32 protein-coding genes (2 of these 32 cut by a window edge) are annotated in these 57,671 nt (G+C 71.7%); 19 read left to right on the top strand and 13 right to left on the bottom strand.

Going from position 1 to position 57,671, the window contains the following annotated elements; translation table 11 throughout:
* The 5 genes from ACFORO_RS10935 to ACFORO_RS10915 all read right to left on the bottom strand — a co-directional run.
* Nucleotides 1-559, bottom strand: partial view of a DUF3592 domain-containing protein gene (locus tag ACFORO_RS10935; protein WP_377868597.1) — the 5' portion only. The gene continues 254 nt to the left of window position 1, outside the view; 559 of the gene's 813 nt are visible here — the first part of the coding sequence; its start codon is at nucleotides 557-559; its stop codon lies off the left edge, out of view.
* Nucleotides 560-568: 9 nt separating this feature from the next.
* Complete coding sequence (locus tag ACFORO_RS10930; protein ID WP_354735039.1) at nucleotides 569-1,096, bottom strand: hypothetical protein; 528 nt, start codon at nucleotides 1,094-1,096, stop codon at nucleotides 569-571.
* Between the two features lie 123 nt (nucleotides 1,097-1,219).
* Nucleotides 1,220-4,210, bottom strand: a complete 2,991-nt coding sequence (locus tag ACFORO_RS10925) for a hypothetical protein (RefSeq protein WP_377868598.1) — start codon at nucleotides 4,208-4,210, stop codon at nucleotides 1,220-1,222.
* A 1-nt stretch (nucleotide 4,211) separates the two neighbouring features.
* Entirely contained in the window at nucleotides 4,212-5,246 is a 1,035-nt protein-coding gene (locus ACFORO_RS10920) for a hypothetical protein (RefSeq protein WP_377868599.1), read from the bottom strand.
* Nucleotides 5,243-6,562: a hypothetical protein gene (locus ACFORO_RS10915; protein WP_377868600.1), complete on the bottom strand. Its 1,320-nt coding sequence runs from the start codon at nucleotides 6,560-6,562 to the stop codon at nucleotides 5,243-5,245. The genes ACFORO_RS10920 and ACFORO_RS10915 overlap by 4 nt, the downstream gene beginning before the upstream one ends.
* A gap of 439 nt (nucleotides 6,563-7,001) precedes the next feature.
* Between ACFORO_RS10915 and ACFORO_RS10910 the strand changes: the two genes are divergently transcribed.
* The 4 genes from ACFORO_RS10910 to ACFORO_RS10895 all read left to right on the top strand — a co-directional run bounded on the left by ACFORO_RS10910 (nucleotide 7,002) and on the right by ACFORO_RS10895 (nucleotide 10,609).
* Entirely contained in the window at nucleotides 7,002-8,549 is a 1,548-nt protein-coding gene (locus ACFORO_RS10910) for a flavin monoamine oxidase family protein (RefSeq protein ID WP_377868601.1), read from the top strand.
* Nucleotides 8,550-8,598: 49 nt separating this feature from the next.
* Nucleotides 8,599-9,069 carry a cyanase gene (cynS, locus tag ACFORO_RS10905; RefSeq protein WP_377868602.1) on the top strand — a complete coding sequence of 157 codons (471 nt, stop codon included), beginning with the start codon at nucleotides 8,599-8,601 and terminating at the stop codon, nucleotides 9,067-9,069.
* Nucleotides 9,070-9,239: 170 nt separating this feature from the next.
* Nucleotides 9,240-9,461: an MbtH family protein gene (locus tag ACFORO_RS10900; RefSeq protein ID WP_354735033.1), complete on the top strand. Its 222-nt coding sequence runs from the start codon at nucleotides 9,240-9,242 to the stop codon at nucleotides 9,459-9,461.
* 182 nt (nucleotides 9,462-9,643) lie between these two features.
* Nucleotides 9,644-10,609 carry a hypothetical protein gene (locus tag ACFORO_RS10895; RefSeq protein WP_377868603.1) on the top strand — a complete coding sequence of 322 codons (966 nt, stop codon included), beginning with the start codon at nucleotides 9,644-9,646 and terminating at the stop codon, nucleotides 10,607-10,609.
* Nucleotides 10,610-10,715: 106 nt separating this feature from the next.
* On the opposite strand, the gene ACFORO_RS10890 is transcribed toward ACFORO_RS10895, so the two are convergent.
* The 4 genes from ACFORO_RS10890 to ACFORO_RS10875 are packed head-to-tail and all read right to left on the bottom strand — an operon-like array spanning nucleotide 10,716 to nucleotide 17,321.
* The gene (locus ACFORO_RS10890; RefSeq protein ID WP_377868604.1) at nucleotides 10,716-12,314 is read right to left on the bottom strand and encodes a beta-ketoacyl synthase N-terminal-like domain-containing protein; all 1,599 of its coding nucleotides are present in this window, start codon (nucleotides 12,312-12,314) and stop codon (nucleotides 10,716-10,718) included.
* Nucleotides 12,311-14,989 (bottom strand): amino acid adenylation domain-containing protein, encoded by a 2,679-nt coding sequence (locus ACFORO_RS10885; RefSeq protein ID WP_377868605.1) that lies wholly within the window; start codon nucleotides 14,987-14,989, stop codon nucleotides 12,311-12,313. Before ACFORO_RS10885 ends, ACFORO_RS10890 begins: the two co-directional genes overlap by 4 nt.
* Nucleotides 14,986-16,344 (bottom strand): DUF6002 family protein, encoded by a 1,359-nt coding sequence (locus tag ACFORO_RS10880; protein ID WP_377868606.1) that lies wholly within the window; start codon nucleotides 16,342-16,344, stop codon nucleotides 14,986-14,988. The genes ACFORO_RS10885 and ACFORO_RS10880 overlap by 4 nt, the downstream gene beginning before the upstream one ends.
* A complete protein-coding gene (locus tag ACFORO_RS10875; RefSeq protein WP_377868607.1) occupies nucleotides 16,314-17,321 on the bottom strand; it encodes a hypothetical protein in 1,008 nt (335 codons plus the stop codon). The genes ACFORO_RS10880 and ACFORO_RS10875 overlap by 31 nt, the downstream gene beginning before the upstream one ends.
* 261 nt (nucleotides 17,322-17,582) lie before the next feature.
* Between ACFORO_RS10875 and ACFORO_RS10870 the strand changes: the two genes are divergently transcribed.
* The 6 genes from ACFORO_RS10870 to ACFORO_RS10845 are packed head-to-tail and all read left to right on the top strand — an operon-like array spanning nucleotide 17,583 to nucleotide 33,745.
* Complete coding sequence (locus tag ACFORO_RS10870) at nucleotides 17,583-22,808, top strand: type I polyketide synthase (RefSeq protein WP_377868608.1); 5,226 nt, start codon at nucleotides 17,583-17,585, stop codon at nucleotides 22,806-22,808.
* Nucleotides 22,801-25,086: a lantibiotic dehydratase gene (locus ACFORO_RS10865; protein WP_377868609.1), complete on the top strand. Its 2,286-nt coding sequence runs from the start codon at nucleotides 22,801-22,803 to the stop codon at nucleotides 25,084-25,086. Before ACFORO_RS10870 ends, ACFORO_RS10865 begins: the two co-directional genes overlap by 8 nt.
* On the top strand, nucleotides 25,083-28,415 hold the full coding sequence (locus tag ACFORO_RS10860) for an amino acid adenylation domain-containing protein (RefSeq protein ID WP_377868610.1): 3,333 nt from the start codon (nucleotides 25,083-25,085) through the stop codon (nucleotides 28,413-28,415). Before ACFORO_RS10865 ends, ACFORO_RS10860 begins: the two co-directional genes overlap by 4 nt.
* Nucleotides 28,400-30,364 carry a B12-binding domain-containing radical SAM protein gene (locus ACFORO_RS10855; RefSeq protein ID WP_377868611.1) on the top strand — a complete coding sequence of 655 codons (1,965 nt, stop codon included), beginning with the start codon at nucleotides 28,400-28,402 and terminating at the stop codon, nucleotides 30,362-30,364. The genes ACFORO_RS10860 and ACFORO_RS10855 overlap by 16 nt, the downstream gene beginning before the upstream one ends.
* The gene (locus tag ACFORO_RS10850) at nucleotides 30,357-32,024 is read left to right on the top strand and encodes an ABC transporter transmembrane domain-containing protein (RefSeq protein ID WP_377868612.1); all 1,668 of its coding nucleotides are present in this window, start codon (nucleotides 30,357-30,359) and stop codon (nucleotides 32,022-32,024) included. Before ACFORO_RS10855 ends, ACFORO_RS10850 begins: the two co-directional genes overlap by 8 nt.
* Nucleotides 32,021-33,745, top strand: a complete 1,725-nt coding sequence (locus tag ACFORO_RS10845) for an ABC transporter ATP-binding protein (protein ID WP_377868613.1) — start codon at nucleotides 32,021-32,023, stop codon at nucleotides 33,743-33,745. Before ACFORO_RS10850 ends, ACFORO_RS10845 begins: the two co-directional genes overlap by 4 nt.
* A 16-nt stretch (nucleotides 33,746-33,761) precedes the next feature.
* On the opposite strand, the gene ACFORO_RS10840 is transcribed toward ACFORO_RS10845, so the two are convergent.
* Entirely contained in the window at nucleotides 33,762-35,048 is a 1,287-nt protein-coding gene (locus ACFORO_RS10840; RefSeq protein WP_377868614.1) for a type VII secretion protein EccE, read from the bottom strand.
* 151 nt (nucleotides 35,049-35,199) lie between these two features.
* Between ACFORO_RS10840 and ACFORO_RS10835 the strand changes: the two genes are divergently transcribed.
* The 4 genes from ACFORO_RS10835 to ACFORO_RS10820 are packed head-to-tail and all read left to right on the top strand — an operon-like array spanning nucleotide 35,200 to nucleotide 41,416.
* Nucleotides 35,200-37,215: a fibronectin type III domain-containing protein gene (locus ACFORO_RS10835; RefSeq protein WP_377868615.1), complete on the top strand. Its 2,016-nt coding sequence runs from the start codon at nucleotides 35,200-35,202 to the stop codon at nucleotides 37,213-37,215.
* Between the two features lie 11 nt (nucleotides 37,216-37,226).
* The gene (locus ACFORO_RS10830) at nucleotides 37,227-38,180 is read left to right on the top strand and encodes an AAA family ATPase (protein ID WP_377868616.1); all 954 of its coding nucleotides are present in this window, start codon (nucleotides 37,227-37,229) and stop codon (nucleotides 38,178-38,180) included.
* Nucleotides 38,181-38,183: 3 nt separating this feature from the next.
* Nucleotides 38,184-39,302 carry a DUF58 domain-containing protein gene (locus ACFORO_RS10825; RefSeq protein ID WP_377868617.1) on the top strand — a complete coding sequence of 373 codons (1,119 nt, stop codon included), beginning with the start codon at nucleotides 38,184-38,186 and terminating at the stop codon, nucleotides 39,300-39,302.
* Nucleotides 39,299-41,416, top strand: a complete 2,118-nt coding sequence (locus tag ACFORO_RS10820; protein ID WP_377868618.1) for a transglutaminase TgpA family protein — start codon at nucleotides 39,299-39,301, stop codon at nucleotides 41,414-41,416. Before ACFORO_RS10825 ends, ACFORO_RS10820 begins: the two co-directional genes overlap by 4 nt.
* Nucleotides 41,417-41,426: 10 nt before the next feature.
* On the opposite strand, the gene ACFORO_RS10815 is transcribed toward ACFORO_RS10820, so the two are convergent.
* Nucleotides 41,427-43,595, bottom strand: coding sequence for a serine/threonine protein kinase (locus ACFORO_RS10815; RefSeq protein WP_377868619.1), 2,169 nt, complete (start codon nucleotides 43,593-43,595; stop codon nucleotides 41,427-41,429).
* 163 nt (nucleotides 43,596-43,758) lie between these two features.
* Here ACFORO_RS10815 and ACFORO_RS10810 point away from each other — a divergent pair, with 163 nt between their 5' ends.
* The 5 genes from ACFORO_RS10810 to ACFORO_RS10790 all read left to right on the top strand — a co-directional run bounded on the left by ACFORO_RS10810 (nucleotide 43,759) and on the right by ACFORO_RS10790 (nucleotide 48,473).
* Entirely contained in the window at nucleotides 43,759-44,103 is a 345-nt protein-coding gene (locus ACFORO_RS10810) for a hypothetical protein (protein WP_377868620.1), read from the top strand.
* Between the two features lie 20 nt (nucleotides 44,104-44,123).
* Nucleotides 44,124-44,798, top strand: a complete 675-nt coding sequence (locus tag ACFORO_RS10805) for a hypothetical protein (protein WP_377868621.1) — start codon at nucleotides 44,124-44,126, stop codon at nucleotides 44,796-44,798.
* Nucleotides 44,799-44,957: 159 nt separating this feature from the next.
* Nucleotides 44,958-46,334 carry a type VII secretion integral membrane protein EccD gene (eccD, locus tag ACFORO_RS10800; RefSeq protein WP_377896539.1) on the top strand — a complete coding sequence of 459 codons (1,377 nt, stop codon included), beginning with the start codon at nucleotides 44,958-44,960 and terminating at the stop codon, nucleotides 46,332-46,334.
* A gap of 5 nt (nucleotides 46,335-46,339) precedes the next feature.
* Nucleotides 46,340-47,776, top strand: a complete 1,437-nt coding sequence (eccB, locus tag ACFORO_RS10795) for a type VII secretion protein EccB (RefSeq protein ID WP_377868623.1) — start codon at nucleotides 46,340-46,342, stop codon at nucleotides 47,774-47,776.
* Between the two features lie 46 nt (nucleotides 47,777-47,822).
* On the top strand, nucleotides 47,823-48,473 hold the full coding sequence (locus ACFORO_RS10790; RefSeq protein ID WP_377868624.1) for a SecDF P1 head subdomain-containing protein: 651 nt from the start codon (nucleotides 47,823-47,825) through the stop codon (nucleotides 48,471-48,473).
* A gap of 160 nt (nucleotides 48,474-48,633) precedes the next feature.
* Here ACFORO_RS10790 and ACFORO_RS10785 read toward each other — a convergent pair whose 3' ends face one another.
* Nucleotides 48,634-50,739: a YrhB domain-containing protein gene (locus ACFORO_RS10785; protein WP_377868625.1), complete on the bottom strand. Its 2,106-nt coding sequence runs from the start codon at nucleotides 50,737-50,739 to the stop codon at nucleotides 48,634-48,636.
* A gap of 17 nt (nucleotides 50,740-50,756) precedes the next feature.
* Nucleotides 50,757-57,671: the 3' portion of a WXG100-like domain-containing protein gene (locus tag ACFORO_RS10780; RefSeq protein ID WP_377868626.1), read on the bottom strand. 6,108 nt of this gene lie beyond the right edge of the window; 6,915 of the gene's 13,023 nt are visible here — the last part of the coding sequence; its start codon lies beyond the right edge, outside the window; its stop codon occupies nucleotides 50,757-50,759.

The following is a 57,671-nucleotide window of genomic DNA, read 5'->3' as shown; positions in this document are numbered from 1 at the left end:
GGTCGTCCGCCTCGGCCGCGCGAAGGAACGACCGCAGCAGCACCACGATCAGGACCAGCGCGATGAGCCCGGCCACAGCGGGCACCAGGAATGGCTCGTAGTAGACGACCCAGTCCACATCGGACCACGGCTCGGCCTTGCCGTCGAGGAAGGGCAGCCGTTCGCCCACGGATTCCGGCGGCGTCCACGACGGAGCCGCCACGCCGCTGCCCAGCGTCACCCCGAGCGCCGCGGCCAGCGAGCTCGCGCGGAAGCTGATGCCCATGCGGCGCAACGACATTCCGCCACCCCACAGCATCGCGAAGCCGAGCGACGAAGCCACCGTGACCGACAGGCTGAAGAACAGCACGAGCGACCCCGCCGGTCCCGCGTCGGCCCCCCACGCGCCGACGCGGTTCAGTGACATCAGCCGGAAGCCGTCCAGCAGCCCGAGTGCGCCGGACCAGCCGGCGACCGCCCAGGCGAGCGTCGTGGGAAGCCCGAGCAGCCACAGCCGCCTGCTCGACGCCCGGGTCTCTTCAGGATCGTCCGACAGGTCGAACGCGAATAAGCTGAACACCGCGCCCGCCTACGCGATCGGCCCGAACACGGCGACCTTGGCCGGGTCGGCGGGGTCGAGGCGGGCTTCGTGGCGGGTCCCGGGCGCGTACTGCTGGATGGTCGCCTGCGGGGTGATCAGCGGGGTGACCGTCCGGTACATCATGCCGTCGGCGCGGGTGACCTCCAGCGTCGCGGTGTACTGCGCCTGCCCGGCGACCGTCCGGCCGGTCGGCTCCAGCGCGCGGATCACCAGCGTGGCCTTCTCGCCGGTGTCGTAGAGCCGGCGCAGTTCGGTGCCGTAGGCCTGGAGTTCCTGCTGCTGGCGCAGTTGCTCCTCCATCGGCAGCGCCATAAAGGCCGCCGTCGCCGGGTCGGCGGCGACGGTGCGGAACGCCTGCGCGGCCAGCTGCGGAGTCGGCAGCTGCGGGGTGATGTCGTGCCCCTGCGCGGCGGCTGCCTGCCGGAACTGCTCGGCGTGCTGCTGGAAATCCTGTGCGCCGCGGGCCATGCCCTGCTGGGTGGCCTCGTTGATCTTGTCGCGGATCTTCTTGAACATGGGATGCCTTTCGCCGTGTCGGTGTGCTGGACACAGCTTCGGGCGGGCGGGCCGCTACCGAACCCAGGTTTCGCGGTCGTGGGGTGCGTTGATGCTGGTCAGGTCGGTGTCAGGGGTGGGCTGCTACCGCGGCCAAGCCCTGCCGTCGTCGGTGGCGTCGAGACAGGTCAGAGCCGCCCAGAAGACCGGGGAGCGGGCTGGCCCGGGCCGTTCGCGCCAGCGCGCGAGCTGGTTCCGCTGCCACGCGCAGAGCTCGGCGACCGGATCCGGTCCGGCCAGCGCGGTGTCGACGGCGATGATCAGTTCGGCCATCGGATCCGCACCGGACACCGCGGCGGAAGTCGGCAGCGCCCACACCGTCGCGGCCACCAGCCCGGCCCCGGACGCGACGGCGGCGAGCAGCACGCCGAACGGTTCGGGCAGGCCGAAGTCGCTCGCGCTCGCGCAGCCGATCAGCGCCGCCCGCGCGGGCATGTCCACTTCGGACAGTGCCAGGTCGGCGGCGGTGAACGGCCGGTGCGCGCCGATCGGCGCGGCGGTGCCGGGCAGGTCGGCCGAGCAGGACAGATGGAGCGCGGTCTGCGCTCCGTGGACGTCCTGGATGCGGCTGACGTGCCCCGCGAACACCAGCCGCGAACACGGTTCGGCCAGTGCCGCGGCGAGCAGTCGCCGGTCGGTGTCGGTGCGGCGGACCAGGTCCAGGCCGCGCGCGGCGGCGGGGCGGACGGGGCCCGCGGCGAGCCGGGCGTCGAGGTGGCGGATCAGCGGCGAGGTCGCGTCTTGCTTGCCGAGGACCGAACCCAGCTCGCCGAACGCGCTCTGGCCGGGGATCCGCGGATCGAGCAGGTAGACAGGCGGTCCGGCGGGGCCTGGCTCGCGGCGCGGGATTCCGGCGGGGGCGAGGAGGGAGACGTCGGCGACGTCGAGGATCCGGAGGTCGCTGTCGAAGCAGGTGTCGACCTCGTCGGCGTCGAGCACGTGGTCCGGCCGCCGGTCCGGCAGGGCGAGCAGGCCCCACGGGACCGCGGCGAGCGCCGGTGACGGCTGGATTCGGAGCAGCGGGCGCGTGGCTCGCCGGAGTCGCGCTACGAGGTCGGCGGGCAGGAGGTTGAGCGCGAGGACGCGGGCGAGGCGTTGTTCTCCGGAGGAGAAGGCGTCGAGCGATCGTCGGACGGCGTCGGCGATCCGCTCGCCTTCCCGCGGCGTCGGGGAAGCCTCGGCGAGGAACCCGCGCGCGGTGTCGACGAGATCGGCGTCGATCGGGTGCGTGTGGACGGTGTCGAGGTCGCTGGTGGTGCGCCAGCTGAGGTAGGTGTGCCCGGCGTCGGCGTAGCGCAGGATGAACGTCTCTCGACCGGGTTCGGCGGCAGGCCAGGTCTCGACCGTCCGAGTTGCCGAGACGCACCCGTAACGCTCGTCGGCCAGCCGGGACCAGTCGTCCAGTTCCATCGGCGAAGACGGCGACCAGCGCAGACCGGGCGGCGGGGCGAGCCGGAGCGGGAGCGACGAGGTGACCGAACCCAGTGCTGCCAACGGAAGTTGATCGGCCTCGGCGGGCGGCGTCGCCAGCGCGGGGAGTTCGCCGGTCAGGTTCAGGGAACGGTCCTCCGGGTACGCGCCGACCGCGCAGGTCCGTTCGATCAGCTCCGCGATAAGGCGCGTTTCGCCGAGCTGGGTCAGCAGGACCATCAGCAGTTCCGTCGCCGGGCCCGCGACGCTGTTCGCCCACGCTGTGCGCGCCTGGGCCGACGCGAAGGCGAACCGGTACTCCTGCGCGGCGAGGGCCACCGGGAGCAGCAGGTCCAGCACCGCTCGCGGGTCTTCGCCGCGTGCGTAGCCGATCGTGGCCGACAGGTAGTCGGCGCGCAGGCACTCCAGCCATTCGCCCGAATCGCGGGCCGCGGTTTGAAGATCGGCCGCGTGCTTTTCCGCGGCCGGCCAGTCTTCCTCGGCAGCTGCACAGCGAGCCAGCGCCGACGCGAGTCGACGCGCGCCCGGGGTGTCTCCGCTTGCCGCCCACAGCTTTCCCGCGTGTTCGAACTGGTCTCGCGCCTGCGCGACTTCGTCGGCGAGCAGCAGCAACGTGCCAAGCGCGTAGCTTGCCTCGGCCACGTCTCCGGTCACTCCGGCGGCGGCGAGTTCGTCCCTGGCCTTGACGATCGCCGCGATCGCGCCGGGGAGGTCGCCGTCGAGCGCGCGGGTTTCGGCCAGCCCGATGGCGAATTTCGCCGCTGCCGGACCGTCGCGGCGGGAGGCGAGCCGCAGCAGGTCCGCGGTCGCGTCTGCTTCCTCGCCGCCTGCTTGGCGGATGCGGGCGCGTTCGGCCCGTGCCATCGTCTGCAGCGCCGCCACCTGGACGCGGACCTCGTCGATGTCCGCGATGCGGTCGAGGTCGGTCAGGATCTCGTCGATCGCGTCGCGCGCTCCGGCCGGATCCCCGGCGGCCACCTGCACGCGCACTTCGAGGATGCGCAATTCCAGCTCGTCGGCGCCGTACGGGTCGAGCTGCTCGCGCGGGAACTGGCCGGGTTCGGCCGCCTTCCGGAACACCGCGCGACGTCGCTGATCGCCGAGCAGCTCACGGGCCCGGTCGAGGTCACCCTCCTCAGTGGACAGTGAGATGAGGACGCGTTCCGCTACCTCGCGGGAACCCTCGATCATCCGCAGTTCGGCATACTGTCCGAAGTGGACAATGGCGGCGGTGCTCACGGCGAAGACGCTGAGCACGGCTTCCGCGCACTGGCGCGCGTTGCGGAGGTCGCCCGCGGAGTAGCAGACGGTGGCCAGATCGCTGACGGCGGCGACTTCGAGACTGACCCGGTCGAGTTGCTGGGCGAGCTGACGCATCCGTGCGTAAGCCCGCTGAGCACCGGCGACATCCCGCGCCGCGGCGAGTTGCTTGGCCTCGGCTTGGACAGCGAAGGCTTCGGTGAGCAGTTCGTGGTACTCGGTTTCGGTCAGCGAGCACGCGGGCAGCTCCTGGTAAGCCGCCGGATCGAGACAGAAATGCTTTGCGACGCAACGACAGTTGTACCCGTGTGAAACCGCGCCGGCGAGTTCTGGGGGCAGCGGCCGGTCCGGCGGCTCGAGCGGCGGCGGCAACCCGGCGAGCACGTCAGAACTCCTCGTCGGCGACGGCGCGTTCGGCCAAGGTCCGTGCGGCGGGCGGCAGCGCTTCGCGGGCCCGCGCCAAGGAGATCACTTCGGCCCGGTCCTCCGACGTGGTCCCGTTGACGTCCGGGTCTGCCGCGCCGACGACGAGACCGATCCGGTTGGAGGACGTCGCCGCCAGTCCGGTCCCGGCTTCGTCCAGGTCTGCGGTTCCGGCGAATCCCGCGCTGCCGAGGTGCAGGGCGGCTTCGGCGAAGGGCTCGCTGTCGTGAGTCGCGACGGCAGTGAGGGATGCGTCGTCGAGCGCACCCGTGACTTCGACCTCGAGCCGGGCGGCGGTCCTGGTCGCGACGATCCGCCAGGTCACGGTGTCGTCCGCAGCGTCCAGAACGCCCGGCGGGACCCGGGCCCAATCGACACTCGCGCGTCCCTCGGCCAGCACGCCCTCGCCGGACGCGGAGGGGCCAGCACCGGCAGCCAAGGCGTACGCACGCTGACCAGGGGCAACCCGTGCTGCCAGGTCGGCCGCGACTTCGGCTCGTTCGAGGTCGTCCTGGCGGTCGAACCAGGTGGAGAGCTGCGTGCACAGCTGCCGGGTTTCCTCGGCCACCGATCCGGCGGCAGCGAACAAGCCATTCGCCGCGTCGAACAGCTCTCCCGGACTGGCTTCGAAGCCGTCGAGCAGGCCCTCGGCGACGTCCTCCACTGCCATGGTCGCGACGGCCGCTTCCAAGTCCAGCAGCGCCGGGTCGAGCGACGGGATGCCGAGGGTCGGGCTGGCGGGCCACCAGCGGCGGGCCCACAGCAGAAGGGCGAGGTGGGCCAGTTCCGGCTGGGCCGGGAGGTCGACGTGCCCGTCGCGGAGTGCGGTCAAGCTGGCTTCGGTGCCGACGAGCCTGGTCAGCCACGGTTCGGCCGCGCTGGCCTCGGTGAGTTCGATCCGCATCGACGCCACCGAACCGCCGAGCAGGTCGGCCAGCGCGAAGCGGATGAGGCCGCCGTCCGCCGCGATGACTGGAGTGTGCACTGGATGGGTCACGAGGCAGCCTCCAGTCGCGGCAGGCTGGCGACGAGGGCGCGGCGCACCTTCGTCCGCAGATCCAGCGACGTCGAGCGGACGACCCCGGTGAGCAGGTCCCGGATGTCGGCCGCGGCGGCCGGAAACTCGCCGCTGACGTCGAAGCCGTGCAACCGGACCCACAGCCGCGCGAGGAACCGCTTCGCGAACTCGCGCAGTTCTCGCAGGACCTCGGCGTCCGGTTGCGCGATGAGGGGCGTCGAACCGGCCAGCGCTCGGCGTGCGTACAGGACGTAGCCCTCCCTGGCGACCTGAGCGTTGAGCCGCTGCGCGAATTCCGGGAGGTCGCCCCGGGGCCCGTCGAGTGGCCGAAGCGCGGGTGCGAGGACGACGCCGAGCGCGAAACACGTTGCCAGCACGGGTAATTCAAGCCCGAATCCGGCGGCCGTACGGCTGAGTTCTTCGTCGACGAGACCGGCGACGGGGTTCTGGTCAGCGGCGGGCAGGCGGCGCAGGGTGGCGCGGACCCGGCGTTCGATGCTGCGTTCGAGAAGCTCGCTGCCCGTTTCGTCGCGCTGGTTCAGCGGGGGCACGGCGGTGCGTTCGCCGCGCTGAAGGCCGAGATCAGGCGCGGGCAGGCCGGAAACCTCGCGGACGGCCCGGGCGAGTGCGGCGGCGCCTCCGGGCTGACGCAACGCGAGGCCGAACGCATGTCCGGCGGGGGAGTCGGCGAGCGCCTGCCAAGCCTCGTCAGTGAAGCCGTTGACGACCGCGGCGAGCAGCGCTGCGGCGTCGGCTGTCTGGTACGGGTGTGGTGTGGTGTGCCAGCGGCGGCGCAGTTCGGCGGTCAAGTCGGCCGTGGGCTGGGGGGCGGCCAAGTAGCGGCTCAACTGATCGACCCCGGCCGCACCGTCTTCGCCGTGCCATTCGCGCAGCGTCGACGCGGCCCGCTCCGGCGCGGCGGCGTCCGGCATGCCGAAGGTGGTCGCGAGTTCGTAGGCGAGCGGGAAGCACACGTCCTGGACGTTTCCCGCCGTGATGCGCAGGGCCCGGCGTTGCCGCTTCAGGTGGGTGAACCACGCCGCAGTGGCGCGCAGCCGCGCCGAATCGGCCAGCAGCAGCTCGGTCACTTCCGCCGCGGCGGGCGGATCCAGCAGCGGGCGGCCCAGGCGAGGCCTGGCCGCGGTACGGATGACGAGCGGATCGAGGATCTTCTTGATCGTGCGGGTCAGCGGACCGCCGTCGCCCGCCGAAAGGACCTCGACGTCCGGGATCCGCCGCCAGGCGTGCGCGAGAACGGCCGAGCGCAACTGGGACTGCCCGTGGCCTGCCGTCATCGCGCCCCCTCGCTCCGCCCGCACTTTATCCTGTCGCGCGGTCCGGTGTCCGACGGGCATATTCCACCGCTGGCGGAAACGCCCGGGAAAGGGAGAAGGATTCGGCGCCGAACACGGAATCGAGTGCGGGGCGGGGCGGGAACGCGCGTTTCCCGGGTTTTCGCTGAATTCGGCTGCCAGATGGTGCAACGGATACGGAAGCGCGGCACGGTCCGCGGTGCGGAAGACGTAATGCGAGCAAAGACATAACCCGGTCCGGCTCAGGGTGGTTACCCGGAATGTTGTATTGAGCGGCTCGCGCGATCTGCAGTAGGCTCGCCGCAGCTTCGCCGCACTAAGGAAATCCTTATGTCTTGCGGTTCTTGGGGAGAGGGGAAGATGTCCGATGGCTGGTTCTGTCCTGCCGCCGGGATTGAGCAGACGGCGGTTTATTTCGGCAATGGGAGCGGCCGGCGGCGCGGGCGCGATGTTCGCGACGATGGGGGCGCTGGGTCTCGCGCCGACGGCCCGCGCGAGCGCGGGTTACGAGCCGCCGCGCCGGTCGGATTTCACGCTGACCGGGCGCGGAGCGGCGAAAGTGGTGATTCTCGGCGGCGGCGTCGCCGGGCTGGCGACTGCGTACGAACTGACGAAGGGCGGCTACGACTGCACCGTTCTGGAGGCGGCCGATCGTCCGGGCGGGCGGAACTTCACCGTGCGCGGCGGTACGGTGCAGACCGATGTGCGCGGAAATACGCAAACCGCCGCTTTCAGTGAAGGAATCTATCTGAACGCGGGCCCGGCGCGGATCGCGCAATGGATGGTCACGCTCGATTACTGCCGTGAACTCGGGGTGCCGATCGAGGTTTTCACGAATACCAACGCGAGCGGTTTCGTTTTCAACGAAGCGGCCGGAATGCAGCAGCCGCAGCGGATCCGGACCGCCAAAGCCGACGTGTACGGATATGTCAGCGAACTGCTCGCCAAGGCGACCGACCAGGGCGCACTGGACAGCGAACTCACCGCGACGGACAAAGAACGGCTTCTCGATTTCCTGCGGGACTGGGGCGCGATCGGGGACAAGGCGGCGGGCCGGCGCTACGTCGGCTCGTCCCGGCGCGGCTACTCGACCGATCCGGGCGCGGGCGACCAGGCGGGCGTGCCGCTGGGCCCGGTGCCCTCGCTGGCCCAGACGCTCGCCGACGGCGCCGGCCGGTACTTCTCCTTCGATTTCACCTACGAGCAGGCGATGCTGATGTTCCAGCCGGTCGGCGGCATGGACCGGATCCCGATGGCGCTGGCCCGCGTGCTCGGACCGCAGCGCCTGCGGCTGGGCACGGAGGTCACCAGGATCGTCAACGCGCCGGACAAGGTCGGCGTCACCTTCCTCGAGCGGAACGGCAAGGAAGGCCACCTCGTCGCCGATTTCTGCGTCGCCGCGCTCCCGCCGCAGGTGCTCGCCCGGATTCCGCACAACCTCGGCGCGGACGTCCAGGCCGCGCTCGGCAAGTGGCAGCTCGGCACGGCCGCGAAGATCGGCCTGGAGTACCGCAGCCGGTGGTGGGAGACCGACTACCGGATCTACGGCGGGATCACCGACACCGACCTGGACATCGAACGCCTCTGGTATCCGTCGCACGGTTTCCACGGAGCGCGCGGGCTGCTCGTGAACTACTGCTACGGCAACCACGCCCGCCAATACGGGGAGCTTTCCCCGGACCGGCGGGTGCAGCGAGCGGTGGAGCAGGGCGTGAAAATTCACGGCGCGAAGCACCGCACGGAACTGGCGAACTCGTTCTCGGTCGCCTGGCATCTCGTGCCGCACCTCGAAAGCGCGTGGGCCATGCCCCCGCTCGGCACCCCGGCCTACCAGCTGCTCGGCAAACCGGCCGGACGGGTGTACTTCGCCGGGGACTGGCTCACGCACCTCACCGCCTGGCAGGCTGGGGCCTTCGAGTCCGCGCGGCTGGTGGTCCGGCGACTGCACGAGCGCGTCCTGTCCCGCTGAACTCCCCGGCGGCGCGGCGGCAAGCGGTCCCTCCGAGGAAAGGACTCCCATGGTGCACTCCCAGTTCGACCCGGCCGTCCGCGAGGCGCTGGCCGCGAAGGCGGTGGAGGCCAAGACCCGCGAGGGCCTCACCTGGCAGCAGCTCGCCGACGCCGCCGGTCTGTCGCCGGTGTTCACGACCGCCGCGGTCCTCGGCCAGCATCCGCTGCCGAAGGGGTCCGCCGAGGCCGTGGCCTCGCTGCTCGGCCTGGACGACGACGCCGCGCTGCAGCTGCAGACGGTGCCGGTCCGCGGGTCGATCCCGGAGCGGGTGCCGACCGACCCGACCATGTACCGCTTCTACGAGATCCTGCAGGTCTACGGAACGACCTTGAAGGCGCTCATCCACGAGCAGTTCGGCGACGGGATCATCTCGGCCGTCAACTTCAAGCTCGACGTGAAGAAGGTCGACGACCCCGAGGGCGGCTCACGGGCCGTGATCACCCTGGACGGCAAGTACCTGCCGGCCAAGCCGTTCTGAGCCGGCGGCGGGCCGGAGCGCCTTCCGGCCCGCCGCTTGTCTTGCTGAACCGATTCCGGCGAAGAATTCCGGAACCGGGCAGTCTTGGCGCACACTGCTCGTCGTCGTGGCAATGCTGGTCTATCCTGCTCTCAGCGCGGTGCTGTCGCCGACCGGAATAGGAGAACGCTGTGACCAATCCGTTCGAAGACGAGAATGGGGTTTACCTCGTCCTGGTCAATGCCGAGAATCAGCACTCGCTGTGGCCCGAGTTCGCCGCCGTGCCCGCCGGATGGACGACCGTCCACGGACCGGCGTCCCGGGCGGAGTGCCTGGACTACGTCAACGAAAACTGGACTGACCTGCGCCCCGCCTCGCTGATCGCCGCGATGGCCGAGTCGCCCGCGCGCTGACGCCTCCCGGGGCGGGAAATACCGGAAACGACATCGATCGCCGGACGAGGAAATACTTTTCAGACGTGTTTAGCAGCCGTAGCTGAACCGTCAGCACGACGATTGTATTCTTCGTGTACGCGGGCCTGATTGACTTCGCCTGGAGGGGGATTAAACGGCGTTTCTGTCAGATCGGTGGTATAGTGATCCGGCTTCATCTGACCCTGGAGTCATTTCAGTCCGTCCGATTTCTCGAAGGCCCCCTCCCGGTTGTCGAACTGCTCGGCGCGCTGTGCCGGCTGAGAAGGGACGCGCGTCCCGCCGGGCATTTCCCGGTCCGGCTCCGGCCGCCCCGGCCGATCCGGCCGCTGTTCGACCTGTTCTCCGCGCGCGGCGAGGTGCCGGACTTCCTCGTCTCGCGCCGCGCCGAGATCGGCTCCGCGCTGGACGACCTCGCGGCCCTGCCCGCCGACCGGGTGCGCGCCGACCTCGCGGCGACGTTCCGGCTGAAGCGGCCCGCCGGGTGGCTGCACGACCTCGCGTCCGGAAGCGACGACGCGAGAACGGCGCTGGTCAAGGCCGTCGAGGAGGGATACCGCGGCTTGGTGGAACCGCAGTGGGCCGAGATCGTGGCGACCGCGCAAGCGGACCTGGCCCAGCGGGGGCACATCATGCTGCGCCAGGGCGTGGCGAGAGCGATCGGCTCGGTGTCCGCGGGGATCGGGCAGCTCGGGAACGTGGTGGAGATCGGCAGTCCCGCCGACCGGGACCTGCCCGCGCCGCACGGGCTGGACTTCGTGCCGTCGTGCCTGGCCCCCGAGACGGTGGTGATCCCGGGCGGGCCGGGCGAACCGGTGACCGTCGTGTATCCGATCCCGGGCGTGTCCGCGCGGAGCGGCCCGGGTCGATCGAGCGGTGACGGCTTGTCGGCACTGGTGGGGGCGCGCCGGGCGGCGATTTTGCGGGCCGCGGTCGTGCCGCGCGGGACCACGGAGCTCGCGGTGCAGGCCGGGGTGAGCTTGTCGTCGGCTTCGGAGCACGCGAGTGCGTTGCGCAATGCCGGGCTGATCATGACGGTGCGGGCGGGGCGGAAGGTGCTGCATACGGCGACGGAGCTCGGCGCTTCGCTGGTGCGGGCGAGTGATGCGCGGTTGTGCGACGCGCGTTGACCCCGGCTGGGCGCTTGCGGGCTGTCTCGGGCAGGGCGGAGCTTCCGGGCTGCGCGACGTTGGGCTGGCGGCGGTGAAAGTCGCCTGACCTGACGATGACCTGGCCTCATTCGGGCAGCACCGGAACCCCTTTGGCCCACTGGTGGGTGCGTTCGAATGGATAGGTCGGCAACCACACTCGGCGGTGGCCGGGTGCGAAGACTGCCGACCAGTCCGGCGTGCCGCCCTCTGTCCACAGCCTGCCGAGGTTCGCCAGCTCGGTGGACGGGGAACCGTTGGCGACGATCTCGAACTGCCGGAAGGGCCAGGCCCGGCGACCGGTGGCCAGGGTGAAAGCTACGTCGGCCAGTGGCAGGTCGGGCGAGCGGTCCAGGTGATCCCGCAGCTGGGCCGAAACAGTCGCCAAGGCCTGCGGGCTGCGGGCGGACAGGACGAGGAGGTGCTGGGAGCAGGCCGCCGGGCGAGGGAGCGGCGGGGGTTGTTCCAGGAGCACGTGCGCGTTCGTCCCGCCTAGGCCGAATGAGCTGACTCCGACTCGGCGGGGTGCGATCAGTTCGAAGGGCTCGGTGTTGACCGTAAAAGCGCCGGAGAGGGGGAGGTGCGGGTTCGGACGGCGGAAGTGCGCGGTCGGCGGGACGGTGCCGTGCCGGGCGACTAGGGCGGACTTGATCAGGCCGACGACCCCGGACGCCCCGTCCAGGTGGCCGATCGCGGGCTTCACCGAACCGAGAAGGCACCCGGGGATCCCGGCGAGCCGGAAGGCGCGGTCTAGGGCGTCGACCTCCAGTGCGTCGCCGAGAAGGGTGCCGCTGCCGTGTGCTTCTACGTAGCTGACGGCGTCGAATTCCGCGGCCCGCAACGCTTCCAGCACGACGGCGGCCTGTCCGCTGCCGCTGGGAGTGCGGTACTCGGGGCGGTCGCCGTCGTTGTTGATTGCCCAGCCTCGGATGACCGCGTGGATGGCGTCGCCGTCGTCCAGCGCGTCGGCGAGCCGTTTGAGCAGGACGGCGCCGGAGCCGCTGCCGAAGACCGAGCCGTCTGCGTCGGCGTCGAAGGTGCGGCAGCGGCCGGACAGCGAGACCAGGCCGTCGTCCGCGGCCAGGCGGGCCGGGTAGGGGATGGCCGCGGCGCCGGCGAGGGCGAGGTCGCAGCGGAAGTCGGCGAGGTTTTGCGCGGCCAGGCATACCGCGACCAGCGAAGACGAGCACGCGCTTTGCACGGCGAGGCTTGGGCCGGAAAGGCCGAGTGCGTAGGACACGCGGGCGGCGGCATGGTCGGTCGCGGCACCTACTGGATGCGCGCCGGGCCAGGCGCCGGCCAGGCGGTAGTGCTCGTACCAGCTCGGGCTGACGCTGGCGAAGACTCCGGTGTCCGGGCACGAAGCCGGGTCGTAGCCCGCGTCCTCGAAGGCTGACCACGAGGTTTCCAGCAGAAGCCGGTGTTGCGGATCGAGTTGTGCGGCCTCGTCCGCGCTGTAGCCGAAGAACTCGGCGTCGAAGTCGGCGATTCCGGTGAGGTGGCCGACTGCGCGCACCAAACCAGGGTCGCGCAGCAGTGATTCCTCGACTCCGGCGGCGCGCAGTTCTTCGTCGGAGTAGCGGCGGATCGGGTCGACGCCTGCGAACAGGTTGCGCCACAACGCCTCCGGGCTCGTCGCGCCGGGGACGCGGCACGCCATGCCGATGATCGCGATGTCCTCGGTCATCGGGAACGCTGTCCTGCCCGGGCGGCGCGGCGGCGGGACATGCGGTCGCCGACCCGGTCCAGGGTGCCGTCGGAGCTGGCTGACAGGGAATCGGCGAGCGCGGTGATCGTGGGGTGGTCGAAGAACCGGCCGAGGGGGATCTCTACGCCGAGTTCCTTCTCCAGCAGGCGTTTCAGCACCGGGACCTGTGCGGAGTGTCCGCCAAGTGCGAAGAAGTCTTTGTCCATCGGCGGGTTCGGCAGTCCAAGCACGGTTGACCAGGCGCGGGTGATCGCCTGGGGTACGTCGCCCGGAGGGCGACGGGTCGGCGACGGAGCGGGTAGCGCGCGGACGTCGACCTTTCCGGTGCTGGTCAGCGGGAACGTATCGAGGACGGTGACGGAGCGCGGGACCATGTAGTGCGGCAGCTTCCCGGCGAGTGCGTCGAGCAACGGCTCCGGATCCGGGCGCGAGCCCCGTGGCACGACGTACGCGAGGATCTCGCTCTGTCCGGCGACGGCGACGGCCTGCGCGACCCCGGGCTGAGCGCACAGGGCCGCTTCGACCTCGCCGAGTTCGACCCGGTAACCGCGGATTTTCACCTGCCGGTCGGCGCGGCCCAGGTGCAGGAGGGTTCCGTCCGGCAGTCGGCGGGCGAGGTCTCCGGTGCGGTAGGCGGGCACGCCGTCGATCGTCACGAACTTCCCGGCGGAGGCGGCCGGATCTCGCCAGTAGCCCGGCGCGACGTGCTGGCTGAGCACGGTGATTTCGCCGCGCAGGCAGGTGCGGCGGCCCGCCGGATCGAGCAGGACGACCTCGACGCCCGGCAACTGGCGGCCGACTGGGATCACTTCGCCGTCGACCTGCGCATCGGGGCCCAGATGGTGCTGCGTGACGAAGCTGATCTCGGTGGCGCCGTAGCCGTTGACGAACACGCAGTCTGGCGCACCGACGCGGCGCGCTCGTTCCACGTCGTCGCGACGCACCTGCTCGCCGCCAAGGAGAACCGCGCGCAGGGCGGGCAGGCGACGGTCGCCGAGGGAGTCGGTCAGGTAGCGGAACATCGTCGGCGTCGAGTGGTAGACCGTCACCTCGTGTTTCGTGAGGACCTCGCCGAGTGCGGCGACGCCGTGCGCGGCCACGTCGAAAGGCACCACCGCGGCACCGCTGAGCAGGGCGGAGAACAGGTCGGTGACGGCCATGTCGAAGCCGAAGGACGTGAGCAGGCCGAGCCGGTCGGCGGGGCTGATCCGGAAGTTGCCGACGTGGTTGCGGACCTGGAAGAGGACGTTCGCGTGCGGCTGCGCTACCGCCTTCGGCTTGCCGGTCGACCCCGAGGTGTACAGGACGTAGGCGAGGGAATCGCCGGACGCGGCGATGTCCTCCAGCCGGAGCTTCACTGTGGACAGATGGTGCACGGTCAGCGTGGGGGCGATCCGATCGCACAGGGGCTGGTGTTGCGGGTCGGTCAGGACCGTGGTGGCGCCTGCGTGGGCCAGGATCGCGGCCAGCCGGTCGGGCGGATGGTGCGGGTCTAGCGGCACGTACGGCCGTCCGGTGAGGACGGCGGCGACGATCGCGACGATGTGCGCTGGTCCGTGCGGGAGCAGCAACCCGACTGGGCCGGTGTCAGACCGCAGCAGGGCGGCGGTCCCGGCCGCGCGGGCGGCGAGTTCTTCGTAGGTGAGGGTCTCGGTGTCGGTGAGGATCGCCGGGTTGGCGGGGAACCGTTGGCAGATTTCGGCGAACCGGTGCGCGATCGAGGTCGCGTCGGCGGGGAACGGGGTGTCGCTGGAGGTCTCGAGGGTCGACGTTCGATCGCCGCGGGCGCGCGGGAGCAAGTCCGCCGTGGACCGCTCCGGGTGGTCGAGGATCTCGGTCAGCAGGGTGGGCAGGTCGGCGGCGAGGTCGGAGAGGAGGGACTCCGGCAGGTGCCCGAGCCACGAGATCCGGGGGCGGTTCGTCCGCAGGGTCAGGACGATCTCCAGGTCGTGCGGCGTCGAGGAACGGGCGACCGGTTTCAGGCTCAGCCCGCCTGCCTCGACGGGTTCGCCGTCCTCGCCCAGGGCGAAAGCGCTCAGGCTCGAATGGTCGAGGAATTCGTCGACCGCGACCGCTACTTCGATTCCGGTGGCCACCGTGCGCTGGGCGGTGGCGATGTCGTTGAGTGCGGTCGAGACCGGCCGATCCTCAGTGAGGTCGACGACGAGCGCCGTGCCGTCGGACAGACCGAGCGTGATCGCACCGGTGCCGGTGTAGCGCCGCAGCAGCAAGGCGATCGCGGTGAGGAAGACCGAACCGGGCTGACCGGCGAAGCGCGCGTCGAGTTCGGTGGTCAACCGGGCGCAGCGGCCGGACGGGGCCAGGTCGAGCCGGGAGCGGATCGGGTGGCTCGCTGCGACGGCCGGGGTGAACTCGGGTGCGGGGGAGCCGGAAAGTTCGGCGACGAGGTGTGCCAGGAACTGCCCGAACCGCAGGTGAGTGGCGTGGGGCAGCGCGACCAGCAGTACGTGCTCGTCCTCGGCGAGAGAACGCAGGCTTGCCTGCAGCGGAGGTGCGGAGAGGTCGTGGTCCTCCGGAAGAGCGTCCACTGTGGAGGGTGGATCGTCCGGAAGCCGGCCGGCGATCCGCTTCAGGACGGCAGACAGCTCCGCCCGGTCGAGCGGGCCGGTGATGCGCAGCGCCCGCACGGTCATCGCCCCGCCGGGACGGCCAGCGCCGCGTCCACCGCCGCACTCACCTGGTCCAAACCGGTGACCGGCACGAGCGCCGCCGGTTCGATCGGCTGGTAGTCGGCGGCGGTGTACGTCCCCGACGCGTGCAGGACGATCTCGGTGCCCGCCGGGACCAACCGCCGCTCGATCGCGTTCAACACCCCGGTCATCGCCATCACCAGCGACCATTCCCGCAGCTCGGCGTGGTCGTCGGGCATCGGCCGGCCAGCGGCGTTCAGCAGGTCGCGGACCGCCGCGTACCGGTTCGCGCACTCCTGCCGGGACACGACGATCCCGGTCCCGCCGAACCGCCGCACGAGCGGGTCCATCGTCTGCGAGGTGGCCGGGCGGCGGGTGTAGAACGTCGGCTCCAGCACCTCGTCCGGGTCCTCTGTGGACAGCGGGAAGTGCGGGTCGGCGTCTTGGACGTAGTGCCCGGCCGAGCGGCGGTACCGGGGCGCGTTCGCGGGGTCGTGGCCGCCGTGGAGCAGGCTCAGCACCATGTCGGGCGCGCCGAGGTGCTGGACCAGCAGGAAACCCGGATGCGTGGCCGGATCCGCCTCGCGCGCGGCTTCGAGCTGTTCCCGGCCCTGGTGGTAGCCGAGCAGGCCGAACGCGCTCGACACGGCGTGCGCGTGCCAGCGGTTGCCGCGGGCGGGGTCCACGTCGTTTTCGAGGAAGGCCCGGGCGGCGTCGGCGACCAGGTAGTTGTCGAGGTCGAGGGTGAACCACAGGCGCGGAGAACCGGGGCGGACTTCTTCGCGGGCCACGAATTCGCGGGCGAGGTCTTTGACCTGCTCCGGTCGCGGGCTGTCGAGCAGCAGCACCGGATTGCGGCGGGCCAGCTCCGGCTCCCGGGACAGTGCGCTGGAGCGGAATTTCGACTCGGAACGGGCGGGCGCGAGCACGATCACCCGGAGCTGGTCGGGCCGCACGAGACCGGTCGCGATCGCGCGGTCCACCGCGTCGCGCAGGGCCACGCCCTTGTTCGCGGACGTCGGCGTGAAGATCACGATCGGCTCGCCGGTGCGCCGGACGTGCTCGACCGCCCTGGCGACGATCAGCAGGGAGGCGAAGGTTTTCGTCGTGTGGGTGCCGGGGTTGCCGGTGAGGTCGAGCAGCCGGATCGAGTGGCCGTCGATCTCCGCCAGCGGGCCCCACGCGGCGGTCGCGACGGAGAAGTACTCCCGGGTCGCGGGGTCGAGGTCCGGCAGCGCGGAGCCGGGAGCGAACCGGCCCGCCGAGGTGACCGGAGCGGGCACGCGGCGTTCGATTTCCGCGCGGATCCGGGCGTAGTAGTCGGTGATCAGGTTCCGGGACGCGCGAGGGACGGCCATCGCTCCTCCTCGTTCGGGACAGGGGCAGGGGAGCGCAGCCGGTCGCGCAGCTCCAGGAGGCGGTCGCAGACGGAAGCGGTGTCCTGGACCGGGAATCCGGCCGCGACGTCGGGCAGGTGCGGCAGCAGGGCCGCGCGCGCGGTTTCGCCGAATACGACGTCGGACCCCTCGACCACGACTCCGTCCCGGCGCCCGTCGCGCTGGTTTCGCCGCACCGCGACGTCTTCCTCGACGGGCAGGTCGAGAGTCAGCGAGCTGTCGCGGATCCGCACCGGGTATCCGCCGGGCAGCCCGAGCGGTCCCGGTACGTTCGTCCGGGTGTCCGCGCCGGTCAGCAGGTTTTCGACCAGCAAGGCAACGGCGTGCCCGGTCACCGCGTTCAGCTCGCGGCGGTCGACCGCGCGGAGCTTGGCCAGCCGGGCCGTGACGTCGGTCAGCGGCGCGTCGTCCAGCCAGGCCAGCGCTTCGTCGGCGGCGTCGTCGGGTGCGTGCAGGTGGACGTGGTGGGCGAGCACGCGCAGCGTCCGGGTGTCGTCGGCGGGCAGCGTCGCGTGCAGTGCGGCGGCGAGGGTCTGCACGTTGCCGATGCCGCAGAACACCGGCAGTCCCAGGGCTTTCAGCAGGGGGTTGACCGCGTCCGGGAAGCAGCCGTTGACCAGCAGCGACTTCGGGCTGGCCGCCGCCACCGCCCGGGCGAGCGAGATCGCGGGTCCGGCTTGGAGGGGCAGAGTGAGCCCGAAACCGCCACGGCGCAGCAGGTTCGTCCACTCCGACGGGCTTGTCATCCGCTCCCACGGCGACTGATGCGAGGCGCAGTTCAGCACGACCGTCGGCTGGGTCCGCGTCAGGACCTCTCGCAGGTCGGTCAGGGACCCCGCTTCGAAACGGACCGGCGAGCCGCTCAGCCGCGCCCGCATTTCGGCGAGATCCGCGACCTCCCGCGCCTGTCCGGGTCTGCGCGCCAGGACGTGCACCACGGCGGGAATCCTCGCCAGGGCAAGCGAAAAACACCCACTGCGTGCCAGGGATCCGCTCCCGGCGACGACGACGCGGGGCACCCGGGCCGAATTCTCGGTCAATCTGGGTCCTTTCGCGGGAGAACGGGGCTCACGGTAACCGCGTTCGCCCGTTCGCCACCGTGGTTTCGCCTGGGTCCGAAAGCATGGACGCACGCGGGAGGCCTGGATCTACTGGCGACGAGAAGGTTGTCGGCCGACGTGTGCGATGAGTGAGGCGGTATGGCCATCGGTGACTCCGCTGACCCCGGCCCGGCCGTCGAACCGGTCGCGATCGTCGGGATGGCCTGCCGGGTGCCGGGCGCGGCGGACGTCCGCCGGTTCTGGCGCAACCTGACCGCCGGGGTCGAATCGGTGCGGCGGTTCACCCGCGCCGAGCAGCTGGCCGCCGGCGTGCCGGTCGAGGAGCTCGACGACCCCGCGTTCGTCCCGGCCGCGCCGGTGCTGGACGACATGGCGGGCTTCGACGCCGCGTTCTTCGGGATGACCCCGCGCGAGGCCGAGCTGGCCGACCCGCAGCAGCGGCTGTTCCTCGAGCTGTGCCACACCGCGCTGGAGGACGCGGGCCATCCGCCGGGCCGGGTCCGCGGCGAGGTCGGCGTCTACGGCGGCACCGGCGTGGACGACTATCTCTGGCGCAACATCCGCGGCAACCGGCGGATCTGGGATTCGGCGGGGCGCGGCCTGACGATGGTCGGCAACTCGCCGGACTACCTCGCGACCTTCACCTCGTACAAACTCGACCTGCGCGGCCCGAGCATGACCGTGCAGACCGCGTGCTCGACGTCCCTGGTCGCGGTGCACCTCGCCTGCGAAGCCTTGCGCTCCGGCGAATGCGACCTGGCGGTGGCGGGCGGCACCAACATCGAACTCCCGCACCATCGCGGCTACCTGCCGCGCGTCGGCGGTGTCGATTCGAGCGACGGACACTGCGCGCCGTTCAGCGAGCAGGCGTCGGGGACGGTCTGGGGCAGCGGCGGCGGGACCGTCGTGCTCAAGCGGTTGTCGGAGGCGATCGAGGACGGTGACCACGTCCACGCGGTGATCCTCGGCAACGCGGTCAACAACGACGGCTCGGAGAAGGTGTCCTTCACCGCTCCCGGGCCGAAGGGCCAGACCGCGGTGATCGCGCAGGCGTTGAGCGTGGCCGGGGTGACTCCGGCGGACATCGGCTACGTGGAGGCGCACGGCACCGGCACCCGGCTCGGCGACCCGATCGAAATCGCCGCGCTGACCGAGGTTTTCGGCCGCGAGCCGCGCGACGGGCAGCGGTGCGCGATCGGCTCGGCCAAGTCCAACATCGGCCACCTCAGCCAGGGGGCCGGGGTGGTGGGCCTGATCAAGGCCGCGCTGATGGTGTCCCACGGGATGCTGCCTCCTTCGCTGAACGTCACCGCGCCGCATCCGGACATCGATTTCGCGAACTCGCCGTTCACCGTCAACACAGTCGCGCGGGTTTGGGAGGCGGCCGGGCCACGCCGGGCGGGGGTGAGTTCGTTCGGCTTCGGCGGCACGAACGCGCATTTGGTGGTCGAACAACCGCCGGTGCTGGCGGCCACTGAAGCGGGGGACGTCGCGCTGATTCCGTTGTCCGCCAAGACTGAAAGCGCCCTGCGGACGGCGGCGACACGACTGGTCGAGCATGTCGCGGACTCTCCCGAGCTGAGTCTCACCGACATCGCCCACACGTTGCGCGCCGGGCGGGACGAGCATTCGCACCGCGCCGCAGTGGTCGCGCGGACTCGTGAAGACCTTGCCCGCGCGCTGGCCCGCCCCGCCGCAGCGGTCGCCGATCCCGCCACGAAGGTCGCGTTCCTGTTCTCCGGACAGGGCAGCCAGTACCCGGGCATGGGCGATGAACTGCACAACGCTGAACCGGTCTTCCGGTCCGCAATGGACGAATGTCTTGAGCTGGCGCGGGCAGAACTCGGTGCTGACCTGCGAGAGCTGCTCGCCGCGCACCCGGAGGAGACCCAGTTCGCGCAGCCCGCGCTGTTCGCCGTCGGCTACGCCTTGAGCCGGTTGTGGCGGTCGTGGGGCGTCGAGCCCGAGGCGATGATCGGCCATTCGGTCGGCGAGTACGTGGCGGCTGCCGAAGCCGGGGTGTTCACCGTGCCCGAGGCGGTCCGGCTGGTGTGCGCGCGAGGACGGCTGATGCAGCAGGCGCCGCCGGGAGCCATGCTGGCCGTCTCGATGGACGAGGACCGGCTCCGCGAATGGCTGCCCACCGGCTTGTCGCTCGCCGCGGTGAACGGCTCGGGGGCCTGCGTGGTCGCCGGGCTTGCCGAAGCGGTCGAAGACTTCGCCGCGAAGCTGTCCGCGGAGAAGATCCAGAACCGAGAGCTGCGTACCTCGCACGCCTTCCACTCGCCGTTGATGGACGGGGTTCTCCCGGACTTCCGTGCCGAGGTCGCGGCGGTGTCGTTGCGCCGCCCCAACCGGCCCTACCTCTCGACCCGCACCGGGGACTGGATCACCCCGGAACAGGCCGCCGACCCGGACCATTGGGTCCGGCAGCTGCGCGACACCGTCCGCTTCGGCGACTGCGTGCAGCGGCTGCTCGCGGACGGTTCCTGGGCGTTGGTGGAATGCGGTCCCGGACGGCAGCTCGCCGGGCTGGCGCGGATCCGGCCACGCGGCGCGGCGCGGTCGAAGGGCCCGCTCGCCCTGCCCAGCCTGCCGACGCCTGGCGATTCTCGCGGCGACGTGGAGACCTTGTATGCCGCGGCGGGTCGCTTGTGGACGGTCGGCGTCCCGGTGCGCACCGGCCGCATCGGTGCCCCCGGACGCCGCGTGCCCCTGCCTGCCTATCCGTTCGAGCGCACGCATTACTTCGTCGAACCCGATCCGCCGGGCGCGCCGCAACCCGCTCCGGAACCGCTCGAGCACAGCTGGGTTTCCGTGCCGACCTGGCGGCAGACGGCGCCGCTGACGGCGACCGGCGAGCCGTCCAGCTGGCTGGTCTTCAGCGACGGTCCGCGCGGTACCGACCTGGTCGCGGCGCTCCGGCGCAGTGGTGCCGACGTTGTCGTCGCAGGAGAGGAGCCGGGCAACCCCCACTGTGTCCGCGCCACCGAACCGGACGACTACGCGCGCCTCTTCGCCGACCTTGCCGCGCGCGGCGGGATGCCGACGCGGATCGCCCACGCTTGGCTGCTCGACGCCGACGAGGCCGATCCTCTTCGCGCTCAGGACCTCGGATTGTTCAGCCTCATCGCCTGTGCGCGGGCGCTCGCTACGACCGCGCAGGCTCAGTCGGGGGAGAGCGGCGCGATCGCACTGGACATCCTGACGCGTGGCGCGCGCGATGTCACCGGCGCCGACCTCGTCAATCCCGCCAGCGCCACGGTGACCGCGTTCGCCGAGGTCGCTCCGATCGAACTGCCGGTCCTGCGCGTCCGCCACCTCGACCTCGGGCCGGGCGACCGCGCCGCCGGTGCTCTCCTGGCGGAACTGCGCGCCGCCCCGGGCGATCCGGTCGTGGCCCTGCGCGGGGGACGCCGGTGGGTTCCCGAGCAGCAACCCGTCCCCGAACTGTCCGAAGTGGACTCGACAACGCTGCGACAGCAAGGCGTCTACCTGATCACCGGTGGTACCGGAGGGATCGGGATCACCGTCGCCGAGCACCTCGCGCGGCGGGTCGCGGCAAGGCTCGTCCTCACCAGCCGCCACGGTCTCCCGCCGGAGCACGAGTGGGGCGCGCTGGGCGGGACCGACCGCATCGGCCGGGCTGTCGCGGCGATCCGCCGGATGCGGGCGGCCGGTGCGGAAGTCGAGGTCGTCGCTGCTGATGTCAGTGAAGCGGAAGACCTGGCGCGTGTTCGGGAAGTCCTTATTGGACGGTTCGGCCGTCTCGACGGCATCGTGCACGCGGCGGGCGTCGCCGGCGGTCAGATGATCGAGGCGTGGGACCGTGCCGAAGCCGAACGCGTGCTCGGCCCGAAGCTTCTCGGCACCAACCTTCTCCGTGCCGCGTTCGGCGATCTCTCCCCGGATTTCCTCGTGCTGTGCTCCTCGACCTCGGCGTTGATCGGGGCACCGGGACAGCTCGACTACAGCGCGGCGAACGCCTACCTCGACGCGTGCGCAGGTGCCGCGGGCGGGTGGCCCGCGCGGCGGTTGTCGGTCAACTGGGGGCGGTGGCTCGAAGTCGGCATGGCCGTCGAGACCGAGGTGCCCCGGGAATGGCAGCGCGTGCTCGACCAGCCCGGCGAGGCCTGGGACCACCCGATCCTGACCCATCGCGACGGCAACGGCGGATACCGCGGGACGGTTTCCCCGGCAACGCATTGGGTGCTTGACGAGCACCGGCACCAAGGCCGCGCTCTCCTGCCGGGAGCCGCGCATGTCGAGCTGATCCGGGCGGCCTTCGAGAACCATGTACCGCGATCCTCGCCGCAGCATCAGGCCGAGCTCAGCGATCTCGTGTTCGTGCGCCCGCTGGTGCTCGCCGACGACGAGAGCGCCCGCATTCGGGTCACCGTTCGAGGCGACGCGGGGGAGTACCGGGTAGAGGTTGCCAGCGAGTCGGGGGTGCATGCCGAGGCCAGGGCACGGTGGACCGCCGCTGACGCTGAGCTTGTCGATCTGCGCGCGCTCCGAGCCGGCCACGGCGGACAACGTCAGGACTACGACGGCGAACGTCTCGGAAAGGCGGGCGGCTTCGCGCTGGGCGGGAGGTGGCGCAGCCTGCGGCACACGACCGACGCCGTCGACGGCACGAGCCGCTTGGCCTGGTTCGAACTCCCCGACGCGGTGCGGACGGAGGCCGCCGGGCTGCCGCTGCACCCGGCGGTGCTCGACGAGGTCACCTCGGTGGCCAGCGACGGACAGGGCAAGTACCTGCCGCTGAGCTACGGACGGCTGGTCGTGCACCGGCCGTTCCCCGCGCGGCTGTGGGCCTGGGCGCGCTACCAGGGTGCCCGAGACGGCGAGGTCATCACCGCTGATCTGTCCGTTGTGGACGAACGCGGCGAACCGGTGCTGACGGTCACCGACTTCGTCATGCGCCGCACCGACGTCGCCGCCCTCAGCAGCAAACCCGCCGCGCCGACCGGCGAGGGCCTGCGTCCGGAAGAGGCGGTGGACCTTCTCGACCGGCTCCTCGGCGCGGACCTCGGGCCTCGGGCGATCGTCTCCGCGGTGCCGCTGGCCAGGATCCGCCAGCGCTCCGAGGCGATCATGGCTTCCGGCCCCGGCGCCGCGCCCGCCGACGACCTGGAGACCGCCATCGCGCGCGTGTGGGCCGACGTGCTCGGGATCGCCGAGGTCGGCGTGGACGAGGATTTCGCGGAACTCGGCGGGAACTCGCTGACTGCGGTCCAGTTGATCTCGCAGGTGCGCAGCGCGGTCGGCGTCCGGGTGCCGATGCAGGTGCTGTTCGAAGCGCCGACCGTCGCGGCGATGGCGGGCGTGGTCGCCCGGATGCGGGGCGACGCCAGTGGCTGACGCGCACCTCGTCGAGCTTCCCGGCGGCGACTGGAAAGTCTGGCGCGCGGCCCTGCTCCGCACGACCGGCTTCCCCGCCGACGGACTCGCCGCCTTCACCTGCTCCGAAGCCGCGGCGATCGTCGATGCGCATCTCGACGGCACCGTTGCCCAGCACGAGGCCGAGCAGGCGTTCGCCGAAGCCGCCGCGCAGGGGAGTCGTGCGCTGTCGAAGATCGCGGCCGACCCGTTGTTCCGCGAAGCGCTCGTGTGGCAGAACGCGCGCGTTCTGCGCGTGGCCGATTCGATCGCGGCCGAGACCGAGCCCGCGCGGCTGAACCGGCGCCGCCGCCGGGACGAGGACCTGCTCGCCCGCTACTGGCAGCGCTACTGTGCCAAAACCGAGACGATCGGCTTCTTCGGGCCAGTCAGCTGGACCGAGATCACCTCCGGGCCGGATATCGTCACCTCCGGGATCGGCCCGCGCCTGGTCCGGGCTCGCGCGACCCACCTCGAGTACTGGGTGCTGGACGCGTACGCCCGGCACCTGGCCGAAGACAGCGAGACCCGGTCCTGGCTCCCGGTCCGGCTGCCCCCGCACCTCGCGCTCGACGGAACCCGGCTGCTGCACCCCACCGAACCCGCCCGCACCCTCACCCCGCAGCAAGCGCAGCTGCTCGCCTGCTGCGACGGCCGTCCCGCACGGGAAGTCCTCACCGCGCTCGACGGAACTCTTGCGGAGCGGGTCGATCTGGAACGCATGCTCGCCGACCTGCACGACCGTTCGCTGGTGTCGTGGGGCATCGACCTGCCGTTGAACCACACCGCTCAATCCACGCTGCAGCAGGGAATCGAGGCGATCGGCGACGAGCGGATCCGGCACGACGCGCTCGCCGGGCTCGAGCGTCTCGACCGGGCACGGGCGCGCGTGGCCGAGGCTGCGGGCGACGCCGACGCGTTGCTGACCGTCCTCGCGGAACTGGACGACGTGGTCACCGCGGTGACCGGAAGCGAACCACGGCAGCGTGCCGGCGAGATGTATGCGGGCCGGACTCCTTGCTACGAGGACACAATCCGGGACCTGGACCTCAGCTTCGGTACCGGCCTGCTGGACGGCTTCGGTCCCGCGCTCACCCGGATGGCCCACCTCGCGCGCTGGCTTACCGCCGAACTCGCTGCCGCCGTCCAAAGTGGACTTAGAAGGCTGCACGCCGACCTGGCCGAGGACAGCGGCGGCCGGGAGGTCCCGTTCGGACAGTTGTGGTACCTCGCCCGCGGCGTGCTCTTCGGCCAGGACGACGGACCGGTCGCCGCCGTGCTGGCCGAGTTCTCCCGGCGGTGGGCGGCGTTGTTCGCGCTCGACACCCAGTCCGAGGACGTCCGCCGCGCCAGCGCCAGCCTCGACGTCGAGACGCTGTTCCCCGCCGACCGGCCGGGCTGGGCCGGGGCGAGGTTGCACAGCCCGGATCTCCAGCTGTGCGCGGAGAACCTGGACGCCCTGCGCCGTGGGGACTTCTTCGCCGTCCTCGGCGAGCTGCACGTTTCCTGGCCGACGTTCGACTCCGGCGTCACCGTCCGCGTCCACCCCGATCCCGAGCAGTTGCGCGCCGATCTGCGAAACGACCTCGGTTCCGGCCGGATGCTGCCGCTGTTCCCTTCCACGTGGCCACGGGTGACCGCGCGGGTGAACCGCTGCCTGGAGAACGCCGACGACCGTCAGTTCGGCTTCGTCGACGCACCGGGTGCTGATCCCGATCGGCTGGTGCGCATCGCCGCTTTGGCCGTCACCGACCACGACGGCGAACTCCTCGTGCACGGGCCCGGCTTCCGCCGTCCAGTGCTCGATCTGTTCTCCGAGCTGCTGATGATGCGGGCGGTCGACGCGTTCCGCTCGGCCACCGCGCGACCGCACACGCCGCGGATCACCGTGGATCGGCTGGTGGTGTGCCGGGAGAGCTGGCGGACGACCGTCGGCGAGACCGGGCTGGCCGAGGTCGAGGGGCATTGCTCGCGATACCTGGCGGTCCGGCGCTGGCGGCGCGAGCTTGGCCTGCCGGAACGGGTTTTCGCCAAGTTCGCGACCGAGGGCAAACCGCTCTACGTCGACTTCACCAGCCCGGTCTACGTGGCGGGATTCTGCTCCGCGTTGCGGGCCGCCGCTCGCACCGGAGCGGACAGCGCGCTGACGCTCACCGAACTGCTGCCGGGGCCGGAGCACGCGTGGGTGCCTGATGCCGAAGGGCGGACGTACCTGTCGGAGCTGCGTGTTCAGCTGCGGGATCCGGAGACGGCCGAATGACCCTTCTGCCACAGCGGGTGCTGGCCCACGCACAGCAACATCCCGACGCGATCGCTGTGCGCCAGTGGGATCGCAGCCTGACCTACGCCGAGCTGGCCACGGCGGCCACCGGTCTCGCCGCGACGCTGCGTACCCACGGCGTCGGCCCGGAGACCCCGGTAGGCCTGTGCCAGCGCCGGACGCCGGAGATGATCGTCGGCCTTCTCGGGATCATGCTGGCGGGCGGGGTGTACCTGCCGCTGGAGCTGTCCCACCCTCGCCATCGCCGCGACGCCATCCTCGCCGATGCCCGGCCAACGCTGGTCCTCGTCGACGACGACGGCGAGAAAGCGTTGGCGCACCACAGTATTCCGCGCCTCCGGCAGGAAAGCGCAACGGATGCCAGCCCCGTCGAGATCGACCCGGACAACCTCGCGTTCCTGATGTACACCTCCGGCTCCACCGGTGAGCCGAAGGGCGTCGCGCTCGAACACGGCGGCCTCATCGCGCACCTGGAAGCCGCCGCCGAATGGGTCGGGCTCGACCGGAACGCCCGCGTCCTGGCCTTCGCCTCGTGCGGTTTCGACCTCTCGCTGCACGAGATCGGGGTCGCGCTCGCGTTCGGCGCGGAGGCGGCGCTCATTGCCGAGGCCGACCGTCTGGATCCGGTCCGGCTGCACGAATTCCTGCGCGCCCACGAGGTGTCCTACGCGAACCTGCCGGTTTCCGTGCTGCCGCTGGTCGAACCGCATGGACTGCCCGCGTTGACGGTGCTCGGGACGGGTTCCGAGGCGCCGGGACCGGAGCAGGTCGCGCGGTGGACCGTGCCGGGCCGCCGGTTTCTCAACAGCTACGGGCCGACCGAGACCACGGTCATGGTGTCCTCCTTCGACGCCCGCGGCGAGTGGACGCGGCCGATCCCGATCGGCCGCGCGCTGGGGGAGCACGGGCTGCACGTGGTGGACGAGAAGCTGCGCCCGGTCCCCGCTGGGACCCCCGGCGAGCTGCTGATCAGCGGGGCGGGGCTCGCTCGTGGCTACCTCGGGCGGCCGGGGTTCACCGCGGAACGGTTCATCGCCGATCCGTTCGGCAGCGGCGGGCGGGCGTATCGCACCGGCGATCTCGTCCGCCGCAACGCGGACGGGGACCTGGAATTCCTCGGCAGGCTGGACCGGCAGGTCAAGATCCGCGGTCAGCGCGTGGAACTCGGCGAGATCGAGACCGCGCTGCGGGCGCACCCGGAGGTCCGGCACGCGGTCGCGGACACGGTTTCCGGTACGGTCGTGGCGTTCTGCGTACCGGAGACGGTGGAGCCGTCGGAGTTGCGGGAGTACTGCGCCAGCCGGTTGTCCGCCGCGATGGTCCCGACGCGGGTGTTCTGCCTGCCCGAGCTGCCGCTGCTGGCCTCGCACAAGGTCGATCTGAACCGGCTCCGCGAGCTGGTCGCCCGCGAACCCGCGCCGGCCGGTGCGGCGGACGAGCCGCTGCCTGCGGTGGTGGCCCGCGTGTGGCGCGGCCTGCTCGGCGAAGGGGAGGATTTCTTCGCCAGCGGCGGACATTCGCTCACCGCGATGACCATGGTCGCGTTCCTGCGCGCCGAGCTTGGCCGTGACGTCGGGGTCGGCGACATCTACCAAAGCCGCACCCTCGCCGGGCTCACCGAACGCGTCGCACAGGCTGCCCGCACCGACGAGATCGAGCTGACCACCGGACATCCGCCAGCGCTCTCGTCGGGACAGCGACGGCTATGGTTCCTCGACCAGCTGGCCCCCGGTTCGGCCGCGTACAACACGCCGATGGCCCGCAGACTGCGTGGACCGGTCGACCTGGCGAGGTTGCAAGCTGCGTTGACCGCGGTCCTCGCCCGGCACGAAGTGCTGCGATGGCGCTTCCCGGCCGACGGCGGCACGCCCCGAGCGGTGGCCGACCCGCCGTTCGTGCTGTCGTTGCCGGTCCTCGACACGTCCGTCGAGCGGATCCAGTCGGAGCTGGACGCCGAAGCCACCGCGCCGTTCGACCTGGCGGGCGGCCCGCTGGTGCGGGCGATGCTGCTGCGGCTCGCCCCGGACGACCACGTCCTCGCGATCACCTTCCACCACGCGGTGTTCGACGGATGGTCGCTCGAGCCGTTCTGCCGTGACCTCTCCGCCGCTTACACCGGCGAACTGCCGCCGCTGCCGGTCAGCTACGCCGACTACGCGGCCTGGCGGAGCGAACGCGACCGGCGTCGTTCCGCGGAAGACCTCCAGTGGTGGCGCGAACATCTCTCGGACGCGCCGACCGTCCTCGACCTCCCTCGCGACCACCCCCGGCCACCAGCGCAGACGCACCGGGGAGCCCTCGTCAAAGGCCAGCTCGGCCAAGACCTCTCCACCGCGGTCGAGGCGCTGGCGTCCACTGTGGACACGACGTCCTCGGTGGTGTTGTTCGCGGCGTTCGCCGAGCTGCTGCACCGCGTCACCGGCCGCGACGACCTCGTGCTCGGTACCCCGGTCGCCGACCGCGGCCACGTCGCCTTCCACGATCTGGTCGGCTTCTTCGTCGAGATCGCCCCGCTGCGGTGCCGCGCCGACGAGACGCGGAACTTCGCCGACACGGTTCGCCGTGCGGCCGCCGAGTTCGTGGCCGCCCTCGCGCACCCCGCCGCACCGCTGGAACGCATCGTCGCCGAACTGCGCGTGCCCCGCGAATCCACCCGCGGTCCGCTCGTGCAGGTGCTCTTCAACGTCTACGGCTTCGCGCCCGGAGAGCTCGTCCTGCCCGGCGTCGCCACGGAAACCCTGCCCGCCGGACAGCCTGGCTCCGCGTTCGACCTGACCGTCTACGTGGAACGCCACGAGGACGGATTCGGCGTCGAACTCCTCTACGACCGCGCGCTGTACGAGTCCGACCGGATCGACCGGCTGCTCGCCGCGTACCTCGAATGGATCGCCGCGCTGGTGACCACCGGCGAGAAACCCGCGCTGGACCCGTCGCTCAGCAAGGGAATCCGCGAAGCAGCGGCGTCCGATGAGCCAGCGGTCAAGGAAAGCACCTGGTCCGACACCGAACGAGAGCTCGCCCGGCTGTGGACCGAGGTCCTGGACGGTCGCCCGGTCGCGGTCGCCGACAACTTCTTCGACCTCGGCGGCACCTCGTTCGCCCTGACCGTCCTGCACGGCCGGATCGAACGGCAGTGGGGCGGCCGCGCCCGGCTCGTCGACCTGTTCCGCTATCCCACCGTGCGCGCGTTCGCGGCGTTCCTGGACGGCCAGGCCGCGGACACGGCGCTCGAAGCGGCCGACCGGCGGGCCCGCGCCCGCCGGAACCGGGCCCAGACACGAGGAGGGCGGTCATGGGCCTCCCGGTAACGCTCGTCTTCCCGCCCGCGGCGGACCCTTCGCTGCCGCACGGCGCGCTGCCGCTGCTCGGCGCGGTGCTCCGGCGCGGCGGGCACGACGAGGTCGAGCTCCGCGACCTCAATCTGGAGGCCTTCGACCACCTGCTGCGGCCGGAACCGCTCGCGGCGGTGTCAGACGGCGGTGCCGCCGAAGTCGTCGCGAACATCACCGAGTCCCGGCGGATCCTGCGGGATCCGGTCGACTTCTACGATCCGGCGAAACTCCTCTACGCCAAGCGGATCTTCCACCTCGCCGGCGACCTGATCACCGCGGGGCAGCCGGAGTCGCGGTTCGGCAAGTACTCCTATTCGCAGGCGACCTACGACAGCTACGAGGAGGTCGCGCACGCGGTCGACACCGAGGCCGGACCGCTCGCGGGCTACTTCCGCGACGTGGCCGTTCCGTCGCTGCTGGCGCGGAAACCGCGGTTGATCGGCCTGTCGGTGCCGTATTTCTCGCAGCTGATCCCGGCGTTCCTGCTCGCCGAGGAGATCCGTCGGCAGGACCCGAGCGTGCACGTCACGGCGGGCGGGCCGGTGATCACGTGGGGCCGGGAAGTGCTCACCGCCGACGCCCGGTTCGGCCGCTGGCTCGACTCGTTCCTCGTCGGCGAGGCCGACGAAACTCTCCTGCACTTCGCGGATTCCCTCGCCGGAGAACGGGACCCGGCGTCGGTGCGCAACATCGTCCGCTATGCCGGCGGCGCGGTCCTGGAGCAGCTCGACCCGACCTACCAGCTCAACCTGGACTGGCTGCCCGCCCCGGATTTCACCATGCTGCCGCTGAAGGACTATTTCGCGCCCAAACGGGTCATCTGCATGATGCCCACGCGCGGCTGCTACTTCAACCGGTGCGCGTTCTGCAACTACGCCTTCATCAAGATCGCGCCCTACCGGATGCGCTCGCCGAAACTGATCGCCGAGGACGTGGCGTCCGTGGTCGCGTCGACCGGCGAAGACGTGTTCTCCTTCGAGGCGGACGTCATGCTGCCCGCCCATCTGCGGTCGCTGTCCGAGGCGTTGCTGGAACGGCGGACCGACATCAGCTGGCACGGCGTCGCTCGCTTCGAGAAGGGCTTCACGCCGGAGGTGTTCGCGACCATGCGCGAAGCCGGGTGCGTCCGGCTCTACATGGGGCTCGAAAGCGCCAACGAACGCGTGCTCAAGGCGATGGACAAGGGCACGACCCCGCAGCGGATGGCGGATATCCTCGCGATGTGCCACACCGCCGGGATTTCCGTCGAAGCCGGGGTGTTCAGCGACTTCCCGTCGGAGACCGCCGCCGAGGCGGAGGACACCTACCGCTTCGTGCGCGACCACCGGCACGTGATCGGCCGCGCCGACGCGGGCACGTTCCGGCTGCTCAAGGGCGCGCCGATCGCCGACGAGCCCGAGGTGTACGGGATCACCGTCAAGGACGACCCGGCGCGCCGCTGGTACCACCTCGACTACGAGGAGGACACCGGCGTCTCCACCGGGCTGGCCGAGCGGATCCAGCGGCTCTACCCGGAGGTCGCGCTGATCGACGTGCCGGAGGACATCCTCTACAACGCCCGCTTCGGCCCCAACGCGTTCCGGAGGTTCTTCGACGGCGGCGGGGAAGCGGCCGATCCGCTGCCCGCCGAGGCGAAACTTTCGCTGGCCGAAGGCGTCGTGCTGCACCGCGTCCTGGTCGCCAACTCCGGCGCGGTCCACTTCGACGGCTCCGAGTCCTCGCACGCGGGTTTTGAGAAGTCCCAGCTGGCGATCACGATCGCCCTCGATCGCCACCACTCGCGCGTGCACCCGCTGGGGGACAACGAGGAGAAGGTCCTGCGCCGGTTGGCCGAGGGCGACGCGCGGGCCGGCGAACTGCATTCCACTGTGGACACTCTGGTGGCGAAGGGGCTGGTGACGGTTCAGGACGGTGCCGGTGCCTGACCCGGACACCCGGGGTCCGGGCCGCTACCTGTGGTGGCTGGTGCGGTGCCAGCCCGGCCGGGTGCTGTCCGGCGGCCTGGTGAGCGCGGCGTGGATGGGCTGCCTGATGCTGCCGCCGTACTTCCTGTCGCGCGCCGTCGACGAGGGACTGCGCGGCGGGAGCATGGCCGCTCTGCTGGGCTGGGCCGCCGCGATCGTGGGCATCGGTGCGGTCAACGCGACGCTGGAGACGGTGCGGCACCGCACCATGACCCAGGTCCGGATGGACGCTTCCTTTCGCACCGTGCGGGCCTTGACGCGCCAGGCCGTCGACGTCGGCGCGACTCTGCCGCGGAAGGTCTCGGCGGGTGAGGTCGTCAGCATCTCGGCGACGGACGTCATGCGGATCAGCTGGGCGCTGACGGTCACCGGCCCCGGTTTCGGCGGCATCGTGGCGTTCGCGGTGGTCGCGGTGCTGCTGTTCTCGGTGTCGCCGACGCTGGCGCTCGTGGTCCTGCTCGGGGTGCCGCTGCTCGTCGTGCTCACCGGACCGCTGCTGAGGCGGCTGCAGCACGTGGAGACCGAGTACCGGCGGCAGGAGGCGGCGCTGACGACCCGGGCCGCCGACATCGCCGGGGGACTGCGGGTGCTGTGCGGAATCGGCGGAAAAGACCGGTTCGCGGGCGGTTACCGGCGGGCTTCGCAGGCCCTGCGCGCGGAAGGCAACCGGATCGGCGCGGTGATCAGCTGGATCCAGGCGCTCGGTGTGGGCCTGCCCGCGCTGTTCCTGGGCGCGGTCACGTGGATCGCGGCCCGGATGACCGCGGCGGGGGAGATCACGATCGGCGAACTGGTCGCGGTGTACGGGTATGTGGCCGTGCTGGTGGTGCCCGTGTCGTACTTCATCGAGGGCGCGGGGGACATCAGCCTCGGTTTGGTGGCCGCGCGGCGGGTGGTGCGGATCCTGGTGCTGCGCCCGGAGGTCACCGACGGTCCTGGTGCGGTTTCGGGCCCGCCGGGGCAGGCGCCGATGGCTGACTGTGTCTCTGGGCTGGAGGTGCGCGCGGGGGAGTTCCTGGTGCTCGCGACCTCGACGACGGCCGAAGCCGCCGCGGTCCTGGAACGGCTCGCTCGGCTGACGGACTCGGACGTCCGGTGGGGCGACGTTCCCCTCAGCGCGGTTTCGCTGGCCGAGGTGCGCCGCCGGGTCGTGCTGAGCGATGTCGACGGGTACCTGTTCGGTGGTTCTCTCCGCGAAACCCTTGCCGCCGAACGGGATGACGACGCGATCACCGCCGCGCTGGAGGTCGCCGCGGCGGAAGACGTGCTGGCTTCCGGGCTTTCGTTCACAGTGGATGCCAAGGGCTGGAGCCTGTCCGGCGGCCAGCGGCAACGGCTGCGGCTGGCGCGTGCTGTGCTGGCGGATCCGGACGTCCTCCTGCTGGTCGACCCGGCGGCGGCGGTGGACGCGCATACCGAGTCGCTCATCGCGGACCGGCTCCGGGCCGCGCGGCGAGGGCGGACCACGGTGGTGGTGAGCACGTCGCCGCTGTTGCTGGCGAAGGCTGATCGGGTCGCTTTGTTGAGCGACGGACGGGTGGTCGCGGCGGGTTCGCATGCGGAGCTGCTGGGGTCGGAGCCTGGGTATCGGGCGCTGGTCGCTCGCGGAGGTGAGGTGTGAACGGCTCGCTGCCCGTCGCTGACAACCGCGCGGTACGCCACGAGGCCCGGCGGCTCCTCCGCGCCGACCCGCGCGCCGTGACCGTGATCGTCCTCCTGAACTGCGCGGCAGCGGCGCTCGGCCTCGCCGCCCCGTGGCTCGTCGGCGAGATCGTCAACCGGGTCGCCGCGGGCGCTGAAGTGTCCACTGTGGACCTGCTGGCCGTCGCTATCGTCGCCTTCGCCGTGGCGCAGCTGCTGGTCACCCGGTTCGCGCGGTACGCGGCTTTCCGGTTCGGGGAACGGTCGCTGGCCAGCCTGCGCGAGCGATTCGTGGACGACACTCTCGCCCTGCCGGTGTCCGTGGTGGAACGCGCGGGCGTCGGCGATCTGATCACCCGGGGCTCCAGCGACGTCGCGCAGGTCGGCGGGACCCTGCGCGACGCCGTCCCCGACCTGTTCGTCTCGGTGGTGCAAGCGGTGTTCATCCTCGGCGCCGTTTTCGCGTTGCATCCGCTGCTCGGCCTGTGCGCGCTCGCGGGCATCCCGCTGATGTGGTGCGTGACGCGGTGGTATCTCAACCGTTCCCGGACCGCCTACCTCGCCGAAGGCGAAGCGAACTCCGCGCTCGCCGACGCCATGGCCGCCACCGCCGAAGGAGCCCGGTCCGTCGAGGTGTTCGGCCTGCGGCAACAGCGAATCGACGCGGCAGAACGCGCGATCTCAGCCTCGTATGCGGCCCGGATGCGGACGTTGTCCTTGCGCACGGTGTTCATCCCCGGAACAGTCTTCGCCCACTCGATCCCCGTCGCGGTGACCCTCGTCGGCGGCGGTGCCGCACACCGGGCCGGGCTGCTCAGCCTCGGCGCGGTGATCGCGGCCGGACTGTACCTGTGGCAGCTCGTGGACCCGCTCGACCACGTCCTGTTCTGGCTGGAGCAACTGCAAAGCAGCGGTGCGTCCCTGGCCAGGATCAAAGGCGTCGCCGAAGCCGCGGCCGACGACGAGCCGGCTCGGGCCGTGCCCGTCGACGACCGGATCGAAGTCAAGGCCTTGCGCTACGCCTACCGCGGCACCGCCGACGTCCTCCACGACCTGGACCTGACCGTGCACCCCGGCGAACGGCTGGCGATCGTCGGCCCGTCCGGCGCGGGCAAATCCACGCTGGGCCGATTGCTGGCCGGAATGGACGCCCCGCGAACGGGCAGTGTCACTCTCGGCGGCGTAGATGTGCACCGGCTCGCTCCCGACCGGGCGCTGCTGGTCACGCAGGAACACCACGTGTTCGTCGGAACCCTCCGGGACAACCTGGCCATGGCGGCCCCCGCTGCCTCCGACGACCGCCTCGCCTGGGCCTTGGAGACAGTCGGCTGGACGCACCCGCTGCCGGACGGCCTGGACACCGAACTCGGCGACCCAACCCGCGGCGACCCTTCGCTTGATCCCGCTCAGGCACAGCAGATCGCGCTCGCGCGCGTCCTGCTGGCCGACCCGCGCACGGTGATCCTCGACGAGACCACCGCGATGCTCGACCCGAACGCGGCGCGCCGAGTCGAACGATCCCTGGCCGCGGTCTTGGAAGGCCGGACGGTGATCGCGATCGCGCACCGCCTGCACACTGCGTACGACGCTGACCGCGTCGCGGTGCTGGAGCACGGGAGGCTCACGGAACTCGGGAGTCATGAAGATCTTCTTGCGGCACAAGGCACTTACGCGGCGTTGTGGCGGTCGTGGCACAGCTGACCCCCGGAACCGAGACTCAGCAAACCGCCCCCAGCGGCAAGGTCGCCGTCAACCCGTCATGCTGACGCCCCTCAAGCCGATCCAGCCGCAGCCCCCATTCCCCGGCAAGCCGAGCCAGCACCTCGCCCGCCCGCTCGACCGTCGCCGCATGCGGAGAAGCGACACGCACGACGGCCACCACCTCAGGCACCCCACCCGAACGGCGAGCCGTCAGCGACAGCGTCACCGCGGTCTGGGACGTCGCGCCCAGCACCGCGTGGATCAGCCGGGGAGTCGTCGCGGGCGGGAGATCGGACCAGCCGTCCAGCCGGAACGCGGTCTGGGACACCGAGCCGCTGTGCCAAAGCCGCCACTGCTCCCGGACCTGAGTGCGGCCAGCGGTAACGTGCGCGAGCGACGCGAGCGAGCCGAGAAATTCGGGCTCTCCCAACGGAGTCGTCGGCACGCCGTCGCGGCGCAGGCGACGCTGCACGCGCCGCAGCGCGTTGGTCAGCGCTTGGCGCACCGCATCGTCCTCGTACCGCTCGACGGTGCGCAATGCTTGCAGCGCAAGCCAAATCCGAGGTGGTTGCTGACGGTCGACGCCCGTGTGGTAAAGCACCTGCGCTACGAAGCCGGTGCCAGGTTCGGCGGGCGGCAGCAGCGCTTCGGGGCCCGGGATCGGCGTCGGCGGAAGCGAGTTCGGGCGCAGGACGGCGGAGATCCCGTCCGTGCGGCTGAAGAGGAACACGGGATCGTCGCCGAGTTGCCCGGGATGTCCGGAACCTTCCGGCGACAGCGTGCGCAGCAGAGCCCGGCCGGTCTCGTCAGCGTCGGCCAGCTCGCGTTCCCGGTCGCGCAGCGCGTAGCCCAGGGAAAGCGACAGCCACTCGTAGCCCCAGCGACCGCGGTACCGCAGTGAAGTCAGGGTCAGCAGCGCCACGGCGCCGAGCCCGATCGTGGCCGCCACCGGCCACGGTCGGCCGATCGCCAGGACAGCTGCCACCAGCACCAGCTGCCAGCAGACAACCTGCAGCGCGCCCCATCGGCGACGTCGCTCAGTCGGAAGGCGTACCGGAGTCGGGGGCGGTGTTGTCACGACCGGGCGCCACGGCTGGGCATAGGTCGCCACGGGGGAAGGAGCCGCTGCTCTCGCCGCGGTCAAGGCGGCCAGTGCCGCGGTGCGGGCCGCTGCCTGGGCGTCCGCCGGTACGGGGATCTGCTGGCCCTGGCCGATCGGCCGGGCGAGCGGCGTCGGCTCCGGGACTCCTCGCGCCGGGGCGCTGGCGCGCCGGCCGGGATGTGCCTCGCCGGGATGGGTCACGGCAGCCTCCTCACGTCCCGGACAGGGTCGCGGGGAGAAGCTGAGGTTTCCGTGACAGCACGTTTAATCAGGATTTCAACGGCGTCCTCTAGCGTCCGGGCATGGGTTCCGGATGTATCCCGGCTGTAGCCGACGCCGTTACGGTCCTCCGGTGACCACAGAAACGCCGCGCGCGAGGCGCGCCGCCATGTTCCGGCTGGGGACGGTCGTCGTCGCCGCCCTGGCCGTGGTCGGCATCGCCGTCACCGGGCACGCGTCGCTGCCCACGGACCTGCAGTTCGCGGACGCCGGGCACTGGGTCTACAACACCTCGTCGCAGTCGGCGGTGCACGTCGACGGCGCGACCGGCCAGGTCGACGCCCAGGCGGCCGTCCCCGGCGCGGAGGCGGGCAGCCCCGTGGCGCAAGGCGGCCGTTCGGGCTACGTCGTCGACCGGACGCGGATCACCGAGTTCAGCAAGTCGACGCTCGGCGTCGAGAGCAGCAAAGCGCCGCCCGCCGCCGAGGAACCGGTCGTGCTGGAGGTCGCGGGCGGCCCGTACCTCGTGTACCGCAACGCCGGGCAGATCGCGCGCCTCGGCGACCCGGCGGCCACCGCGCCGACCGGCGGCCCGCTGTCCGCGCCGGTGACGACGTCCGACGGCACGGTCTGGGTGCACCGCATCGACAACGGCTCGATCTGCGACCTCCCGCGCGGCGCCACGCTCCTGACCTGCCCCGCGCAGCTGCCGCAGGGACACGACGCGTCGCTCTCGATCGTCGGCGACCGCCCCGTCGTGCTCGACACGACGGCCAGCGTGCTCCGCTCGGTCGGCGCGAACGGGCTCGGCGAACCGGCTGACCTCGGCCTTTCACTGCCCGCGACCGCGCAGGTGGCGAGCGACGACGTCGACGGGCGGCTCGCGGTCGTGGACCCGGACCACGGCCAGCTGCACCTGATCGACGCCGCCGGCCTGCTGCAGAACCGTCCGGTCGCGCGGCCGGTGTCGGTCCCGCTGGAGAAGGGCGGCCACTACGTGGGCCCGGTCGCGACCTCGCACACCGTCGCCGTGGTCGACCAGGCCCGGCACGAGGTGCGCACCTACGACAGCAAGGGCACGCTGAAGAGCAGCAAGGCGGTGCCCGAGGGCGGCGGCGAAGCGCGGCTGTCGCTCGGCCAGGACCACCGGATCTACGTCGACAACCACGACGGCTCGCACATGGTTGTCGTCGACGGCGGCAACGGCGTGGCCGCGGACGTGGACGTCAGCGCGAAGACCCAGCCCAAGCCGACCCCGCCGCCGCAGCCGGAGACCACGCCCAGCAGCCAGCCGCCCGCGCCGCCGGGCCCGCCCGCGCAGCGGGACAACCCGCCCCCGCCGGTCGCGAAGCCGACCCCGCCGGGCGCGCCGCGCAACGTCCGCGCGACCGCGGGCACCGGCTCGGCGACGGTGATGTGGACGTCCGCTCCCGGCAACGGGTCCCGCGTGGTCCGGTATGTCGTGTCCTGGTCCGGCGGTTCGACCACAGTGGACGGTGGGCGGTCGCGGGTCACCGTGGACGGGTTGACCAACGGCCAGTCCTATTCCTTCAGCGTGGCCGCGGAAAACTCCGCGGGCCGGGGCGCGGCGGCGAGTTCCCGCTCGGTCGTGCCGGGCGGTGCCGCGGAGGCGCCGAAGGTCACCGCGACCGTCGGGTCGAACGGCGCGGTCTCGGTGAGCTGGACGACCCCGGACCTGCACGGAGCCGACCTCGACCACTACGCGGTGAGCGCGTCCGGACAGGGCGACCGGTCGGTGTCCGGAACGTCGACCAGTTTCCAGGGTCTGAGCGGCACCATCACTTTCACGGTCCGCGCGATCACCTCGTACGGCTCGGGCGGGCAGATGACCGGCAGTCCCGGTTCGGCGCGGGCGACCCTCGCGTCCGGCCCGCCGTCGGTGAAGATCACGAGCGTGCGCAGCACGAACGCGCTGATCGTGACGGTCAACGCGGACCCCAACGGCGGCGCGGCCACCTGCCAGGCCTCGTTCATGGGCGCGACTTCGCCCGCGAAGTCCTGTTCCGGCACCACCCAGCTCACGATTTCCAACGTGATCTGGGGAGGCGCGATCACCATCAAGGCTACGATCCGGAATTCCGCGGGTTCGGCGAACGACAGCTGGACCGGCGTTCCGACCACTTCATGAGAAGGGCGAACGTGAGCTTCACGCCGAAAGCGGCCTACGACCTCATTGCCGACAACGTGCAGACGGTGCTGCGCGGCCACCCGGACGTCGTCCGGATGGCGGTCGCGGCGCTGTTCGCCGAGGGGCACTTGCTGATCGAGGACGTGCCCGGCGTCGGGAAGACCACGCTCGCGCGGTGCCTCGCGGCCAGCGTCGGCGGCCGGTGGAACCGCATCCAGTTCACCCCGGACCTGCTGCCCGGCGACATCCTCGGCGTGATGGTCTACCACCAGCACGCCGAGAAGTTCCAGTTCCACCCCGGCGGGATCTTCGCGAACGTGGTGCTCGCCGACGAAATCAACCGCGGCACCCCGAAAACGCAGGCGGCGCTGCTGGAGGCGATGGCCGAGCGGCGGGTCACGGTCGACGCGGTCACCCAGCCGGTGCCGCGGCCGTTCCTGGTGGTGGCGACCCAGAACCCGATCGAGATGGAGGGCACCTACCGGCTGCCCGAGGCGCAGCTGGACCGGTTCCTGATGCGGTTGTCGGTCGGCTACCCGAGCCACGACGCGGAAGTGATGGTCGTGATGGGCGACTGCGCGGGCGTCACCGCCGACGAATTGCGGCCGGTGCTGCGGATCGAAGACGTGCAGCAGGTCATCGCCCGCGTGCGGCAGGCGTACCTGGCACCCGAGGTCGTGTCGTACGCAGTCCGCCTCGCCGCGGCGAGCCGCAGCCATCCGGCCGTGCGCTACGGCGTGAGCCCGCGCGGCAGCATCGCGCTGATCCGTGCCGGACAAGGTCTCGCGGCCACGCACGGCCGCGATTACGTGACCCCGGACGACGTGAAGGACGTGGCGCTTCCGGTGCTGTGCCACCGGCTGGTGCTGACCCCCGACGCCGAGTTGAACCAGCGGCGGCCCGAGGACGTCGTGGCCGAACTGCTCGCCGACACCGCCGCCCCGACGGCCGCGCCCGGGCGCTGAGACGTGCGGCTCACCCGCCGCGGAATCGCGGCGCTCGCCGGTGCTGTGCTGGGCTACGCGCTCGGCGAACTGGCCGGATATCCGCTGCTGCGCGTGCTCGCCGGGATCGTGGCCGGCACCGTGCTCGCCGCGGTGCTCGTGACCCGGGCCCGGCCGAAGGCCGAGGTCTCGCGGTCCGTGCACCCGGAACGCATCGAACGCGGCCGTCCGGCACTGGCGACTTTGACGGTGCGCAACGAAAGCGAGCGACGGCACGGCGGGTTCTCCGCGCAGGATTGCGTCGGCGCGGACATCCGCGAGGTGCAGGTCCGCGCGCTCGCGCCCGGTGCCGCGGCGACCTATCACTACGAGCTTCCGACCACCGTGCGCGGCAGGCTCGAGGTCGGTCCGCTGGTGCTGCACCGGTCGGATCCGTTCGGGTTCGCGCGCGCCGACCGGACGCTGGGCGCGGCCGCGTGCCTGTGGGTGTACCCGCGGCTGAACCCGATGCGCCCGGCCGCCGCGGGACATCCGCGCCACCACCACGACGGCCCGATCACCGATCCGCCGCTGCGCGGTTCCGCGGATTTGCTGGCCGTGCGCGAGTACATGCTCGGCGACGAAGTCCGGCACCTGCACTGGAAAGCCAGCGCGCGAACCGGGCGATTGATGGTGCGCGACTACGCCGATCCGGCGCAATCGCGGCTGACCGCGGTGCTGGACACCCGGTCGGCGGCGATGCGGCCGGAGGTGTTCGAGGAAGCCGTCGAAGTCGTGGCGTCGCTGCTGTACGCGTCCGCGACGGCGGGCCAGCACTGCCGGTTGCTGACGTCGTCCGGGCTCGAAACCCCGGTGGGGAGCGGGGTTCCGACGGCTCGCTTGCTGTTGGACGAACTGTGTCTGGCTACGCAAGATTCGGACGATTCGCTGCTGCTTCCCGCGGCGCGGCTGGCCGGCGCGCGGCCGGGCGGGGCGCTGGTCGTGGTCACCGGGCCGGAGGCCGATCTCGGGGCGGCGCTGCGCTGGCGTCCGGACACTGTGGTCCGGCTGGGCGTTCGCGAGCCGGGCGTGCGCGCCGGTTCGATCGACGCGGTGGATGCGGCGGACGCGGCGGCGAAGTGGAATGCCCGGGGCGAAGGGTGAACGCCCGGACGGCGGTGACCGGACTGCTCGGCTCCACCGCGGTGGCCGGGCTGTTGTTCGCGCCGGTTTTCGGGTTGTCGGCGTTGTTGTTGCCGGTGCTCGTGGTCGTGCTGCTCGGCTACGCGATTGCCGAGCTGTGCCTTCGCCTGCCGCGCCTGACGGCGTGGCGTCCGCTGCTCGTGCTAGTCGCCGGATTGCTCGGAATCGTTGAGACCACGCTGTTTTCGACCACCGTCTCCGGATTGCCCACGAGCGCCTCGCTGCGGGGATTGAGCCACGGGCTGACCGAGAGCTGGCTGCAGACCCTGCAATCGACCTGGCCCGCGCGGCCGGACGCCGGACAGCTGCTGTTCGTGCCGCTGGCGGTGCTGCTGGCCGTCGTGCTCGGGCTGGAACTGGTGCTGCGTCTGCGAATGCCGCTCGTGGCGCTGCTGCCAAGCCTGGCCGTGGCGGGTCTGGCGCAGGCGTATCAGGCGCTGAGCGGGTTCACCGCGCTGTACGCAGCCGTCGCCTATTTCGCGCCAGCTGGGCTGTTGCTGTGGGCGTCGCGGCCCGGCGGCGGTTCTCTACGGCTGCGTCGGCCATCCGGTGCGGCTGCGTTGGCGGTGCTGCCGCTGGTGGTCGGGATCGCCGCCGGAGCAGTCGCTTTCGGCGGGCCCGACCCGGCGGGACGGGAGCCGTTCCGGCTCGCCGACGGCCATCCGATGCCGCCCCCGCAAACCCCGGTCAGCAACCCGCTCGACGAGATCGCTGGGCAGCTGGCCGACCCGGCGCGTCCGGTGTTCAGCTACCGCAGCACCGCTCCGGTCGACCGGTGGCGGCTGGTCGTGCTGAACGGGTTCGACGGGGCGAACTGGTCGGCCGAACCGAAACTGCGCCGGCTCGGCCAGAGTCTCGACGGCATTCCCGGCGCGCCGGAGGTCTCGGCGGAGCTGAGCGTGCCGCCGTTGTCCGGTCCGTGGCTGCCCAGCCAGCCGGGCTTGACCAGCGTGACCGGCGCCGCGCCGCTGGTGGACCCCGGCGCGGGCGTGCTGCTTTCGGCTTCGCCGGGCGGGCAGACCGACTACCGGATGACCTGGTCGGCGCCGGAGGCAGACGCTCAGTACCTCGCCACCGCATCGGTCGATGCGCAAGCGCCGGGCGGGCTCGGCGGTGTCGGCGCAGTGCCCGACGACGTCGCCCAGCTTGCCTGGACAGCGGTGCACGGCCTGCGCCCGACGTTCCAGTCCGCGTTGCAGCTGCAGCGATTTCTCCAGCAGAACTACCAGCTCGCGGTCGGCGACGATCTGCCGACCGGGGCGTCCTGGCCGCAGCTGCGGCAGTTCCTGACCGTCTCGAAACGGGGGACGAGCGAACAGTTCGCCGCCGCGTACGTCGCGCTGGCCCGGATCACCGGCATCCCCGCCCGGCTCGTGGTCGGCTACCGCGGCGCGGACACCGCCGGGGCGCACGTCGTGCACGGGGGAGACGCGCTGGCGTGGCCGGAGGTGGCGGTCGCCGGGGTGGGCTGGGTGCCGCTGGACCCGACGAAGTCCGCGGCCACGTCCGCCAAGTCGTCCGGGCTGGCGGGTGCGGCGGGACGGGCGCAGTCGCAGCTGCCGCCGCTGGAAAAACTCCAGCCGCCGGTGGCGCCGCCGGACAGCAAGCCGGAAGCCGCCTCGTTCGTTTCCGGATCGGCTGGCTGGCCGTGGTGGATCGCCGCGGCGGTCGTGCCTGGGCTGATGCTGTGCGGGCTGGTCGCCGTGCCGCTGGCGAAGCTTCTCCGGACGAGACGCCGACGCCGTCGCTTGGGCAAAGACGCGATTTTCGGCGCCTGGGCGGAAGCCCGAGATCGGCTGCGTGCGCACGGGGTCGCTTACCGAGTCGGCATGACGCCCCGGGACCTGGCGGAATCGGCCGGGTCGGCGCTGGGGGAGCGGGTGCGCGATCCGGTGCTGCGGCTGTCCGGCGTGATGGATTCCGCGCTGTGGTCGCGGTTCCCGCCGTCGGAGAGTGCGGTCGGGGTGGCGTGGATGGAAATCCGGGAACTGCGGCGGGCGCTGGCCGGGCGCCCCTTGCTGAGCCGGGTGCGTGCGGTTTTCGACCCGCGCTCGTTGTTCCGGCGGTCTGCTTAGGACAGTGCGGTCAGGAAGTGCAGACCGCGCCGCGGATCGGAACCGGCGGGGTTTCGTAGACGTGGCTGCCGTCCGTCGCGCGGATCTGGAAGCAGTACTTGCGCGCCGGGTCGACGGGAACCGACATCGTCCGATTGCGGTGGGCGGTGAGGACCATCGGCGCGATGCGCTCGGCCCCCACGACGACCGCGAAGTCCAGATTCCCCTCGGCAGTCCAGGAAAGCTTGATCTGAGTGCCGAGATCGGCCGGTGCGGCGAGGGCGAGATGCACGTCCGGCACCGGGGCCCGCTCGGCAGGCGGCAGCTGCCCGGACGACGGCGCGGTCGCGAGCGGGAGCGCGGGCCGGGGGTCTTGTTTTGAGGTGAGCATCGGCACCGCGATCAGCGCGCCGACGGCCGCGACCAGCCCGGCGGCGAGAGCGGGCCACCAGGCGATGCCGGGCAGCTTCTTGGTGCGGCGGGGTTCTTTGGTGTCGTCGAAGGTATGCAGGAGCGTCCGGCCGGGGGCGGTTGGTCCGGAGACGTTGGTGGGGTGCTGAGGAACGCCGCCCAGGCCGTTGGGTTGTTGAGGCGCGGCGAAGCTGGGGGAGCTGGCGGGTTGCTGTGGCGCGCTGTCCGAGCCGCCGAGTTGGTGCTGGGGCACGGCTAAGTTGGGGGAGCTGGCGGGTTGGTGTGGTGCGTTGGAGAAGCTGCCGGGCTGCTGTGGCGCGCTGACCGGGCTGCCGGGTTGGTGTTGGGGTGCGGCGAAGTTGGGGGAGTCGGCGGGTTGGTGCGGTGCGCCGGAGAAGCCCGCGATCTGCTGCGGAGAGCCACCCGCGCCGCCGGGTTGGTGCTGGGATGTGGTGAAGCCGCCCAGCAGTGGGGCGGGGCCTGGCGAGTCGGCGGGTTGGTGTGGTGCGGCGATGGGACTGCCGTCTGGCTGCGGCGGCGCTTGGCCGATTCCGGGCACCTGCGCCGGGGGGCTTTGCTGGCCGCCGGGCTGCTGGTGGAGTGCGGCGTCGCTGCCGGGCTGCTGGGCGGGAACGGGCCATTCGCTGGGTTGCTGTGCCGCGCTGCCCAAACCGCCGGGCTGCTGGTGGAGTGCGGCGTCGCTGCCGGGCTGTTGGGCGGGAACGGGCCAGCCGCCGGGTTGCTGTGCCGCGCCACCCGAACCGCCGGGTTGTTGAAGAGCGGCGAAATTCCCGGCCTGCTGGCCTGAGCCGGGCCAACCGCCAGGCTGGGTCGCGGCGGAACCGCCCGCCTGAGGCGCGGTACCAGGCCATCCTCCCGGCTGCGGCACCCCGCCGAACCCGCCCGGCTGCGGCACCCCGCCGAACCCGCCCGGCTGCGGTGCCATCCCGCCAAACCCACCCTGCTGCCCATGCCCCGCGAAATCGTCGAATTCCACCTCGGCCGGTGCCGCGCTCGCCTGGTACAGCCGCTCCAGCGTCTCCGCCACCGCGGCGGGGTCTTGCGGCCGGTCCGCCGGGTCCTTGGCCAGCAGCCGTCCGATCAGGTCGGCCAGCGCGGGCGGCGCACCGGGCACCCGGATCGGCGGCACGGGATCACGGAACACCTGCAGGATCCGTTCGGCCCGCTGCTGCCCGGTGTGGCGCGGGAACGGCGACGAACCAGTCAGCGCCGTGTAGAGCACCGCGCCGAGGCCGTACAGGTCGCTCGCCTCGGAGAGGGCGTCGTCCCGCAGCGTTTCCGGGGCGGCGTAGTCCACCGCGTGCAGCGGATCGCGCGGGAAGCGGCGGCGCAAGGCCAGCCCGAAGTCGGCGAGAGCGAGTTCCCCCGAACGGCGCAGCAGCACGTTGTGCGGCGTCACCCCGCCGTGCACGACGCCCACCTGATGCGCCGCGGCCAGCGCGGCCGAGACGGTCCAGCCGACGGCGAGGACGTCGCGCACCGGCAGCTGTCCGTCGAGCAGGTGCGCCAGCGACCGCTGGCACAGCTCCATCCGCACGCCGAGACGGCCGCCCGACAGCTCGCCGACCTCGTCGGCGGGCAGGATCGCCCGTTCGCCGCGCACGGCGGCGAGTGCCTTGCGCTCCCGGTCGAACCGGGCCGCCGTGTCGCGGTCGAGGACGCCGTCGAACACCTTGACCGCCACGTCCTCGCCCGCCAGCCGGCCCGCGTAGACCTTGGCGACCGGTCCCTCGGCGAGCAGCCGCTCCTCGCCCACCCCGATGCTCATGGCTGCCATTCTCCCCTGTGCGGGCCCGTCCGGCGCAACGCCCGGGCAGGTTCCTGCCTCGCGTGCGCGTGTCATCGAAACCTCATCCGCCGCGACCTAGTTTCGGTCCCGTCACCACAGCTTCGGCGGCCCGGCGCCGCCTGGAACGGACAAGGAACCACCCATGGACATCTGGCACATTCTCGCCAAGCCGATCCTCACCGGTCTGATCATCTTCGGCGTCGGCTGGCTGAGCATGACGATCCGCAAGCGCCGCGTCGCCCGCACGGAAGCCGCCGCTCCGGCGCCGGTCGAGGACCGCTCGCAGGCCGTCCTCCGGCAGGCGCAGCAGTTCGACGCCGAGCGCGACGCGCTGGCCGCCCGCGGACAGGACGCGCTGGCCAAGGCGCGCGCGGCGGTGGACAGCTGGCAGGAACTCGCGCAGCTGCGGCCGGGCCGCTTCCAGTCCGAATTGCAAGCCGCTTCAGCGCGTTTCGCCGAGTTGAGCGCCTCCGCGCGCACGGCCTGAAAACCGAAGGGGGAATTCCGATGTCCGCCGCCTTGTGGACCGGCCGTCGCGCCGAACCCGCCACGGTCACCGCCGACGTCGCCGCGACCGTGCGGAAGGAACTCGGCCTCGCCGCCGCTCCGGCGGCGATGACCTTGCCGGGCAACAGCACCGGCGTCCCGGCAGGCAGCCTTCTGCCGCCGCGCGAACGCTTCAGCGGCATGCCCGCGCCGACCGACTGCTTCGTCTACCTCGACGCTCAGCAGCCCCGCCCGTTCGAACTCCGCGCCGCGGTCATGAGCGGCCGCACCGCGGTGCGCCGGGCGCTCGGCTTGGGCGCGTTGGTCTACGCGGTGCCGCTGCGCCTGCCGAGCCCGGTCCGGGTGTCGCTGAGCGCGCCCGGCGGCCGGGGACTCGCCCCGTTCGAGGGCGACCCGGCGGTCGCGGACCGGCTGAACGCCGACGCGGGCCTGCTCGAAGCCGCCAACCGCCTGTCGAGCACCCGCGCGGGCCAGACGAAAACGCTGCCGAGCGGCACTGCCCACCAGAGCTGGGACGTCGATCGCCTGCTGATGATCACCCCGGGTGCGGACGGCGCGGTCCTGGTGGTGCGCACGCTGCACCGCGCGGTCTCGTCTGGCTGGCAGCTGCGCGCGGACACCGTCCTGGACTTCGCCGCCCGGCTCGAAACCGCCCTTCGCGGAGTGTGTGCCTGACGGCGACCCCTTGGCCTGCCCTTGCTCCGAAAATACTGATGGGGCAAGGGTATTGCCGTGTCTGGAAGTCCTTTGTAGACATACAATGCGCCGCCCGGGTCGGCGGCAGGTTCCTGCCTCGGCACCCCGCGGCGGCAGTTCCCGGGAGAAGGTGAGCGCATGCAGACAGCCGGCTTGATCAGAGTCACGATCGCCGCCCCGAAACGACGGATCGACATGGCGCTCCCCGAGCACGCGAGTGTCGCGGAGCTGCTGCCGGGCCTGCTCGCCCGCGCGGGCGAGGGCCTGGCCGACGACGGTGCGGCAGGCGGCGGCTGGCAGCTGCGCCGTCCCGACGGGGCGCGGTTCGACCTCGGCCGCACGCTCGCGGGGCACCGTGTCCGCGACGGCGAGGTGCTGCATCTGCTGCCGGCCAGGGCCGACTGGCCGGAACCGGAGTACGACGACGTGGTCGACGCGATCGCGACCGGCGCGACCGGGCTCGGCCGGGCGTGGGGGCCGCGGCACACGCGCACGGCGGGACTGGCCGCGGGCGGCGCGACTGTCCTGTTAGGACTGGTCACCGTGCTGCGCGCCGGTGCGCCGTGGACCGGTCCGGCGATGTGGGCGCTCGCGGTCGCTGGACTGCTGCTGGTCGCGGGCGTCGTTCTCGCCCGGGCGGGCGGAGACGCCGGGGCGGGCGCGGTGCTCGCCGCCGTCGCGTTGCCGTTCGCGTTCCTCGGCGGCGGATTGCTGCCCGCCGGGACGCACGCGTTGACCGACCTCGCGCCGGGACAGGTGATGCTCGCGGGGGTCACGCTGGCGCTGGCGGCCGTGGCGGGCTACCTCGGGGTCGCCGCGGCGCAACCGTGGTTCGCGGGTGCGGCCACCGCCGGATTCTTCGCCTTGATCGGCGGTTTCGTCAGCGCGAGCGGCGATTTCGCGGCGTACCAGGCAGCGGCCGCACTCGCCGCCGGACTCCTGGCACTGTCCATTGTGTTCGCACCGCTCGCGCTGCGACTCGGCAAGGTGCCGATGCCGGTGCTGCCGCGATCGACCGCTGACCTGGTCCGGGACGATCCGCAGCCGCCGATCGACCGCGTGCACGCCGCGGTGGCCCGCGCGGACGGCCTGCTCACCGGCATGCTGGCGGGCGCGGCCGCAGTGGTGGTGTGCTGCGCAATGCTGCTCGTGCATGAGGGCAGTGCCGCTTCGGTCACGATGGTCGCGGTGGTCTCCGCCGGATTCCTGGTGCGGGCCCGGCTGTATCCGACGCTGCGACAGCGGATCCCTTTGCTGGCAACAGGAATGGTCGGAGCCGCGGCGCTGGCGACCGGGTTGGGCTCCGGGGCGATGCCGCTGGTGTCCTCCGGCGCGATCCTGCTCCTGGTCGCGGCGGCCGTCGTCGCGGCGGGGCTCCTGTTCAGCACGCGCGCGCCGAACCCGTATCTCGGCCGCTTCGCGGAGTACTCCGAAATCCTCCTGGTGTGCTCGCTGGTGCCGATCGCGTGCTGGGTGCTCGGGCTGTACGGCTACGTGCGCGGACTGGGGGGCTGAGGGCTGTGGCGTCGAAACGCGATCAGCTCCAGGCTTACCAATTCCTCGTCCAGCGCGCGATTTCCGCGCTGGTCACCCGGGAGACCGACCCCGAACAGCCGCCCTTCCGCCGCTCCGGTGCGGCGGCGTTCGCCGGGCTCGCGCTGGCGATCGTGTCGCTGGCCTGCGTCGGCGTCTATGGGATGATCGTGCCCGGCGGCAACGACTCCTGGCGCGGCCAGGCCGCGGTGATCGTGGAGAAGGAGACCGGCACGCGGTACGTCTTCCAGAACGGCAGGCTGTACCCGGTCGCGAACTACACCTCCGCCCTGCTGGCGCTCGGGCAGCACGCGGCGACCGAGACTGTGTCCGGGAATTCGCTGGCAGGAGTGCCGCGTGGGCCGCGGATCGGGATCCCGGACGCGCCCGACGCGCTGCCCGGCCCGGATCGGCTGCGGACCGGATCGTGGTCGCTGTGCTCGACTCCCGCTCGCGACACGGCGGGGAGCGCGATCCAGGAGTCCGTCCTGCTGGCCGGGGCCGAACCGGGCGGCGGGACCGGCCTGTCGGACGCCGCGCTGCCGGTGCAGCTCGTGTCGACGGGGGACCGCTACCTGCTCTGGCACGGCTACCGGCACAAGATCACCGAGTACGGCACAGTCGGCACCGGGCTCGCGCTGACCGCCGCGTCGTGGGCTCGGGCGGGCCAGGCCTGGCTGGACGTCGTGCCCGAAGGCGCGCCGATCGGGCCGCTCCCGACTGCGCAGGCTGGCCGTCCGTCCACGGCCGTGCCCGGGCGATCCGACGTCCTGACTGGCTCGCTGCTGGTCGTGCACACCGCGGGCGGCGGGCAGCAGTACTACGCCGCCGAGCCGGACGCGCTTCGCCCGATCACCGAGTTGCAGTACCAAATTGAGCTGGCCGACGCTCAGTTGGCACGCGCCGCCTACTCCGGAGCCCAGCCCCACGCGCTTCCGCTCGCCCCGGCCGAGGCAGCCGCAGCTCGACAGCTGGACCCGGTCCCCGCTACCGCGGACGCCGCACCGATCGCCCGTCCGCAGCTCGCCCGGTTGTCCGATCAGGACGCCACGCTGTGCGCGGTCTACGCACCCGGCGCGAACGCGCCGCAGCTGATCGTCAGTCCGGAACTGCCGCCGGAAAACCAGCTGCTGTCCACCGCTGGCCGGTCTGCCGCAGGCACTCCGCTGGCCGACCGCGTCTACGTGCCGCCGGGCTCGGCGGTGCTCGTCGAGGCGATGCCGTCCGCGCAGGCCGCGTCCGGCACGCTGACTCTGGTCACTGACCTGGGCCGCCGCTATCCGCTGGCAAAGCCGGACGTGGCGAAGACACTCGGCTACCCGTCCGCCGCGCCGGTGCGGCTGCCCGGCGGACTCGTGGCCCGGCTGCCGGAAGGACCCGGTCTCGATCCCGCCTCGGCGATGCGGCCCACCGTGGCCGGGTGAAAAGCCTATGCTGGCGCGGCAACGATCATGGAGCCTGGGGGTTGTCATGCCGGAACGTCCTGCCAGACAGCGGATTTCGCGGCTGGCGGTGCTCGGGATCGCACTTCTCGCATTGGCCGGATGCGGCTCGGGACCGCCGCCCGTCGGCTCGCCGACGTTCCTCGACCTGGTGCGGGCGGCCAGTCCGGCCAAGGAACTGCGGTTCCGGCCGGTGCTCGCCTCGGCGGGGACCGCGTCCGCCGGCACTCCGCCGAGCTCGCAAGACCGGCAGAGCACTGACCCCGCTGTGCAGAAGCGGACGCTCCAGAGCCTCGCCTGCGGATCGGGCCGTCCCGATCCGCTGGCAGGGGAGGACGACGCCGCTCTGCCCCTGGTGGCGTGCGCCCGGTCGAGCGGCACCAGGTACCTGCTGGGCCCCGCGGCCCTCGACGGCTCGGCGATCAAGTCGGCGGGCCTGGGCGATGTGCAAGGGACCGCCCGATTCGCGGTCGACGTCACGTTCACCCCGGACGGTTCCGCCAAGTGGGCGGAGCTGACCGCGAAGAGCGTCGGCAAGCAGATCGCGATCGTGGTGGGAACGCAGGTGATCATCGCGCCCTCGGTCCAGGGGGCGATGCCCGGCGGCGCGGCGGAGATCACCGGCTGGTTCAGCCAGTCGGAGGCGCAGGACATCGCCGATTGGCTGAACGGCCACTGAACGGGGCGCTTCTCCGGCAACGGTTCGCGCAGGCGTCTGAAGAGGACTCGGCACGCGAGGCCGCAAGTGCGTGAGGGGAACCCTGAGGGACTCTGATTCCCTCAGGGTTCCCCTCACGGACGTTGGCGAACTCGCCCCGCTGCGGAGGCAGCGCTTCGGTTCAGCGGGTCTCTCTCGGATAGCGCTCCGCCCACTGCGCCGCGTACCGGGAATCAGCCTGCGGCGGATGCGCGGAGAAATACCAGAACGCATCACCCGCAACGGTTTCCACCAGATCGCGCGACTCAAGCCGGTCCAGCCACTCGGCGGGCAGCCCGGGCATCCCGTACCTCGCCCCAAGCGCCGCACCGGCCAGGGCACCGGTGATCGCGCTGCGGCCCGAGTGGCGGATCGCCGACATCAGCGTCCAGCGCGGGTCGAAGAATCGGCGGAAGACAGCTGTCATGCTCCGGCCGACTGCGTCCGCGGCGGTGTGCCCGGAGCCGAGCGCGTCCAGTTCCTCGTGGTCGGCGCGAATCAGCTCGACCCGCGCCCGGGCGGCGCTCGTCAGGGCCTCGGCGACCGCGCCGGACACCGACCTGGAGGCCAGCATCTGTTCGACGTGCACATGCGGCGGCAAGACCGGGTCGGCGCGCCGGAACAGCCGGGCGAACAGTTCGGCGATCGCCGCGGCCGCGTCGGCGGCAGGCTCGTCGGCACCCGCGCCCGCGGCGAGCAGACGGCCCGCTTCCGCCGCAGTGCGTTCGTCGGTGTCCGGACCGCCTCCGCACAGCGCGGCGGCCAGGCCCGGGACGAGGAAGCTGATCTCATCCGGCGCGGCGGGTGCCCGGGAACGCAATGCCTCGACCCGCGTCAGCCAGCCGTCGTCGATTCTCGCGTCCTGCCAACGACGTTGCGCACGAGCGCCGGTCTCGCGCAAGTCAGGCAGTCCCCGCAGGAGACCGTCAGTGTGGAACAGCAACTGCGTGGTAAGCGGGCCGATTCGCTCTAGTTCCCCGTCGAACTCGGCGACGGGCGAACGGTCCGCGGCCAGCCCGAGCGATTCCCCGAGCGCGAACCCGACGAACGCTCCGGCGACGCGATGCCATTGGAAGCCGACGCCGTCCGCGTCCTGCCGGAAGAACTTGCCCGAACCCGTGGCGTGCGGGCGAACGCGGCCGAGAGAGTCGTAACCGGCCGTCAGCCCGTTGGCGGCGAGGTCATCGGGCCATTCCTGTCCCGGCGGTGCCTCGAGGTCGCCGGGACCCACGCCGTTGTGCCGCTCCCAAGCCCGGCCTACGACGAACCGTTCACACTCCGCTTCGGACAGTTCGAACCCGGCCGCGCGGGCTTTCGCCACTGCCTCGGGCAATCCGGCGAGCGGCTGCGCCAGCCCGAACCGCTCGCCGACCAGCCGGGCAGTCTCAGCCACCCGCACCGAGTGCTCCGGTGAGACCTCCACGACCCTCGGAGCCGGTCGCAACTGCGGCCACTCGCTGCGCGCCTGAGCCAATTCCGCGGCGGTGAGCCGGTCGGACGGGAACGATCCCGGGTTGATCAGCAGGCCGGCGCCGGGGAAGTCTTCGAGGATGGACAGGACGTCGGCGCGGAGCCACTGCGCCGTGCCGACCGGCAGCCTGCGCCGGGAGCTGTACACGCGCAGGATCGTCCGTTCGTCCTCCCACTGCTGCTCCAGCGGCAGCCCGCGGCCGGGGTCGAGCGGCACGAGCACCTCGGCGTTGAGCAGCCCGGCCAGGTAGCGGGGCCGGTCGTAGCGGCCGGTTCCCGCGCAGCCGAGCAGGTACTCCAGCGGCGTGTCGGCGGGCGGATACCCGAGCCGTTCCGGGCCCTGCCGGTATTCGGGGTTGATCCGGATCTCGCCGGTCGGCGCGCCGTCGACGTATTCGCGCCAGGCGAGGACTGCTTCCAGCGGCACGCCGAGGTACGCGACGCCGCTGCGTTCGAACTCGGGCTCCAGGACTTCGCGCCAGTCGCTCTCGCCGCCCGCCGCGACCGGCGAACTCGGCAGCCGCCCCTCCGGGCTGAGGTCGGGCTGCCGGAGCGCGCCGTCCTCGCGCACCACGAGCGCGGGCTGCGGGATCAGGGACGCCAGCCAGTCGCCGGTGTCCAGGGCACGGGCCGAGTCGTAGGGGACGTACCAGCCCTCGGGCACGCGGAGCACGTGCTCGCGGTCGACGCGCACGGCGTGCTCGCCGGTGGTCAGGTCGACCGGTGTGCCGGTGCGGAGCCAGTGGTCGACCTTCGCCGCCGCTTCCGAGGCTTCCAACGCTGCTCCTTCTTGTGTCACCGGTAGTCCCTCGCCAGTCCGTCGCGGCCGTTCCAGATGCGGCCGGTCCATTGTTGTCCGGCGATTCGGCCGAGTCGCTGGACTTCTTCGTGGCGGTCGCGGGCTTCGTCGGCGGCGTACTCGCTCATGCCGCTGGCGCGGAGCATTCGCACCAGCCAGCCGGGATCGATCGCCCGGATGCGGGCCAGCATCTCCGCGTCGAGCGGCCGGTTCAGCCAGGTCGCGACGAACGGCGAGTTGATTCCGATGAGATCGTCGGCGTAGTCCGGGAAATTCTGGCCGTTGTCGATCGCGACGACCTGACCGTCCTTCGACAACGCCTTGCAGTCGGAGCTGGCCCCGACATAACCGAGGTACGCCATTTCCTGCTGTTGCGCGAGCGGGTAGGACGAGACGTCCAGCGCGGGGGAGAGGCCCTCGATCCGCCGTTGCGCGGAACCGGGGCCGCGCGGGCCGTCGATGTGTGCGGTGACCGGCACGACGTTCGACCCGGCCGCTCGGGCCAGCCGGTACATCGCGTTCTCCCGGAAGCCTTGCCCGCCATGGGGGATCGGCACGGCCAGCGAGCGGGACTCGCCCGAGGCGGGCTTGTAGATGGCTTGCGAACCGTCGGCGTAGGTCAGCCAGTGGGTCTCGTTGGCGCTGGCGAGATTGTCGCCGAACTCGACGTGGCTGACTATCTCGGCGGCGGCCAGCACGGCTTCGTCCGGGTCTACAAAGGACTCCAAGCTGGTAGGTGGTGAGGGGAGGCCGCGGCGCAGGGCTTCGTCGAAGAGTTCACGCTGCCGTCGGCGCAGGACTGCCGCGACGGCCTCGTCATGCGGGGTTCTCGGCTGGGTTTCCTCGACGGCACGGGCGAAATTGCCCAGCGCACGCGCGGTCCCGGCCACCTCGTCGATCGAGGTCAGCCCGAGCCGGAGTTCGGCCGGACGTCCGTCGGGCAGGCGGAGGGAAATCCGGATCTCGCGGTGTCCGGTGGCGTCGGGAGCGGCGAATCCGTCCTCGACGCCGGTGATCCGGGCCGGTCCGTCCCGCCGCAGGACCTCCAGCGCCTGGTAGATCCAGGACACCCGGTCGAACCGGACGGAGCCGGGGCCGGCGGTCCCGCCGGTTTCGGCAGCCAGCCACTGGGCGAGATCGGCGACGGGCGGCCTTGCCGGCACGGGGTCGCTCGCGTTCGCGCGGATCGAGTCGAGCGTCTGGGCCTGGGTCGGAGTCGGTTCGAGCGGCCGGGGCGGCGCGGCGAGAGCGTCCTCGCGCAGGATCGCCTCCGGACCGCGGGCCTCGACCTCCGCCACCGCCTCGGCGAGAATGACGTTCTCCACCGGTTCCGGGGCGGCCTCGACCTGGGTGTTCTTGGTGACCACGACGTCCAGCTTCGCGAACTCGTCGTCCACTCGGACGCCCTGCGCCGCCCGCCATTCCCGCAGGCCGGACTTGGCGCCGTGGAAGAGCGGCTTGACGTCGGTGTAGAACTCGACCCCGCGCCGGTCCGACGGCAGCGGTCCGTTCCACGCCTGTACCGCCGGATTGCTGCCGTGCCGGGGCGTCCTGCCCCAGACCTCGTTCGATTCCTCGATCAGCTTCGCCGTTTCCGGGGACTGGCTGCGGCTTTCCAGCCGGTGGTACGGGCCGTAGCGCGCCGGTTTCGCCGCGTTCGACGGGGGTCCGGCGGCATGCGGTGCCTGGCGCATCGGCGGCCGGAGCGCGCGGTGCGGCCCAGGAGTCGAGAACTTGACGCCGCGTCCCTCGTCCACACCGGAATCCAGGTCCTCATGCCTCGGTGTCCACATGGGACCAGGCGCAGACGGTTCCTGGTACGGACGCCGCAGGTCGACGCCCGGGCTCGGTGCCGGAGTGTCCGGCACGTATAGCTTGCCCGCCGCCGGCTGGTACTCCGGCGGCGCGTCCGGCCAAGGCAGGAAGGCGTCGGTGAACGGCAGCAAGGCCAGCCGGGCCGGATATTCGGGCAGGCGCAGCAGTTTGCCTTCCAGCCGGTCGAAGAACGCGATGCCGTAGCGGCCGTGGGCGACCCAGCCGAGCTGGTGGTATTCGTTGTCGTTGCGGTCTGTCGTGACGATGTGCAGCAAAGCCCTGGCGCCGAGCGGCCGTTCGGCCATCGCGATGATCACGCTGTCGTAGGAATCGTGGCTGTGGAACCAGAACCCGCCGAACCAGTACGCCAGATAGCCCTGGTCCACCCGCCCGTCGGGATGCCACGCGGTGCCGTAGGCGTTCGGGTCCGGCCGGTCGTAGCCGGGCTGTGCCTCCCGCACGAAGCGGGCCGCCTGCGACTTCGACACGGTGCCGGCGTCGATCGCGGGGAGGGAGTGCGTCCGGGTCGCCCGCGCGAGCGGCGATCGCCGCCAGAGCTGGAACACCGGGTGCGTCAGGAGATGAACCGGCGGGCTCTGCTGTTCGGCGGGCAGCGGCGGGAGGTTCTTCCCCGCGAACTGCGGTGATTGCCGCAGCACGTCGTAAACCGCGCGCAGCCGTTTCCCGTGGTAGCCCTCGGTCCGCTCTTCCGGCCGGACCCGGTCGAGCCCGGCGGGCGGCAGCGCGACCGGCTCGGTCGACCGCAGCGCGGCGAGATCGACCGGGAGCAGGTGGATCTCCAGCGGCCGGGCCGGCAGCTTCGTGGCGGATCCGGTCATCGGGTCGGCGAAGACCGGCACGCCGGTCCGCTCGCTGACGATCACCGCGCTCACGTGCCGGGCGATCGTGCCGTCGTCGCCGAGCGAACGGACGGCGACCGCGGCCACGAGCCCCTTGCGTCCGGTGATCGCGGCGATGAGCCGGTCGTACTCGCTGCCGTGCGCTTCCCACGTCCCGCCGAGCCGCTGCCAGAGCGCGGCCAGCGTCTCCGGCTCCGGCCCGGCGGGCACGGCGGTGGTGTCCCAGCCCGCCATCCGGTGGAAGAGCGCGCTCGTGGCGGAGACGCAGTTCGACCGGTACCGGTAGCGGTCGAGCCGGGCCGCGCGGTAGTTCGGGTTGACTTCCCGCAGCAGCGGGACTTCTTCGCGCAGCAACGCTTCGAGCACGGCGGCGGGCGCGGTGTCGGCGGTGACCGCGGGCAGCGTGTAGCTTCCGTTCTTCTTCCCGGACCAGATCGCCAGTTCCACCGCCTTCCTCGCCTCGGCGAGCTGTTCGGCGCTCCAGGTCCGGGCCCGCGTCGCCCAGCCTTCGGGCACGACGTCGGCGAGGAAGCGCAGTCCCAGCACTGTCCGCACGGGGTCCGGCCGGTTCGCGAGATCGTCGGCGAGCAGTTGGCCGGGGCTTCGGTAATCCGGTTCGGGCAGCTCGGCGGCCGGGGGTTCGAGGCGGGTGAAGCGCATCGGATCGCTGGCGGCCTGGTACTCGTCGAGGAGTTCGTTGAGGTCCCGGATCGCGGCCACGGCGAGCCGGGCGGCTCGCGTGCGTTCGTGCTCGAACGGGAGCAGAAGCCGGCGCAGTTCGCCGGGAAGCCGCTCCGGCTGGCGCAGCAGGTCGCGGACTTGCCGGGCGAGCTGGCCGTCACCGCTGGTGCCGTGCCAGTGCACGACGAGGTTGACGTGCGCGGCGATTTCCTCGTCCCGGGGGCGCGAGTCCAGCAGTTCCGCCACCCGGTCGGCCAGTTGGCCGCGGCCGTGTTCCCGGACCAGCTCTCCCAGCCGCGCGGCGAGGTTTCCTTCGTGCCGCCGCACAACGGAAATCAGCCCGCGGAGCAGGTCCGCGTCGGCGGTTTCGTGCTGCCGCAGAACCTCCTTGACGTGCGTGGCGAAGTCTCCCTCGCCGGTGCGCAAGTACTCCCGCAGCGTCGCGTCCAGATGGTTGGCGAGGAACCCGTGCTCGCTGCCTTCGTACTTGGCCAGCTGCGTCCTCGCCCGGGCGGAAAGGCGGGGCAGTTCGTCGCGCAGCAAGGCTTGGCGGCGCTCCAGCGTCGGGCGGAAACCCCAGTGCCCCAGTTCGTTCTCGACAGCCCGGTCGAGGGCGTCCAGCTTCTCCCGGAGTTCCGCTGCCCATGCGCCGGACCGCAGGCTTTCGTCGGTGAAAGTCAGCGGCTCGAATTCGGAAAGCGGCGTCACGGCGGGGAGCACCGGCTGTTCGCCTTGCTCCCGGCCCACGGTCTCGAGCAGGAGCCGGAGCACGTGCCCGTTGGCCACCGCGTCGCGATCGCTCTGCTGCTCGACCGGGGTGCCCGCGCGGTCGTCGGTGAGGATCTCGCGGATGCGGTAGTACGGCTTGCCGACGACCGCGAGCAACCCGGCGACCGCGGCCGCGACGGCACCCCACACCGACGTGACAGGCACTCCGGCCAGCACGCTCAAGCCGACGGTGAATCCGCCCACCGTGACCGATTTCGCGCTGATGACCGCCGCGTACCGCAGCCGGGAAACAGCGGCCTTGCGGGACACCGGTTTCGGCAGCAACGGCGGCTTCGAACGAATTTCCGCGAGTGCTCGTTCCACTGTGGACGAACTCGCGCCGGGCCGCGCGGTCCCTACTGCGGCGAGCGCCTCGCCCACCAGGTCCCGCAGCAGCAGGTCCCGGTCCCGGATCTTCACCGGCAGCTGGGTTTCCCGTTCGGCGCGCATCCGCATCGCGATCCGGGTGAGCTTGTTGTTGACCTCGCCCACCGCGAGGTGGTTGTCCGCCAGGGCGGAGATCCAGCCCGCGACGCCGAGTTTCGCGAGATCCACGGCCGCCAGGATTTCCAACGGGGTGAAGTGCTCGAGGAGGGCCTTGAGCGGCTGCAGAGTCGGGTGGGTGATCTTGTACAGGTCGGGCAGATAAGGGAGGAAGCTCGCGACGGCGTCCATCAGCTTCGAACCCGTGACCTGCTCGGCGAAATCCACCGCGGCGCGTTCGGCCGGCGCCGGGGACAGCTGGGCCAGCGCGGCGCCGGGGATCACGCCGTCGGCCAGCAGGCCTTCGATCGCGGCGCGCGCGTGCACCAGCTGCCGGTACAGCTCTTTCGCGTCTTCGAGGTCGTACTCGTGCAGCTCACGTCGAATCGCGTCGTGCGCCGCCAGTTCGGCGCCCTTGCGCCGCCGCCGGGTGTAGCCCTCGGCAAGCGGCCGGAACACCGCTGTGCCCACCCCGGTCGCCACGAGCGCGAAGAACGAGCCAGTCGCGATGTCCAGCGGGAACCCGACCGCGGCTGCGGTGCCCAGCGCGACCAGCGGCGGAGTGCTGAACCGGACGATCCGGGTGCGCAGCGGCAGGGCGATGTCCGGCGCGTCGCTTTCGAGCTGCGCCGGGGTCGGGACGCCGGTGCTCAGCAGCGGGGTGCCGAAGTTCGCTTCGTGCCAGCTGTTGACCAGTTCGTGCTGGTCCCGGCCGCGGTCGGCGTTCGCGCGGATCTCGTCGTACTTCTTCTTCAGCGCGGCCTGTTTGTCGCTGGCGATGTCGTAGCGACGGGTCATCGCCGCGCCCAGCACTGCGGACGCCGCCCCGTACACGAGGTAGCCGATGCCGTTTCCCGGGTGCCCGCTTGCGAAACCGGATATCGAAAGTGCGACGGTCATGGCCACGGTGGCGGGTTGCTCGAACATGACTGTGGTCGCGATGGTGAACGCCGTGGTCGGGTAAGCGGTGTCCTTCCGCTCCACGGCGAAGGTGTCCACGACGGCACGCGCGTGGGCACCGAGCGCGGCGACGCGGTAGGAATAGTCCGGTAGTTGCTTTTCCAACCCCGCGTGTTCGAGCAGGCTGCGCAACTGAGAGATCAACTGCTGCCGGTGTCGCGGACGCCAGGCCGGAGTCGTGGTGATCCGGTCGCCCAGCACCTCGAGCCGGGCTTCCAGCGCGCGGTCCGCCGGGCCTTCCGGCAGCCGGTCCGTGTCGGTGTCCGGGCGGAGCGTTCCCGGGTCGCAGGTCGCGGTGCGGAAGTAGCGCGTGCCGAACGCGAGCGCCGCGCGGACGATCTCCTCGACGTCCTGCGGCCGGAGCCGGGCCGGGAGGTAACCCGACAGCGTGCGGGTGCCCGGGTGGACGGAAACGCCGGTCGATTCGAGCGTTGTGCGCGGCAGCACGTGGAACGCCGCGGTGAAGAGGTGGCGGCCGTCGTGGAACACGTCGTAGCGGAGGTCGGGGCCGGCGGGCGCGAGCAGGATTCCGGTCCGTTCGGCGGCCTTGCCGACCTGCGCGCGGATCGCGGCTTCGACCGCTGCGGGATGGTCGAAGCGGCGCGCCGGGGTGTCCACCGGGAGTCGATGGCCGATCTCGACGGCGGGGTCCTCGACGGGCCAGTGGGTGACGCGGTAGCCCTCGACCGCCTTGGCCGGACGGTATCGGTCAGCCACGGTCAGCGCGCGGTCGATGCCTGCTGTGCTTGCGCTGTGTGCGGCCAGCGCGGAGAGGCGGGTGGCGGCGTGGGGATCGTCTGCGGCCATGCCGAGGTAGGACAGCAGGCGCGAGAGGTGTTCGCGCATCCGGCCTCGGTCGCGCCACCGGGTTCCGTCCCGGTCGAGTTCCGCGCCGAGCGCGGCGACCTGAGCGACGTAGCCGAGGTCGGTCGGGGTCGGCCTCGGGGCGGTGCCGGGGAATCGGTCGTGCCAGAAGTGCTGTTCCGGCAGGGAAATCGGGTCGCCGCGCCGGTGGGCCGTGAGGAGCGCCGCTCCGGCGGCCATCGCATGGGCCATCGGGAGGACGGCCAGGTCCGGGGCCAGCCAGTCGGGAAGCCGGAGGACGACCAGCGGCAGCGGCTGCCCCGGCGTGGGCTCGCGGAAGACCTGGAAGGTGATGGGGTTCCGCGGGGAGTATCCGAGGTTCGGGGTCGGGATGACTTGGAAGGCGAACACCGTCCCGGACTGGTCGAGGAACACGGTGTCGTCCGACGGGCGGGGGAACGGGCCGTTCTCCGCGACGCGCACCCCGGCCGCTGCGGCCGCGGCGGGCAGCATCCGGCGGGCAATGTCCTCGGCGGCCAG

This window comes from Amycolatopsis halotolerans, assembly GCF_042647905.1.
GTDB classification, from domain to species: domain Bacteria; phylum Actinomycetota; class Actinomycetes; order Mycobacteriales; family Pseudonocardiaceae; genus Amycolatopsis; species Amycolatopsis halotolerans.
The sequence above is the reverse complement of the archived record's forward strand: the minus strand, read 5'-3'. Positions and strand labels throughout refer to the sequence as shown.

What these genes read in the sequence shown, in the direction of transcription:
- ACFORO_RS10810 (WP_377868620.1), top strand. Translation starts at nt 43,759, where the DNA reads ATGGACATCTGGCACATTCTCGCCAAGCCGATCCTCACCGGTCTGATC.
- ACFORO_RS10885 (WP_377868605.1), bottom strand. Translation starts at nt 14,989, where the DNA reads ATGACCGTGCGGGCGCTGCGCATCACCGGCCCGCTCGACCGGGCGGAG.
- cynS (WP_377868602.1), top strand. Translation starts at nt 8,599, where the DNA reads ATGGTGCACTCCCAGTTCGACCCGGCCGTCCGCGAGGCGCTGGCCGCG.
- eccD (WP_377896539.1), top strand. Translation starts at nt 44,958, where the DNA reads ATGCAGACAGCCGGCTTGATCAGAGTCACGATCGCCGCCCCGAAACGA.
- ACFORO_RS10915 (WP_377868600.1), bottom strand. Translation starts at nt 6,562, where the DNA reads ATGACGGCAGGCCACGGGCAGTCCCAGTTGCGCTCGGCCGTTCTCGCG.
- ACFORO_RS10815 (WP_377868619.1), bottom strand. Translation starts at nt 43,595, where the DNA reads ATGAGCATCGGGGTGGGCGAGGAGCGGCTGCTCGCCGAGGGACCGGTC.
- ACFORO_RS10930 (WP_354735039.1), bottom strand. Translation starts at nt 1,096, where the DNA reads ATGTTCAAGAAGATCCGCGACAAGATCAACGAGGCCACCCAGCAGGGC.
- ACFORO_RS10910 (WP_377868601.1), top strand. Translation starts at nt 7,002, where the DNA reads ATGGGAGCGGCCGGCGGCGCGGGCGCGATGTTCGCGACGATGGGGGCG.
- ACFORO_RS10790 (WP_377868624.1), top strand. Translation starts at nt 47,823, where the DNA reads ATGCCGGAACGTCCTGCCAGACAGCGGATTTCGCGGCTGGCGGTGCTC.
- ACFORO_RS10880 (WP_377868606.1), bottom strand. Translation starts at nt 16,344, where the DNA reads ATGGCCGTCCCTCGCGCGTCCCGGAACCTGATCACCGACTACTACGCC.
- ACFORO_RS10870 (WP_377868608.1), top strand. Translation starts at nt 17,583, where the DNA reads ATGGCCATCGGTGACTCCGCTGACCCCGGCCCGGCCGTCGAACCGGTC.
- ACFORO_RS10805 (WP_377868621.1), top strand. Translation starts at nt 44,124, where the DNA reads ATGTCCGCCGCCTTGTGGACCGGCCGTCGCGCCGAACCCGCCACGGTC.
- ACFORO_RS10860 (WP_377868610.1), top strand. Translation starts at nt 25,083, where the DNA reads ATGACCCTTCTGCCACAGCGGGTGCTGGCCCACGCACAGCAACATCCC.
- ACFORO_RS10890 (WP_377868604.1), bottom strand. Translation starts at nt 12,314, where the DNA reads ATGACCGAGGACATCGCGATCATCGGCATGGCGTGCCGCGTCCCCGGC.
- ACFORO_RS10855 (WP_377868611.1), top strand. Translation starts at nt 28,400, where the DNA reads ATGGGCCTCCCGGTAACGCTCGTCTTCCCGCCCGCGGCGGACCCTTCG.